Raw genomic sequence first — 57,671 nt, 5'->3', positions numbered from 1 at the left:
GCTTGCACTAATGCCATAGCTACGTGGTGCCTCTTTTTGTGTATAGAGGTCGTTTTGCCACGCTGGAGGCATATTGGCGAAATAGTAACCACGAAGTGAATATGTTTCATCAAAGATATTCTTGCACCAAATTGAGATATCTAAAGACTTATAACGATAACCAACTTTCGTATCAACTAATTGATAGGCCGTTGACTTTAAGTCGTGAGAGTTTGAAAAATAAAAATCATCAGATGCATAGAAATTGATATCCCAATACATACCGTTCTTGTACTTGTAATTTAAATTAATGTTTACTTGGTAATTTGGAGCATGAGGCATCTGTCTACCATCGAGATCTCTAGTTCCGATATTATAATCACCATACCTTGTTCCTAGAAGGCCTAGTCCAGAGCTAACACTTAGGCCATAGGTCTTAGTCAGGGCCGCTTCAATCTCTGCTCCGTAATTGAAACCACTTGCCGCATTATCTGTATAGAAAGTAAATGAGCTAGGGTCCATTGGATCATCTTGAAATGATGTTTTTACTTGTGCATTGTTTCGGTACATGAAAAAGAGAGAACTACTTAGTGAAATCCCTTTTTCTTTTAAATGATATTTTTGACCAAGTTCAAATGAGTAAAGATCCTCAGGTCTAAATTCTTTACGTGTATCCGGGACAGCCGACTGTGTATTGATTCCACCAGGCTTATACCCCTTAGATAGTTTAAAGTAGGCAAGATCTCCTAGTAGGCCTTTCTTAGATAGTGTAATATTTAGGCCATACATTAAATCTTCTGGTGAAAGTTTTGTTTCTGTTCCACTTTCTTGCACTTCAAATTCGACATTGCGATATTCGATACGGCCACCATAATTTATTTCAACTGTTTTACTTAGGTCTTTCGTTTGTTCGGCATAGATTGAGACTAGTTTAGTGTCGACTTCTCCATCGATACTTTTTCTAACCGCTGAATCTTCATATCCTATTTCTTTAAAATCTTCATTTGATGACTTTAGATAAACACCGATAGTACTGCTTTTTGATGAGAGTCGCTGATCAAGAGTAAAGTCTTCTCGCTTTCTTGGGAATTCAATATTGTAGTCGTAATCAGCATTCCAACCAGGGATTGTATTCCAGTAAGGGTTATTACCCCAGTCTTCATCATAGCTATAGTATGAGTTATTTTTAAAGTGGGTAAGAATTGTTGTGCTTGTTAAGTTTGCACTAAGATCCTTTTCGTATTTTAGGTACTGGCCAAGAGTTTCACTCTTATCCTTTCCTGGTTTGTCTGAACGAGTTGTGTGGCCATTATCTTGCACAAAGGCATCATAACCGTTTGCCTTGTCAAAGTAGTGAAGCCCAAAAGTAAGAGTTGAATCGATAAAGTCTTTAACTAGGCTTGCACGAATATTTAATTCATCTTGGCCATTTGTATCGTTGCGTTTGAGGTATTCATTGTCCATGAAGCCATCACTGTCTCTCTTAGATAGACTTAGTGTCAGCCCTGTCGAAGGATTAAGCATACCTGAGTAGCTAATGCTCTCTTCCCAAGTATTAAATGATTCATATGAAAGATATGTTTTAAACTTCGATTCCTGCGTCGGGTCTTGAGACTTTAGATGAATCATTCCCGCCATTGCACTTGGCCCAAAACGTGTGGCCTGAGGCCCTTTGTAAACTTCTAATTGCTTAATACCATTTAGATTTGTTGTTCCTGAAACACCAGTGTAGTCGATTTCATCAACCATCAGCCCTACTGAGTAGTTTGATATACCTTCGTAGGCCGATCTCTCGCCAATTCCTCTAATTTGGAAAAAGTTAGAACGTGAGCTTCCATTTGCCATATTAAGGTTAGGAACGGATTTAAATGATTCACTCAAATCAGTGGATTGTTCTTGTGAAAAGTCTTTGGCCGTCTTTAGAGATGTACTATTAGCGTCGCTATAATATTCTTTCTTTTCAAAGAGGCCGTAAATATAAATAGCATCGTCACTATTGGCCGAAGTTGTTTGTGCAAATGTTAGTTGGGAAATAAATACTAATATCAGTATTTTCATCTGAGTCTCCTTACGCCAGCATTACCTGGATCAAGTTAAAAGGTTTGACGGCCAAATCCGCTCTTCTCAGCCACATTATGGTGTAGCTCCCTTGGGTAAATTTTCGTATTAATTACATTAATATAATTAAAAGGGCAAATAAAAAGGCCAGCTTAGCTGACCTTCATATTTTAAAATTAGAATTTAACTTTGTAGTTTTTAACTTTTACAACGCCTTTTTTCATTTTCGCTGCAATGACAAGCTTAACATCTGTTGCACCCTCACATTCGTAACGAAGGTAAACATTAAATAGAGTTGCAGATGCCTTTTGCGGTTGAGCGATACATGCAGCAAGATAGTCATCTTCAACTGTTTCAACGATGGCCTTTACTTCATCACTTGCCATAAGTTCCTCAACAGTTTCTGCAAATACACGCTGAGACTCTTCAATTGCATCAAAGTCAGGCATGCTCATACCTGGAGGTAGTCCAATAGAGATACCAGCTTGTGCGTTAAGAGTTAGTAGACATACTAGAGCTAGAAGTACTTTTTTCATATATTCCTCACTTTTATTTATATTTCTAAATTGATTTACTAGATCCCATTTTGCTCAAGATTAAGCAAGTGAAGCTGTCATTGTTTGAAATAATTTCTTACTTAAATTCAGTAATGATATCAAATACTTCGACGTAGTCAGTTGATTGGATATCATCTGAAATTGATAGGTTAAAGTGAGTCTGTATTGAAAAGTTAATGGCCGAGCAATAACTCTTTGCTGTGTTATTCTTAATTTTAAGATAGGGAAGGCGTGATGTGAGGGGAAAAGGGACTTCTTCACATTCTATTGAGAATGAATCTCCACCACTTTCACTAGGTGCCACGACAATAAGTGAGTCGATAATTGAGTCACAATTTGGAAAGTAGAAAGGGGAAATACTTCGAGGGGCCAAGCTTATTAGGGCCTCATCATTTGCACCAAAGACACCTTCAAACTCCAGATTCCAGGCTTTAGGAACAGGTGAGAATAAGTCTTCTTCAGAAATTGTATAATTAAAATGTGCTTGATCTTTTAACTGGAGATAGCGTCCATCAGAGATTCCACCTGATCCATTTCCAAGTATCCATTCAAAATCATCAATATTAGTAAAAGACGGGATTCTCATCCTTATCTGTCTAAGTGTTGTCGATTTTCCTGTAAAAGTATGACGGTATGTCTGCCAATACCAACGATCTCCATCCACAGCATCATAGACAACTTGGTTTCTGATGCGTTGGAAGTGTCTAATTCCATTAGATGTGATGGCCTTAATATCAAGTTCATCGCTTGTATCTGTTTTGAAGCTTATTTCAATGGCCATACCTGCTTGTACACTAATATCTTCAATGTCGTAGTCATAGTTTGAGCTAAACCATGATGCACAAGAATAGCGGCCTTCATAAACTTGCCACGGATCGAGGACAAGTCCATTAAGGCCATTATCTGTATAACTCTCACATCCAAAAGAGCCACTCATATTACAAGTCGCGTAGATGCTAACAGCAATAAGCAGTGAGAATGTGAGAGTTATGCTTTTAATCATTAAGGTGCTTCGTTCCCATCAACACCAGTGAAAGCAACGTTGATCACTGCTGAAAAATCGCTTGATGTTGCCTCGTCACCTGCTTCAAGAGAAATAATTCCTCTTACTGTAAGTGCTGAATTATCAACTAGAGCTGAAAGAACTTTTGCGTTTGCTACACCTGGATTAGCCCCTGCTGAGTTGTAAACTTCAGACGCTACGTCAGTGATATCTTTCTTTGTGTCTACCATAATATCACCTGCTGCAAGAGTTGCACTTCCTGCACCAAGAGTTTGTTGTCCGTAAGAACCTAGACCAGCTGAAATGAAGATCATTTTTTCAAGTGCTACTGATACATCATTCGCAGATGAAGTTAGTGACTTAGAGATCTTTAGGTAGTCATTTTTGAAAAGTAGCATCTTTGATTTGATTTCAAATTTCACATACCTTACATTCGATTCACCATCTAAATTTCCAAGAGCTAGTGATGCATCTTGCGTATGTGTTCCAAAACTTGTTGATTCAAGAGTCGCATCACAGTCGTTAAAAGATACATCTTGTCCGCAGTCAACTAGTGCAATTGATACACTATTAACTTTTGGTGAGAATCCACCTGAAAGTGTGATTGATCCATTTGCTGTTGAGTCTGCTGCAAAAGTGCTGAAGCTAAGAGCTGTCGCAAGAGTTGCAAGTTTAATTAATTTCATGTCTTCTCCTTAAGTAAATTAATTAGTTTGAATCATTACTGATTTTAATCCTAATGGTATATTTTTATGATTTTGCCAATTTTCGTAGTCAATGCCATAGAGAGGAATGGCCGTAAGATTTAACACCTCAGGGAATTCCTGACCTGGGAATTGTTCTGCAAATTGCTTCTTTAGTCCTCTAATATGTGACTTTAAACTTATTTCCGAAAGAATTGTCTTTCCTCCTGGAAGTAAGTGGTTTCTAATATTTGCTTTGAAAAGATAGAGCTGGTCTTCATCCACAACCCCGCGTGATTCAAAGCCAGTCATTGGGTCTGTGTAGATCAGATTCATTGTAAAGAAAGTGTATGCATTACCTTTATTGGCAACTGCATAAGCAAGTTTCTTCTTCTTTTTATCAAATTTTAAAAATCTTAACTGTGGTGATACTTGTGTCTGTATCGTTGAATAGTAAATTTCTCCAACGATAAAAGACGTTGATCCATTTAGATAATCAATTTTGTAGCCGGCCTGAAAGCTTCCTATGTTTTGAGCTGCTGGAATATTAATTTGAAGGCCGTAGTGTCTTGTTTCTCCAGGGGCCAGGCTTTGCTCAATGGCAAAGCTTTCATTTCCTCTCTCATCAAGAAGAGACATAAAGGGTGCCAGTGAGAATTTTATATCCTGTCCAATTTTGTAAGGGAGGTAACTATAGCTTCCGTCTCTTGATTGGATAAGTTCTGTCTTAATGATTGTGAACTGACATGTCTCATCACTCACATTTTTAACAACAATTTCACGCTTCTTATCTCCACCTTCAAGGTAGTGCTTGATTGCTGGGTGAGACTTCTTGCCATTGTCGTCTTTTTGGAGGACGAGGCAAGCTGAAGTTGTAAGATTTGCACAAAGTAGAATGAGTGTTAAAAAGTATTTCATTATTATGACCTTTTATGACCTTTTATGACCTTCTAATTATTGTAAAAGAGGTTTCTAACTCTTTTGATTTGTAGTTTTTTACCGTTTTCATTTTCTAATTCAATGTCAATCGTGATCTCATTTTTTTGACTTATCAATGAGATCAGATCTTTAAGGTCAAGATTGATATCCCACAGGCCGGAATATACCTCTTGCGTTTCGATATCAACTTGATAACCATCAAGTTTTACCGAAATATTTGAGAGAATATTATATTCAGTTTCTGCCGAATCGAGAGTTAGAAGTGCGCTAAATTTAGGTGCACTAATAATGCTATTGTCAAACTCTGTAATGATTAAGTCTTGGATTGGAAGTGTATCCACATCAATTAGCTCAAAACCAAATGTCACGGTTTGCATATTGTCTCTAGGAAGATCAAGAGTAACTACCTTTTGAATATCTTTGTAAATAGAAGAGTTTGCTACTGCACTCAATTTATACTGTCCATTACGAAGACGTGAATAATTAATTGTATTTAAAGACTTACCACTAATAGGGATGATTTCATTATTTTCATCGATTAGCTGATAAGTAATATCTCCTATAAGTGTATCGAAATCTTTATCATAACGTCCATTCTTATTGATATCATTGTAAGAGAATGTATTAATAGTAGAGATTTCTTTAAGAGCAAAATCAACGTATACCGTTTGATTCTTAAGAACTTTTGTTCCTTTATAATACTCTGACGACTCAAGTGATTTGGCCGTAACTTGTCGCTCTATAAGGGAGATATGATCAATATCCGGCTTGAGCTCATTAATTAGATACTTTCCATCTTTATCTGTTGTTGCACTTCCTGTAACGCTATAAATACTTAGGCCTTCAACACCTTTTTCAAAGTCTTCACAAGTTCCATTTAAGTTGCGATCGATGCAGATGCGACCAGCAATACTTCCGGTACGTTTTCCACCAAAGGCGTCTTCAACTTTTCTTGGAGTTTTTGCTCCAAAGCGGTATTGAAAACGAATTCCGACTTGATAGTCAATATCATCGTATTGGTGGTTATCTTCTGCTCTTGTATAGATCTCAAAAGAGTAGTTACTATCTGTTCCTGTACGGATACCAGCTTCAATATAATCGAGATCAGTTTCTGTCTGAGTAACATAATCTCTTCTTTGGCCTTCATCGTGTCCAATTCTTACGTAGGCATTTCCATTGAAGTGATTATTGTCGATATTATAATCAATTCCAATATTTGTGCGCGTGCGATATGAGTCATCACCGTATGATTCATATTCAACGTGTGATCTAATCGTAAATTTCGGCGCTTTATAGCTTAAGTCAACTGAGACAAATGGCTCATTTGTATAGTCCTGAATATTGCCATCAGTATAATTCTTGCTGGCAATACCAGCTCTCATTGCCGCATATAATTGTTTGTTTTGATAAGCAAAGGTAATGAACTTTCTCTGCTCTTTCACAGTTGAGCTAGTATGATCTTGGTAGTTAACACTTGCAGAAAGGCCACCACCCATTGGAAAGCTTACTCTTACTTGATTTGAACTACGGTGTTGTCTATTTTGCTCATTTGTTGCAAAAGTATCTCGATCTAACTCGTCATTACGACTAAGCTCAATTAGCACTCCGTCAAAGTCATAAGAAAGGGAAGCGTTATTATAAATGACTTCTTGAAAGCGATCCTTTCGATAACCAGATGAAATAGCAATTGGAAGGTTGTTTCTCACCATATAACGAACGGCCGTACGGTAGTCTTGAATGACTCCACGTTGTGGATCATCTGAAATTGTAAGGGATGGTGCAAATGAAAGCTTATCATTTGGGTTAAAATTTCCACGATACCCAATTGATCCAGATGTTTCACCTGAATCCGAGTTTTGATTAATGACTACAAATGTACGCTGTCCTGGCCTTGGATCATATTGAACCATGGCCGCAGTGTTAAATTCATCATTTTCGTCAACACCCACAAGTGTTCCAACTTTTAAGTTTGGAAGAATATCTCTTGTATAAGCGACACCATCACGGGCCTCGTTACCAACATTTGTATCCACGTCAAGATCGACGTTATTCCCAGCACTAAAGCGCCAGCTGTCACCATCAAAGTGAAAAGTCCCACGTGCATCCTGTGCTTGTCCGTTAACCATATTGGCCTGCACATAGCTAGATAAAGAAACGTAATCTGATAGGGCACCATTTGAGTTTAGAACGACTGAGCTAAGGTTGGAGTCTCTTCCTTCGACACTCATATAATCATTTGTGATGGTAAGTGTTGTATCAAGGTAATTTCCTTGACGGTCTTGATTATTAGCAGAGCTCACAAATTTAACCTGAAACTTCTTTTGAAATTTTGTGATTCCACCAACTTTGGCATTAACTTCGAATGCTGCATATGTCGAAGTACTATTTTTAAAATTAACTCTAACTGGAAGAAGCTTCACCTCATTAGCTGCAATAGTAATAGGGGAGCTATTAACGCTTACACTTACTTCTGGTGTTAGGTTTCTGATTGAAAAATGATAAACCTCGCTTGCATTACCAGTATTTTTAACTTTCAAATTAAGCGTGTGGTTTTTCTTATTTGTTTCAATATTTTGATCAGCATCAAAGAAATCAAGGTCTCGCTTCTTTGCCACAACAAAGCTTATGCTATTTTCTATCTTTTCCTGAGTTTCAATATTTGTGAAAATAATTTTTAACTCATGAATTGTCCCCGCATCAACGAAGCTTGGAGTATATGTATAGAAAGTTAGGTAAGTCAGATCACCTGCAATCAGCTCGACAGTTTCAGGGCCCTCGGCGCGCCACTGTTGATTGCTTTCAATCGAAATTTTATAAGTTGTATTTGTTGGGGACTTAATCGGCAGAACCTGAATGGCAACCTCTCCAGGTTGGACACTCTTGTCTGGAAGCATACTAATATCGAGTTCACTACCAAATACTAGTAAGTTAACGAAAAACACAAATAGGGACAGGGCGATTTTTATCTTCTTCATAATGCTCACATCTTAACTTAAATAAGATGAAAATATTCATTGTTGAGCATTATTTATAACGATGTATACGCTTTGTACATGAGTAATATCAGTGTTTTAAGGAAACAATTGTTAGACTATCTAAACTTTGGTTAGAGGAAGTATTCCGCGACTCCATAAAGCCCATTTTGTTCAAATGGAAAAATGATTGAGTCATTTGTCGGGTTGTAATCGAATTGTACTCCGCGACATGAAAGTTGTGGCATGGTCCAGCTCAGGGCACCTAAATCAGTATCTGTATCAATATTGTGGCCATAGAGACGACTGCCATAACAGTAGTAAAGGTATTGAGTTCCACCGCGTCTCGTGTAGACAAAACCATCGTCAATATTTCTTGCTGTGTAGGCAATCTGCTCGACGTTTCCGTCTTTTATAGCAATAACTCTTCGTTGAGCACCACGATACATTTTGGCCGTAACATACTTAGCATCGACACTATCGTAGAAGATATTTCTGTAGTTATCCCAGTATTCATATTCACATGTGCTTCCTGAAGTAGGTGCTGTTCTAAGCTCTGTACAACCTTCGTTTACATCATTGTATCCTAGAACACCCCAGATATGCTCTTGTCTATAACTGTCAGCAGAGTCGTAGGCCTTAAGCATAAAGTCTTCGTATCTAAGATCAGTTGTATTATATTTCATTCTACTTAAGAATAACTTCCCATTTGCAAACCCAATAGGTAGTGCTCTGTTATTGGTACCGGCAACGTCAATATCACTTCCGATTTTACCATCTGATGTTGGATCATAGTAGCTTGTACCACTAGTGTTGCTGAAGACATCTTCCCACATACCTGTTGAGCGATTTAGCATGGCAAAGCGGCCGTAGTGCCATTCCACACGGTCCATGTAGATATTTCCAGTTGCGCGGTCAACAACTGTCCAGTAAGGGTTTCTTACTGGTTGTGTATTAGCAGCTGCCGATGTGGATGCTGTCGCAACGGTACCATTACCAGCTAAAATATTGATATTTCCTTCAATTGTGAATTCTTTGAGATAGTAAGATGAGGTGTCATTTACAACGACCTTACCGTTATCAAGTCTTGTGACACGGCTAATATTACTAAAGCGCGCATTAACGGCATTGACATTGTCACCGTAAGATTGGCTTTGACCAAAAATCGTAACAACTTTACCTTCTTCATCAAGAGTTCTAATTCTACCACGGTCGTTAAAATATATTTTTCCATTCTTATCGACAAAGACAGAGTAGATATCCATATTACAGGCCGTCGCTAAAGTCCCATCTGCACATTCACCAAGTGTTCCTGAACCTAGAATTCTCGTATAAGTTCCATCAAAATTATTTCGATTCATATAACTTCTTGCAACTGTTACATAAGAGTTACCATCCATTCCTGTGTAGTTATAATAATGATACCAACGATAGCTATTATCAAATGGTGTAATGGACTGACCAGTTGTTGGATCAAAATAAACTCTGGCATAAGTATAGTCAGAAGTTGACCCATACATATCACAACCTGGGAAACTCTTATGGTGGTAGGCATGGCCTGTGATCCCTTGAATTTGAGATGTTGCCTGATTGAATTTTATTCCAGTATAACCAACACGGCACTTAGAAAGATCTTGAGTTGACTGCCAACCGTCTCCCGTTCCACCTAGGTAGAAAGATTCAACCTGTCCTGTTGCTGCTCTATAGATTCTAACTTTAAAACTTCCGTCAGTATTAATACTTTCAGATCTTTCAGCATTAAACCAAAGGTCGCCATTAGGAAGTGGAGTGAAAAGAACTGCATTGGTTCTATAATCAGAACTTGATAAACTTCTCATCTGAAGATCAAGTGGGTTTGCAACTGTGTCAGCAGTACTTGAACCACCACCAATAATCGTTTCAATTGTTGGGTTTTCTAAATTTAAGTCAACTCTTCTAATTCTATTATAATCGAGAATTAAGAGACGCCCTTGGTAGTCAAGAGTGATTTTCATTGGGTAACGGAGAGTAGCACTCTCTGCTGGCCCACCATCTCCAGTTGATGTTCCTGTTTTAGCAATAAAGAGTTTCTGCTTACCATCAGCAGGATCAACTGTAATAATCCCTCTTTTATAGTCGGCAAAATAAATATTACCATCATCTGTAAAAACAAGAGTGTGAATATCTGAAGAGTCTCCAACACGTTTGTTAAAGAATAGGGCAGACCTTGCATCACCACCAAGACCAGCTTCAGTATTACCTGCAATAATCTTAATACGATCAGCATTTATTGGCGTCGAAGTTAGCTGAGTACTAATCCCAGATAGGTTCGTTACTTTTACCCTAACTTTGTAAGCTGTTGCTAGTGGTGAACCACCTGTCCATTTAAAGCAACCTTCGTTAGCTGCTAGAGAAATCCCTGGACAACCATGATTTGTATGAGGAGCAATCCCTTGAGCGCCTGCAATGGCCGTAAATGTTTGCTCGTCTTGAGTATAGTAAATATTGATGGCCGTTGCTGGAAGGCCAATTGAATCATCTACTTTCCAACGAATATATAGGTCAGTCCCTGTTGGAACAGCTGAGTCTGCTCTTGTTGGAGGAATTGAAGATGTATCATTATTTGCGGCCGCAACGTCCCAAATCGTAGGTGGAGAGGCCTTGTCATAAACAATTTGATCATAGTCTGTGTCTAGGACTTGCGTATTTGTTGAAATATTTCCAGCTTCATCTTTTACCCATGCATAGACATCATAAAGTGCCGGCTCCCAACCTAGTAAGTAAGAGTAGTCAGCCACTGTAATATTTTGTGCCGGAGTGATTCCAATAGATGTCGAGTTAACTGCAATCCAACATGCATCATCAATGGCCGGCTGAACTGTCGTATTCGATTGAAGACAAATATGTGTCAGATAAACATTCGCATTCTGTGAACTTGCCGTCAGTGAATATGGAATAAAGTTTGTTGGTGAAGGGTCTGCAAGCCCTGCTGAAATTGTGTTAACGACTGGAAGTCCTGTCTCTCGGTACCAATAACCTGAAACTGTCGACGTATTTGATGCTCCATTCGTTTGTGCGAAATTATAAGTATTATTAACGTCTGATGCTGTCGTGGCCGTTGTCCAAGACCATACACCAGAAGAACAAGTTGTTGTTGTCGTTTGTGCACCAGTAATATTAATCGTTAGGCCGTCTTCACATGTACCTGTAAACGTTGCAGTCGTACCATTATTCTTGATTGAACTTAGATCGATAGCAAGTGCAGGGAAGTTGGAGTCTCTTGTCCATGTATAAGTTAGGGCAGAAGTATTTCCCGCAGAGTCTGCTTGAGTAAATGTAAAGGCCCTTGTCGCGTCAGTTGTATAATTTCCTGAAGTCCAAGTCCAAGAAGATGCAGAACATGTAATGCTGTCTGATTCTGTACCTGAAATAGTAATAACATTTGTTCCTTCACATGTTCCTGAAATTGTGAAACTGTCTCTTAGTAGAGTTTCAGATTGGTTTTCTCCAATTTCAATTTGAATCGGAGCTGTCGCATTAAATGCCGGAGGAGTTGCATCACGCTGCCAAGAAAGTGAAAGGGCAGGAGAAGATGTATTTCCTGCTGCATCTGTTTGTACTAAGTTGTAAACAAATGTTCCGTCTGTTGTTTTTGGTGAAGGAGTCCAACTCCATGTTCCAGAAGAACAATTAAATGAAGTCGTTTCATCACCTGTTACATAAATTGTATAAGTTCCTTCACAAGTTCCTGACCATGCATTTGGAGTGTCAGCATTTGTGAAGTCAGGAGAAATCCCTGCTGTCTTTGTAAGAATAGGAGCTACTTCATCACGGATAAATGTTCTTGAAACTGATGTCGAGTTACCTGCAGCATCAACCTGATTGATTGTAACTACCTTCGATCCATCATTATCAGAGAAGTTAACAGTCTGTGAAAAAGTTCCCCCTGAACAAGCAATAGAGAATGCCGCTTGAATATCACCTGAGATATTAATATTTAACCCACTTTCACAGTTACCATTAATCGTTGTACTTGAAAGGTGATATGAGTTATTGGCAGGTGATGTATAGCTTAAGGCCGGAGCAATTGAGTCAATCTCAAACGCACTCGATTCTACTGTTGCTGAATTTCCTGCTAGATCTGTGAATGAAACTCTAAACTTAGCATTAGTCGTATTAATTGATGGCACAGTCCATGCTCTTGAGAAAGCCTGTGAACTAATTGGCCCATTTGTCGCCGCAGTCGTTCCTACTGAAGACCAGCTACTTCCATTATAGAAGTCCACTTGGAAGTTTTGAGCTGATGATGTACTTGCATCAGTTGCATTCCAGGCAAGATTGATATTATTTCCACCCTTTTGAATCGCTGGTGTTGTCAGTGATAGACTTGGGTTAATTGTATCGTAATAGACATTGATATCACTTGAAGTTGTCGAGATATTTCCATGTGGGTCTTTTGACCATGCCTTAAGTGTGTGTAGGCCCTGAGTGGCACTTGTAAGTGTATAAGTTGTTGCACTTGCTACCGTTGAACACGCTACCCATGCATCACCGGCCGCTGGCTGGCCACCTTCATTAATAATTACTGAAGTGATATCGCTACAGCTACTCACTGTCATAGTGTTAGCAGTTGAGCTTGTGTAAGTTGCCGATGTAAGCGCAATAGTAGGAGGAGCTGAAGGAGTTTTATCAGTTACTGTGATTGTTACAGTCTCAACAGAAGCTGCATCAACAGTTCCATCATTTGCGATAAAAGTGAACGTTTCTGTTCCATGGAAGTTAATATTACTTGTATAAGTACAAGTTAAATCAGTTCCATAGCTACCTGTCGTAATACAATTTGAAAGTGTCCCATTAGATGGTGCTGTGACAACCTTATAAGTTAGTGCATCACCGTCAACATCACTTGCATTACTAAGAGTAATTGCTAGGGCCGTATTATCATCAGTTGAATATGCCTGATCTGCTGCCATAACAGGAGCATCATTAATAGAGTTTACAATGATTGTAACTGTCGCAACAGTTGAGTCTGCCACACCGTCATTTACTCGGTAAGTAAATGTTGTTGTTCCATTAAAATTTGCGACAGGAGTATAAGTACAAGAACGAGATGTACCACCTGAACAACTTAAAGAACCTGTCGAAGGATCAGTAAGCTTAACATAGTATAGAGTGTCACCATCAATATCAGCACCAGAATTTAAGCTGAAATTTAGAGGTGTATCTTCATTTGTTGAAACAGTTTGAGTCGCTGCCAGAGTTGGAGCATCATTAACTGGATCAATTGTAATATTAACAGTTGAGCTTGCCGCTGAATCTAGCAGCCCATCGTTTGCAAGGTATGTGAATGAATCTGTCCCATTGAAATTTGCACCTGGCGTATAAGTACAAGTGATATCTGTCCCATATGATCCAGTTGTAATACAATCAGATAGAGTTCCATTAGTTGGTAGGCTTACGACCTTGTAACTAATTGTTTGTGCTGGTACATCCACATCTGTTGCACCATTAAGAGTGATGCTAAGTGGAGTGTCCTCATTCGTTACTTCGTTTTGATCGGCCACCATAACAGGGGCATCATTAATTGCATTTACTGTAATGCTTACTGTAACTGTATTTGAGTCCAGTGCCCCATCATTTGCTTTATAAGTGAATGAGTCACTTCCTTCAATATTCAGGTTTGGTGTATAAGTACACGCCGTAGAAGTTCCACCGGTACATGATAAAGTACCATTTGTAGGGTTTGAAACAACGATATAAGAAAGCGTATCATTTTCAATATCACTTGCTGCCGTTAGATTGAAATTATGTGCAGTATCTTCGTTAGTTGAAAATGACCAGTCTCCCGCTAGAGTAGGTGCATCGTTTACACTATTTACTGTTAGAGAAACCGTTGCATTTGTAACGGCAACACCAACACTATCAGTTGCAGTATAAGTAAATGAGTCACTTCCATAGTAGTTCGCATTTGGCGTATAAGTACATGAGATATCTGTCCCATAACTTCCCGTTGTAATACAATTAGAAAGTGTACCATTTGATGGCGCTGTGATGACCTTATAGCTTAAAGTTTGTGCCGGTAAGTCTACATCTGTCGCACCATTAAGAGTGAAGTTTACTGCAGTATCTTCATTAGTCGAATGAGCTTGATCTGCTGCCATAACAGGAACGTCATTAACTGCGTTAACAGTAATTGTTACTGTTGCAGTATTTGAGTCAAGGGCCCCGTCATTTACTTTGTAAGTAAAAGATGTCGAACCATTAAAGTTTAAGTCTGGTGTAAATGTACACGCTGTCGATGTTCCACCTGTACAGCTAAGATTTCCATTTGCAGGAGTTGAAACAATAATATAAGACAGAGTATCAGCTTCAATATCTGATCCGGCCGTTAAGTTAAAGTTTAAAGTTGTGTCTTCGTTTGTTGATACACTTTGCGTGGCCGCAAGAGTTGGAGCATCGTTAATTGGAGTGATTGTAATTGATACTGTTGAATCAGTTGCGGAATCAGTTAGCGTATCATTTGCTCTGTATGTGAACGAGTCACTTCCATTAAAGTTCGCCCCAGGTGTATAGTCACATGTAATATCTGTTGAATAAGTAGATGTATTAATACAATTAGATAGCGTACCATTTGTAGGAGCTGTAATTAACTTGTATTGGATAGTTTGTGCCGGAATATCAACGTCTGTAGCACCAGAAAGAGTGAAGCTTAACGTGTTATCTTCTGCAATTGTCTCTGCCTGATTTCCTGCCATTACAGGAGCATCATTTTCTGAAGTAATATTAACTGTAACTGTTGCTGTTGTTGAGTCTAATTGGCCATCATTTACTTTATATGTAAATGAAGTTGAACCATTATCGTTTAGATCAGGAGTATAAGTACAATCTCTTGAAGTTCCACCCGTACAAGTTAAAAATCCTTTAGTAGGGGTTGTCACAATTAAGTATGAAAGACTGTCACCCTCTGTGTCTGCTCCAGCATTTAGTGTGAAGTTCAGAACTGTATCTTCATTCGTACTAACTGTTTGAGTTAGAGCAAGAGTCGGAGCATCATTAACTGCGTTAATTGTAAGAGTCACTGTCGCAAAACTTACTGCATCAGTAACTGTGTCATTAGCAATATATGTAAATGAGTCTGATCCGTTATAGTTAGCACTTGGCGTATAAGTACAGTCTCTATCGTTAATATATGAGCCCGTTGTAATACAATTTGTAAGAGTCCCATTAGTAGGGCCAGAAACTAATTTGTATGAAATTGTTTGTGCCGGAAGGTCCACGTCAGTTGCAGTATTTAATGTAAAATTAAGAGCAGTATCTTCATCTGTTGATTCAGATTGATCAGCACCCATTACAGGAGCATCATTTACTGTGTTTACTGTGATTGTCACAGTTGCTGATGTTGAATTTAGTTCACCGTCATCAACTTGGTAAGTAAATGTATCACTTCCAAAGAAGTTTAGATTTGGCGTATAAGTACAAGCTGTTGAAGTCCCTTGAGTACATGAAAGGACACCATTAGATGTCGTTGAAAGTATAGTGTAGTTTAGAGTCGTCCCTTCGATATCACTACCAGCATTAAGATTAAAACTTAGTGGCGTATCTTCATTTGTTGACTCTGCTTGAGTAGCTGCAAGTGTAGGAGCATCGTTAACTGGAGTAATGGTTAGAGATACAGTTGCTACACTTGCAGAATCGAGAGATCCATCATTTGCTATATAACTAAAGCTGTCACTTCCATGGAAATTTGTATTTGGTGTATAGTCACATGTTAAATCATTTCCATATGTACCTGTTGTAATACAATTTGAAAGTGTACCATTATTTGTTGAACTTACGATCTTATAAGTAAGAGATGCTTGTGCATTATCCACATCCGTTGCCTGATTAAGAGTGATTGCAAGTGTATTATCTTCCGCAATCGTAAGATTTTGATCCGCTCCAATAACTGGCCTATCGTTTACATTTGAAATATTTAAAGTAACTGTCGCTTCTGTTGAGTCTAGCTCTCCATCATTTACTTTATATGTGAAAGTATCAACACCAACAAAATCAGCATTTGGCGTATATGTACAATCATTAGTTGATCCTACACAAGTCAATGTTCCGTTTGCTGGTAGTGAAGTTGTAATATAAGAAAGACTTGGAGAGTCCACATCATTACCTGTTGTCAGAAAGAAGTTGTGTACAGTGTCTTCTGTAACATTAACACTTTGAGATGCAACGAGAGTAGGTGCATCGTTAATTTGTTCTATATCAAGTGTATAGGTAAATTCGTGATGTACTAAGTCTGTGTTTACATTTGCATCGCCATCATTCTTTTTCCCAATTCTAACAATAATATCTGCACTTGCAGCGGTATCTGCTGGTGGAGTGTAAGTCCATGTACTTGCATTTGAAACAGTCACTCCATCAAGTATCCATTGGTATGCAACTGGATAAGATGAATCCCAGTGAACGGCACTTGTTTCAAAATCACTTGAAATCCCTTCTTTTAATGAAGTCGGTGTCTCAAGAGACTTTAGTTTTGGGGCAGCGTCTTTTAAGATCGCCGCTGTTTCACCATGAGTTAGCTCACTAAAGATTATACTGGCATCAGTATTATTTTCTAGCTCAGTATAAATAAGATCATAATCAATCGTTTGGTTATCAACACTTGCTTGGATTAATGCTTCAGTTTGATCCAGATAATTTGCAAGCTCTTGTGTCGGCGTGTAGTCAATATCTGTATTTGTGATCTTAGCAAGTAGAGTTGAAACAGGTGTAATATCTTGTGGCTTGAAATAACTAGTTACAACTTTTTCTAGCTCGTCGCTACATCCCGAAACCTTAACCTTGTAACGAGCTGGTGCTGTTAGGTCTAGTGCTAATTTCTTTGCATCAAATTTAAAATATGTTGAAGTATTAATCCCTTCAAATGTAATCGGGTTATCTTCAAGTACTGTCATCGTCACAAGATCAAAGAGTTCGACTTTAGGGTCTGCACATGTTGTTGCCGCATAGGCATTGCTAATAAAGAGACTCTTATTATTTGTCTGAGTAATTAGTCCTGATAGAGGAGGAATACGACCTTCAATGGCAGGTACTACAATGACAGTATTATTTGAACCAGAATTTTGTTGGCCACTTGAAGATTCATCTTCAGGATTTGTTTCATCAGCTTGTGGTGGTGTTGGAAGAGAGTAAGTAATGACTTTTTTATTTTCTTCCTTGGCCTCTACTTTCTTATCGTCTGCCTTTGCAGGTGTTCTTTCAAAAGAGTTATTTGAATAATATGGCCTAGAATAATCTGAGTCGTTTAAGAAGACTTGTGTTGAATTCTTCTTCTTTTTATTAACAGCAAGTTTTGAGACTTGAAAGTCTCCTTTCTTATTACTTGGTTCTACTACTTCATCATTATCATCTTGCGCTAGCGAAGATGGCCCTCTTTTGCTAATAGTTGATGTCGTAGAGTTTAGTCTTGCTTTAACCTTAGGCTTAACAAGTTCGTATTCGATTCCAATCTCTTTCGCCAATTCACTATAACTAGCAGTCTTCGTTGCATTACCATCTGCAAAGAAGATATAGCTAAAGCTGAATAGTGATGCCAGAGCTAGTCCGACGTAGAGTATTGGTTTTTTCAAAGTCCCTCACAAATCATTGATAGTTAGTTGTTTGTGAACAAATTTTATTCTTAAATATTTTCGACTTAATATAATATTTCTTTAGTATTAAAGCACTTAATGAACAAATCACTAAATTCAGTCACTTATATCGGCTTTTTGGAGGAATTATTTAATTTGGTGGCAATTTTTTGTGGAGGTTCAATTTTTTTACATGAGATATCAGTAGTTTATAAAGTTAATTATTTAAACTAAATACTTTTACATTTGAAAAATTAAAGGATTTCTTAAGGTTGAGATATGATATTTATTTAGTTGATTAAAAAGGCCCAACTTGAAGCTGGGCCTAGATATTTTTTAAATTTATTTGCTATGATTACTCAGCTGCAAAGTAGCCAATATAATCAATCGAGCATGTGTCTGGGTTAACTGCAACAGCTGCATTAAACCAACCAGAGTGCTCTGAACCGATTGCTGAGTAAATAAGCTTGTCTTCATTGAATTGTGCTAGCTTATTTCCTCTTTCATTTAGAAGCTCTGTTCCCTCAGTTAGATACATTAGGTATTTAACTTCTAGTGGACGATCTGCTCTAATTTTTCTTTCTAGTTGCTTATTTACAACATTGTCACAAGCGATTGCATTTGAGCTAATTGCTAAACATGAGATAAATGATAAAAGAGTCATTGCTAATTTCATAAGATGGCCTTTGTGTGGGTTAAAGTTGGCCGCATCCTATCTAAGCAACGTGATATAGACAAGCTTGAGCTGCCTTAAATGTAAAATTTGCTATGAATTTAACAAGATCTTAATAATTCTCACTCGAATATTTTAGAAGCTTTTGTTCGTCCACAATTTCGATACTTCTGCCACTCTTAGTGATTAAACCTGCAGACTCGAGTTCACTTAAGATTCTTGTGACACTCTCAAAAGTTGACACTGCAAAGTCTGCTATCTCCTTACGAGTCCAATTATGCTCTGGATGCTTAAGCTTTAAATAGACTAGGGCCTCAACGATTCTTGCCTTGGCCGACTTATCTGCCATTCCAGCAAGTCTTCTTTCAGCATTTCCAAGTTCCCTCGCTAGAATTTTCGTCATATTCTTAAGTAGGGCCGGGCTTTCAAGACAAATATTGTCACATTGCTTACGATCAATGAGCATTAACTTTGACTTTGTCAGACTAATTGAATTGGCGTGATAAGGTGTTTCTAAAAAGTATGAACGATGGCCGAAGATTTCACCTGGCCCATAGACTCTTAAAAAGCTCTCCTTACCATTTTCGCTATTGTAATAAAGGCCAATAATTCCTTCTTCTACAATATAGAGGTATTGAGGGGACTCTGACTCTCTATAAATGACTTCGCCTTTTTGATACTGACGAAAAATAGGCTGTTCAATATTATTTAAGATTTCCTTAATCATGTTTTTCCAAATTTGATGGGCATCAATGTTAATTTATAATCATTATATATAATTAATTTAAGTTTGTAAGTCCTCGAACTATGACAAAGGACTGATTTTCAATAAAAAGGTGAGTATATGACGAACTTTACATGGCCACTCGTTGGCGGGATATTAATTGGAGTATCGGCTGCTTTTCTGCTCTATTTTAATGGGCGAGTTGCGGGAATCTCAGGTATATTTTTTAATTTTCACAAAAAGAATGACGGCGGTTATTGGCGTGTCTTCTTCGTGCTAGGTCTCCTGGCCGGTGGACTTGTTGTTAAATTGGTGGACCCAAGCTTTTTCAATTATGCCCTCAACCTAACATATACTAAGGCCATTGTGGCCGGTCTATTTGTCGGTGCCGGAACACAACTTGGCTCAGGTTGTACTAGTGGACACGGTGTATGTGGACTTTCACGTTTCTCAAAACGTTCACTGGCCGCAACTCTCACTTTCATGGCCGTTGCTGTCGCTGTCGTATCTTTAATGGGGTTATTATAATGAAGAAATTAACAAGCTTAATTGCTGGAATGATATTTGGTATTGGTCTAACTCTATCAGGGATGGTTAATCCAAAGAAAGTCATCGGCTTCCTTGACGTCTTCTCTTTGCAGGGGGGATGGGATGCATCTCTAGCCTTTGTGATGGGTGGTGCCGTTGTTATTGGTGTTATTGCCACTAAGCTTATTACAAAGCGCGGTGCTCCAATCTGTGATGTACAATTTCACTTACCAACTAAGACGATTATCGATAAGAAGCTAGTCTCTGGTGCGGCCCTTTTCGGAATTGGTTGGGGGATCGCAGGAATTTGTCCTGGTCCGGCCATCGTAAACCTAATTAACCTTTCGGCCCCGATAGTGGTATTTGTTCTCGCAATGGTCGTGGGCTCTCAAATCTCTAAGAAATTAGCTTCCTAATAAAACTTTCTGAGATAATTTTTTTATGCGTCAACTAGTCTTATTGACTATGGCGCATAAAATCATTACTCTTGTCTAATGTATGAATATTTACATCAATTCTCTCTAAATTTTTGGCTGGCCTTTGGCTATGTCCTAATTGCTCTTGGAGCAGCGACATATTTAATCTCATTAGGTGTGACAAGTATTCATCTAAATCGCCTAAGTCAAAATGCACAATCCTCTCCAATTAAGACAGTTGTGATGTGTTTTTCTCAAGCAGCAGTTTGTTTAATCATTGTCTCTAATTTCTTCTTTCCTCTATATTCTGTTTATAAAGTACCTTTGACATTGGTGATGTTTATTTTCACCTACACTGCCAGGTATCATTATTGGCGAAACCTTTCAGAAGTATTCAATGAGAATAAGACTTTGAGAGTTATTTATAACGGCATTGTTGTAGGCGCTATTGGCTGTTGTCTCATTCATTTATTTTGGTTTTTAATGAAGGGGCCAGGGCCTTGTTGTCTCGGCGAAGAATATATTAAAAATCCTGCATCAAATTATATCTTAAAGGTGCAGATTCCATATTTAATGAATGATAGCTTTTCAGGTTTTGTGAAGTTTTTTACGATTTCGGTTTCTCTTGTCTATATTCGTTTTTTTCTGATCTCATTGAAGTCTCGTGACTACCTCATGATATTTGGACTTTTTATCAGTGTCTTAAATATCTTCTATACAACGAGTTATCATGCCTTTGGCTTCAAGTATTGGATTCCTCTCTACTTCGTTGTGGACTTATTGGAGTACACAAGGCTGCAGCAATTAGAGGTTTCTCATTTTGCCCAAAAGCTTAAGGAACAAAAACAGTCATATAATTCTATGATTCACGATTTGGCCAATCCACTACAGTTTACAAACTTACGCTTACAAAAGCTTAAACGTGAAAATTCCATTAAAGAGTCCAAGGAAGTTAAGGCCATTTATGAAGGGACAAGAAGCGCCATCGATATTTTAAATAATTATAAAAATCGAGGCACAAATGACTCTCTTATTTCAGATGTTGTTGAAGAAGTAATTTCAATTTTTCCCGACATTAAAATTTTCTATACTAGGCCTCATAAAGAAGTGAGGGTAAATAAAGGGATTATCAAGAACTCCTTGATTAATTTGATTAAAAACTCTCATGAAGCACTTAAGGAAGAACTTGAGTGGATAAAAATTAACATTAACAATGTTGAAGATCGACTTGTTATCAAAATTATCGACAATGGAAAGTTTGTTGACTTCAAGTCTCCTGAGTTGGCCTTCGAATTTGGCGCCTCAACTAAGGGCGATAGAAGGGGAGTAGGACTTTATTCAATAAAGAGAGATATTGAAAAATTAAATGGTAACTTAAAGTTAGATAATGAAGAATCCTTTACCTGTTTTACAATAGAGATTTAATAAGATGCTTGAAATGAGTCTTAATCACAGTGATATGAAATTGATTCCCGCTATTTATAGCTTTTTCACATTTATTGTGGGGCTCTATTATCTCTTTCTAAGCCTGAGTGCTTTTCGTATGAGGCGTACTTTAAAATCATCGTTAAGAATCGAAAGGATGCCTTTTTTTCAGGCCATCATTTGTTTCTTAGTAACTTCACTTCTCTTTGTCCCACTATACTCTGATTATAAAGTAGGGGTCACTCTACTCGTTTTTCTCTTACTATTTTTGGCGCGTTTCGATTTATGGAATATTTTAAGTAAAGTTTTAGGTGAGCATAGCCTTCTTAGAACGATGTATAAAATTGTTGTCTACTTGGCGATATTTGTTTTTGGCATTCACTATATTCTCTACTTAGTGGAGGGCAGTGGCTCGTGTTGTATAAGTGATGATGTCATCTCTAAAACGACTAATGATTTAACGAAGCTAATTTTACCATTTAATATGAGTAAGCTTTTAACTGCTTCTTACCGAGTGGTCGCCTTTTTTAGCCTATTAATCTATATTCGCTTTGCTTATCTTGCATACAAAAAGGCCGACAAGTTTTTATTTGTCGGCCTTGTTATTAATATTTTCTATTACTCGTACTTTTTCTTAAACTTTCTCGTGGTACATAATTATTGGATACCAATTTTCTATCTTGCAGATCTCGTTATTTATTTGAGACTCATGAAATTCGATCGAAAAAAAATTGGCCTAGTTACACTTTCCTAGTTCAAAATTAATTGTTCCGTATCCGTTAACACAAGCTGTGCAGTTCATATATGCTTTTACTTGATCCCCTGGTGCGATATGGACGTTAGCATTTCCTCCTGGGAAGCCAATTCCTGCACCCATTGGAGTGTTATTTAAGACAACATCAAATGTAGCACTAGAGACATCTCCCGATTTCAGTTGTATATAGATATTCTCAATACACCAGTATTGAGAAGAGTTATATCCTTCTACATCTGTTGCATTCGTCCCAACTTGATTTTGAATCCCGAAATGCCAAGTTAAGGTTGTATCTGCATTAAAGAACTCAAAAGAGATAACGGCCCTATTGTCATTTTCAAAAAGGTAAGCATTTCCATCAGCATCTGTTTTAAAACATGATGATAGGCCAAGTAGTAGTGAAATTATTAGTAGCGCTCTCATTAAAACTCCATTTCATATAAGACGCTAAAGTCTTTATTTTTAACAATGATATCTTGTGCGATAAATTCGCGGTGTAAGAAATTAAATAAGAGGGCCGTTGACTTCGAAAGATGTCTTCTTGCTCCAAATTCAAAGCCTTTTCCAGAGTAAATGGCAATATTAGGGTGATGAGAGTCAACAATATATGAGCGGTAGCTCGTTAGGAAGCTCCAATTATCACTGTAGTCATACTCTGCTCCAAATTTTAGATAAGGTGCAAATTGCGTTCTTTGATCCATGACAGGTGTTAGACTCGTTTCAAATCGCGCTGTAAGAAACATTTCATCATTCATGAAAAATCCCGTTGTCAGCCTAAAGCGATTATTTAATCGGTAATATGCTTGAACACCTAACTCAAAAGTTAAGATGTCATCATCCATATCTTCAGGCTCAAGATCACCGCGATCCATGAAATAAGCATGTACTCCAAAAATATAATCAAGGTATAGTTGTTGATTTAAAACATGGCGGTAGTGTCCAACAATATCGGCTCCAAGTCCGCCGTAGTTATCATCATCGCTTCCATTATTATTTTCCATACTAGCGTAATTCATCTGCTTTACACTTAGGCCAGTTTTTAATCCCCATGAATTCTTCATTCCCGCTAGTCTAGCAGGGCCAGAGTTTGGCCCATGATCAACAACTTCATGGCCTTGAACTTCTTTGTATTCAATTTTCTCATTAAGTTTTTTGACAACTTCTTTCGTCTCTTCGTCTTGTTTCTTTGCAACAAAACCTTTCTTCTTATCAAGCTCAATTCCATTGGCCGCAACAAATTGCCCAGTGTTCTTATCGACACTACCAATATCAAGTGATTCATCTTGAATCGCTGGAATGAAGATCGCTGAGTCTAGGTCGACGATTGCACCATTTTTTGGAACTTCATCGGCTTCGACATCATTTCCATAGAGCTTAGTGATTTCCGTCTTGCTTAAGTCTTCACTACTAGCAACTTGAATATCGCTTCTTTTTACACTCTCAAGGTTTTCGTTCTTTTCAAGTGCAATGAGCTGACTAGGATTTACTTTCTGCGGAGGGATTTCATCATAGAGGTGAGCATAGGTCGTCGAGGCCGTCCCTTTTTTAACGATTGTGACATCATCACGGTCGACATTATCTTTCACTGTTTTTTCCGGATCAATATTCTCGCTATTGATCTTTTTTACAGCAACTTCACCCTCAAGTGTTACAACTGATGTGGCCTGGTTTTCCTGACTTACCACCGTGACAAATTCTGTTCCACGAACACCTAAGGCCATGGTCTTTGTCTTTACATAGACTTTATTAAAGGCACTATGTCCTTTTGACTTTTTTGCAGGAACAATCTTTGATCGCATTTTTCCATTCAAAACTTGGATAATACTTCCAGCTTTCTTTTCAACTTTTGTAAGCTCGATTTTTGAGTTTGGCCCAACGACGATATAACTACCATCTTCAAGAATTTCGATCTTCACAAAAGAGCGCAACCTCGTGACAATCGAAGTGTTTTCCTTAAGGAGCTGACCTTTCTTTATCCAGCTGGCCTGCATGGCCCCTGGTGGAAGTTGAGAAACTTCACCACGAATATTAACGACCTTGGCAAAGGCCGCAATTGCGTTTGCTTGGAAAAGACTTAGTGGAATTAAAATGAGTGATAATTTAATTAGATTCATAAAAGTAAACATCCGTGTTTAATTAATTTATCTAATTATAAATAAAAAACAGATGAATGTTTACTTTTTTTTACTTTCTTTAAACAGATTCAGATGCAGTCTGTAGATAATTTTGTAAACCAATTTTATCAATTAGTGAAAGTTGAGTTTCTAACCAGTCAATATGATCATTTTCAGTATCTGAAAGTAGCTCTAAAAGAATATCTCTTGAGACATAGTCATTAACTGACTCGCATAGAGCAATTGCTTTTCTGAGTAATTTACTATTTTCAACTTCATATTGAAGCTCGTCTGATATTAGCTGCTTCACATCGCGACTTGGCTTATATGGTAGGCGAGTACCTAGCTCAGGTAAGCCTTCTAGAAAAATGATTCTTTCAATAAGCTTAGTTGCGTGGATTGTTTCATCATCTTTCTCATGATCAATGCGTTCATAAAGCTTTGTTAGTCCCATGTCTTGGAAAAGGCGTGAGTGAAGGAAATAGAGATCGATGGCCGATAGCTCTTGTGTTAATAATTCATTAAAAATATTGATAACTTCTTGATTTCCCTTCATTTTTTCTCCTTTCATAAAGCATACATGAAAGGTGACTTTTTTCAAATACAATAATAGTTGATCAATATACTAAAGTTATTCTTAAGAAAAACCGATAAATTTACTACGTGATTAGGACGTAGGAGGAATTATGAAAAAATTAATGGCCATGGCCGTATTAGGGCTTACCCTTGCTTCTTGTGGGTCATCCCCCCAGCGAGATATTGCCTCAGTAGATGGTGCTTGTTCACTACAAAAACACCCAGCTAAGAATCATTATCGGATCTTGATTAATGACAAACCTCATAGCCAGTATTGGTATACAAAAGGTGATGCGTTGAAGATCCAAGACTCATTTTCTAAAAAAGGAATGTGTACTGATTAATAGATATTTTTAAGGGAGAGAAATAAAAAGGCCCGCGGATGCGGGCCTTCTTTGTATATAAACTAGTTTTACTTTACTACTTGATCGCTTCACGGATCTTAGAAGATAGCCAGTCCATGATCCATACAATCGCAGCAATTACGATTACTAGAAGACCAACTTCATTCCACTTAGCTAGACCTTGGTACTGCATTAGCATTGTACCAATACCACCACCACCAACTAGACCAATTACTGTGGCCATACGAACGTTGATGTCCCAACGGTAGATTGAGAATGATAGGTATGGAAGAACGATTTGTGGAACAACACCAAACCAAATTACTTGGATAGGGTGAGCACCAGTTGCCATCATTGCTTCGATAGGTCCGTTTGAAACGTTTTCAATCTGCTCAGAGTATAGCTTCGAAAGTGAAGATACTGAGTGAAGACAAAGTGCCATCATACCAGCGAAAGGTCCAATACCTACCCATACAGAGAAGATAATCGCCCATACTAGTGGCTCAATTGAACGTGAAACGTTTAGGAAGAATCTAACGACAGAGTAAATTGTCATTGTTAGACGAGATCCATTCATTAGGTTTCTTGCTGCAAAGAATGCTAGAACAAATGCAATTGGAAGTGCTACTGCTGTTGCAATAAACGCCATGTAGATCGTTTCAATTGCTGCAAATAGAGCTTCTTCGAAAATTGCAAAGTTTGGTGTTAGAAGAGCTGTAAAGATTCTCTTTGCACCAGTCATTCCTGATTCAGAAAGGAATTCGTAAATTGAAATTTGTGAAACATAAATACTAGCAATAAATGTTAGTACTACAGTTGCAATAAGTACGAATGAGAATGGCTCTTTCATAAATAGAGTATTCTCATCTCTTTTCATAATTCCTGTTAGCCCACGTCCAAGAGACATTTTAGTTGTGTAAAGAGCTGCTGCTACTACAAAACCTGCTCCAAGAGCGATTAGTGGCTGGTTCCAAGAAAAGTCTGGGTAACGTAGACCAAGAATTAGTCTCTCCCATACGATCTTCCATGAAACAAGAATCATGTATGACCAAAGAAGGAAATCAATTAAGAATGAAAAGAAATTCATTTTTACTTTGTATGATGTGTACTCTTCTTTTGGTTTTGGTAAGTTATTAACTTGCGTATCTGCCGTTTGAGTCGTCGTTGTCATTATTTAATCCTATATCCAAAAAACTTAGTTAATCGTTACTTCTACAGCATCTTCACCGTAGATTGTCTGGAACCATTCTTCGTTAATATCAAGTGGTTGACCTTCATAAATCAGCTTCCCACCTTTAAGAGCAACTACGCGTGAAGCGTATTCTCTAACTAGTGATAAGAAGTGAAGGTTACAGATAACTGTAACACCAAGTTCTTCGTTAACTTTCTTAAGGTATTGCATAACTGAGTGAGAAGTTGCAGGGTCAAGAGACGCAACTGGCTCGTCAGCAAGAAGAACCTTAGGGTTTTGCATAAGAGCACGAGCAATAGCAACACGTTGTTGCTGACCACCTGAAAGGTTGTCCGCACGTACGTTTTCTTTACCTTCAAGACCAACGATCTTGATGTATTCCATTGCTTTTTTCTTATCTTCTTCAGAGTAGATACCAAGTACTGACTTGATAACTCCTGTTCTTGCAAGTGTTCCAGAAAGAACGTTAGTCATAACAGTTCTTCTTGGGATTAAGTTAAAGTGTTGGAAGATCATTCCGATGTGTGAGCGAGCATTTCTCATTGCTGCACCCTTAAGTTTCGTAATATCTTTTCCTTCGAAGACGATCTCACCACTTGTTACATCGTGAAGGCGGTTCATACATCTAAGCATTGTCGACTTACCTGAACCAGACAGACCGATAATAACAAGGAACTCACCCTTGTTAACGTTAAAGCTAACGTTGTTTAGAGCGTGGCATCCGTTAGGATAAACTTTGTTAACATTTTTAACTTCTAGAATCATTTCATTCTCTCTTTATTTAAAATAAAACCTATTTCTTGTTTAGTTGTTCTTCAAGATTGATATTTAGTGTTTTAATTACGTTTCTTAGTCCATCGTAATCTGCATCAGTTGTATCAACTAGGCCACCAACACTGTAAATATTTTCGAATACATCTTTACCTTCTGGAGTAGCGATATATTTCTTAACAGCTGCAATAAACTTCTCAGTTACTTCTGCAGGAAGGTCCTTTCTGAATACGAATGGATCATTAGGGATTTTTTCAGTGATTTGAACGATTTTTACTTTATCTTCAACATCTGGGAATTGAGTTTTTACACGTGAACGTGCATCACGGATTGTTCCGTCAGAAGATGGAGCAGAGTAGTATGTTGCACCAGCATCTACTTGTCTTTGGTAAACCATTGTTACAACGTTGTCGTGCTTAATAGCAAAAGTTGTATTACCTGGCTTAACATCATTTTCCATCATAATCTTAAGTGGAAACATATAACCTGAAGTTGATGAAGGATCTGTGTAAGCGAATTTCTTACCTTCTAGGTCTTTGATTGAGTTAATTCCGCTATCTACGTGAGCGATGATTTGCCCTTGGTAGTAATCGTGTCCATAACGAAGAACTTTAAGTTTTGCACTAGCTCCATATTTTTCGTTTGCCATTAGGTAACCAAAAGAGTTCATAACTGCAATGTCTGCTCTTTTTGAACCAAATGATTCAACTACTGAAATGTAGTTTGTTGGAATACCTGTTTTGAAGAATAGGCCAGTCTCTTTTTCTAAGAATTTGATAAAGTGAACTGAGTTCGATGCAATTGTGTCTGCGTCAACTGATGGTGTGAAGTATAGTTTTACAGGATTGTCTTTACTTCCTAATTTCATATCTCTCTTACAAGAGATTCCTGTTGTTATTGCTAGTACTAAGCTCATTACCGCAACAATTGTGTGTTTCATTGGTTGTTCTCCTCGTATATTGAACCCTAATATATATAGAAACCTAAAAAAATCTAACATTTTGAAATTACGCTCTTTTAGCATGAATAAGACAGTTTTTTAATGTCAACCTAATCACAATTATAATTATCTTTAAAAACTGAATAATTTCAGTAATTTAGTGAAGGTAGTTTTTATAATATTTAGTCTTTGTTTAATTTGATCAAGGTTATAATGGATACATGGCGTTAAATATCAAAAAACTCGAAAATCCTGTGCGTCCTACTGATCGATTAAGCTCAGATGAGACTCGCGTCAAAAGACTTCACAAGAGTTGTGATGGCTCAAAAAATTTTGATGAGAGCAATAATGATAGTAAGCGTATGTCATTGATAAAAAGCTTCCTAGAAGAGCTATACAAACGTAAGCACTCCGTGAAAAAGAAGCTTAAGGACAAGAAAGAAAAGGTGAATGAGGCCATCAGAAGGTTGGATATCCTCTAATTTTTTTTAAACCATACTACAGTCCTGATGTTGGACAGAAGTCGAGGTGATTTGGCCTTAGTAAAGTTGTTTTCTTTAGGGCCTGATGGGCCAGTTTTCCAAGCTTTGATTCTGTAAAAACCACTCTTTTAAGCTCTTTTGGGCCTTCTAATAAATTGATTTCTTCATTCATCAGAATTTGTAATCTCTGCATAAGAATTAATGCTAAATCTTTATGGTAAGGGCCAAGGCCTGGATAGAGTTTAATGAGGTTTTGATGAATATATTGCTGAGTTTCTCGATGAGACTCAAAGATATACTGACAGGCCATAAATACTAACTCAAGCTTGGCGATCAATGGTTTCTGATTTCCCGCCATTTTCTTGGCAAAGACAATGGCCAGTTGAATTTGATGGTAGCAGTCTTCTGAATTATTACTATTAAAGGCCACTTGAGCATGATTGAGATAATTCTTTATCGTAAAGATCTCTTTTATGGACTTTGATAATCTTGGTGTCTTCTTCGTCACAGAAGGCCTCGACTGAAAAAGGTCACTGTAGTGAATTTGCTTAATTTCAAAATTCTTTGAATCAATAAGTGAAAGAAAAATATCGTTTGAACCAATCGTTAGGGCCGAAACTGTTGTTGGCCAATGCTTCTTTTTGTAAATCTCAAGATGATACTTAAAGGCCTCTTTTGTGTCTCGTGATTGTCCATCACGAATCTCTACTTCTCGGCCATCGATTGCGATGATCTTATAATTACCAAGCGAGTCTTTTACGTGAAACTCCCAATGAAAGACTAATTGCTGGCCCTTTAAAAATTTCTCTATTTCAACAATATCATTAAAGCCAAGTAAGATAACTAGGGCAAGAAAACTAGCACTCATTCCATGGTAATTAATCTTTAGAGCATCTCTTTGAACTAACTGAACACTTAGGCCTGACTCATTGACGCCACCATATGTTGCAAATGGAGACATGAGATTTTGAATGACAATGGCCTCAAGATTCTCCGGTGATTTGAAATGAACAAATCTTAGCTTGTCATTAAAAGTCTCTTGAATTGGAGTATTAATTAATTCAATTGGAGAGTTACTTTCAAGGTGATGATCCTTAATTCCTTCAAAAATTGCACTTGGATTATTTAAGTACTCATGCATGAAGTTTAGGTAGAGAGCGTCCTTGGCCCTTATACCAAGACCTTTGGCATAGCTATTAATTAGCTTATTATATGAGCTTTTGTAGAATTCTTGTGAATCTTCCTTTTCCTTTAAAAACGTACTCTGGTAGGCAAATACCTGACTAAAGAGTTTATGAATTGCGCCTTTTAAGATATTTGGCCCAAAGTATGAACTTTCTTTCAAGTTGCTCCAGGCAAGATTTACGTCTTCCTTATCTAATGCGGCCAATTGATAAATTGATTCTTCTAAGTTGTCGAAGAGTTCTATGTATAACGGAGAATTTTCTTTAAATGGAGCGCTCATGTCTAATATTTTAAGTTCACTTGTTAATCCTAGCAATCAAACTTTTATTGCCGTATGTGTTGCCTTATCAGGCCTAAGAGTGGCCATAGAATTAACTCGATTTTCTCCAGCTAATTGGCCTATTTCAAAACAATTTTCTAAAAACTTTGGTGAAGATTTCACACAAAGGTTTCACAAAGTTGGTCTCTATATTTGTATTGGACAAATTATTCTGTGGGCGCCTGAGCTTCTATTTGCTTCTTAGAATCTTCTTTAACAAGGTTTCCGTCATATAACTCAATCTTTCCATGATAAGAATTAAATGGAGCACGAATATTCAGTTGTGATTCACTACCTTTCTTTCTAATGTAGATCTTTACTTCTTTATCGAGTCCGTGGTGTTTGACGTTATCTTTGATTTGGAAAATCTTATTTAAGAAGAGTCCGTTTTGACGGGCCGTAACCTTAAAGTCTTCCACGCGTTTTAGCTCATTCCAAAGTTGTCTTGGTTCCACTCGTCCAGACATTAGTTCTGAAAATGTTAAGTAGATTAGTGGATCAGACTCAAAATTATCACCCATTAAAACGACTGAAGATGGGATATCTGTCATATTAACAATATCAAGGAGGTGCCCAAGTTTATAGATCCCTTGAGTCTTGATATCTTTTGGAGTTAGATCATTTTCTAAGATCGAAAGAATACGACGATAGTCTTTTAAAAAGATTCCGGCCGTAAAAATCTCATTAGCGTAAAGCCAATCGCGAATTGCATCTTCATAAAAGTGCGGAGACGCAGATAGAATAAATGGATGGTAGCCCATTTCAATATATGACTTTAAAAGCTTTACTGAATTTTCTAGAGTTGGATAGTTTTTTAAAGGACTCGTCAGTGAGTCATAGATCTCACTCGGTTTAGAGTACTTTGTTTCAACTAATGTTTTATCAAAGTCACAAATGATGATCTTGCGATTATCTGTAATCTTTAATGGGATAAATGTTCCAAGATGTAATTCAAGCCCAGGATATTTTGAAATTTCGTAGGCCTCAATCTTTGCTAAGCAATCCTTGCAACCCTTTGGCAGAGGGATTTTGGCAAGCAGCCCACCATATGAATCTGTTTCTAAGTTCTTTGTGAACAATTCCTTGTTATTGTGATCAAGGGCCACAACCTTGATTTCGAACTCATAGGCCCTAAGTAACTTATATGCTTGAATAGGAAAACGCGCTTCAAATTTTTCAAAGTCCTTATTCTTCGAATACAAATTTTCACTCATTGTGAAGTCTGCCTTGATATTAAGGTAGTTATTCGTTTGAATAGCTAAAAAATTTACGGCCTTGGCCCTTTTCAACTTATAAATCCTTGTTAAAATAGACTTTAGTTTATTTTATTCCACAAGAGGTTATATGTATATTGAATTCATTGGAGAGCAACCAGTTTATATTTCGATGGGCATCAAAGTAGTTAGCTCAATTATTCTAGGTGGCTTTATTGGATATGACCGTGAGCAGAAGATGAAGTCTGCGGGGATAAAGACGAATATGTTGATCTGTCTTGGAGCAGCAACATATACTTCCTTAAGTGTTTTAACCATGAGTGAGCATATGGGAACGGTGGCCGACCCCAATCGGATGGCCGCGCAAATTGTAAGTGGGATCGGTTTCTTAGGTGCCGGTGCCATTATTCAAGGCCGTGGTAATGTCGTTGGAATGACGACTGCTGCAACAGTCTGGGTTGTTGCCGCAATTGGGATGACTGTAGGATTCGGCTACCCTGTTATTGCTGCTTTAATTACAATCTCTCTCTTTGCTGTTCTTCGTTTGATAAACCCGGTTTATCGTATGCTTGAATCAGATAAGGCAAAGCAAAATTTCTATATCGAGGTTCTTTCAAATGGACGTATTCGTGGCCATGTAAAAGAAATTCTTTACTCTAGAGTTGAGGATATTGAGATTGTAAGTGAAGAGGTTCTTGATGCGGTTTCGGATGAAAGACTTCTAACTCTAAATGTTCAACTTCACCCTCGTTGGGTTGCACCAATTAAGCGTGAAATTAAAACACTTATTCGTGTAAACAAGGTTGAGTTTCACCAAAGAGATCGCGATATTTTATAAGAAATTATCTTTTTGCAATACGATAGGTAAGAGTCGAAGTTTCAATATCGTAATTTCGACTTACCTTTTTTCCATCAAGAATATCTGGTACATCAAATTGTCTAACTAAACTTTCTGAACGCTTTGACTTGAATGTATTACCATTTTCTTCAACTCGTTGATCAAATTTTCTATTCTGTGTAACTGTAATACCACGCTCTTGAGCATTGATATGTATGGTTTCTTGCTCATGCTTTGGCACTTCGATTGAAAAATAATAAAAGTTCTGATCACTCTTAATACTAGGTTCTAGCTTTGTAATATTATAGAAGCTGTCCTGGCCTTTTTCTTGGATCGTTTCCTTGGCCTTTGTGTAGTAGTTTTTAAGAGTATTTAGCTCTTCATCTATCTTCGTTTTAAGACGTCCCATAAGCCCTTGATGCTCTTTTTGGAGGGCCGCATACTTTTGTTCAAAAGCATCCTTTCTACTCTTTACTGTATCCTCGTGGAATGCTTTTTGTGTTTTGAGCTCATTTTGTTGGAAAGCACCAGTTTGTGTCAGCTGTTGATAATGATCGCTCTTAAGCTTAGACATCTCTTTTCGTTGCTCTTTTTCAAGATCTTTCACCGTTGTGGAATTTTCTTTTGAGAGCTTTTGAACACGTTGATCAAATTGCTTATTAATACGTTGAATAAACCCATCATTTCGAACCGAGATTTCATTAGCAAGGTTTTTGGCCTTTGCCGTCTCATCAATGATGAACTCTTCATTGTCATTTTTTATCTTATTGGCCAGATCATTTACTGTATTGGTCGTGTCTTCAAGGTCGTCACGGCCTCTTTGATGGACATACTCTAATTGCTGTTGGTAATTATCTCTGATGGAATCGATATTTGCATCAGCTTGAAGTTTTGCATAGCTTTCTTGCTTAGCAAATTGTTGGCCTGTCTTCTCAAGACTTTCTTTGATGTCATTGAGTCTGGCCTCTTTGTGATTGAGTGATTCGATAATAGCAACTTGATTCTGATCGCGAACTGAGTCGAGTTTTTCTTCACCAATAATTCTTTGGTCATTGGCCATTTGATTATAGTTCTTACGAATTGACTCGATCTCTTGTTTCTTATCTTTAATGAGGCGATCACGCTCATTCTTAAGCTTTAAGTTTTGTTTCGTAAATTGGTTGCTATCTTCAATTCTCATAGAGCTGCATCTACTCCTTGTTCTAGAGCTTCAGCGTCTTGTGGGTTTGTTGTATCCATGAGCTTTGCTAGGGGAGCATCACAAATTGGATCTCCTCCGGTATGGCCTTTACACATCCAAGTGTTAAGGAGGTTGACGCGAATAGAACGGTTACCACCGTGATACTTCACATACGAGTTTGGATCTAATGTCGAGGTAATCACAACACTTGCTGGCCCTCTTGGGTTTAGGCGCGAAGAAACCATGTATTGATAGACACGGTACTCAGCGCTAGCGCTTGCAGTGATTGCAATCGTTGCAATGAAAAAGAATATCTTACTGAAGCTGCGGATTAGCATCGAGAATCTTTCCTTCGACCATTTCAACTAGGGCACGTGCCACAATATATTGGTCAATTTCATCAAAAGTTGAAAATAACACACGCTGTTTTTCAAGATTGTTATGAGATGAGATTTTTTTAAGTAGAGACTTTGCCTTTAGACGTTGTGCTTTTGTCATGCGAACTTCTTCAAAGTTGCTTCCCATAGCAATGTCTTCAAATAATGGGAAATATCCATTTGCACCAAAATCGATTAACCTTTTAATTGAATCATAACGTTTTAAAAATCCTAACTCGATCAACTCATTCCTCCTGAAATTCTCTAGAGATATTTTATAAATTTTAGGGCCCTTTTGGCAGACGGAATACATTTCCATTGATGCTACACGTATTTTCGGCCTAATTTATGAACGCGTATCAGCAAGTCGTTGTTATTGTAAGCTAAGTTGAGCGATTCGGTAGGATATGCTCGCATTGAAATTAAGAAAATATAAAGATACAATTAAGTAGACGCTAAGAAGGCGTTAATTTTTTTATGAACAAGGAATGTTTTTGATGAATATCTTAACAGCTGCAACCCTGACTATTTTATTTAATTTTTCTGCACTTGCCTTGGTGGACTATTCCCCAAAATCATCTGGTGCTAGCTCATATAATCCAGTGACGACGAGACCTAGTGCTCCTGCAAGAAGTGAAAGGGCCGTCTCTCGTGCGCAAGCTCCAAGCGCTAGCTCTGATCTTTGGGCATTCCTTCCTGATTATTATGACTTCTCTTTAGGCTACGTTGCTAATAAGTCTTTCTTTACTGACGAAAATATTAATTTTGTTAACTTCAATTTAAAGATGGGATTTGCCCATGGCATCTTCCTCGATCTTGCCGCCAGTGGTGCTCAATCGCTAGAAACAGCTGAATTTGAGCAGGCCAATACTGGAGTGAAGCTTGGCTTTAATTGGCTGGAAGTTGGAAATGACTACAATAAACTTATTATCGACTCATACCTTGGAATGCGATTTAAGGGAAAGAGTGAATTTGCAACTCAAAGAAATGATCGCATGTTAGGAATTACTACTGAGAAACGTTTTGGTGCGGCGGCACTTGGTGTCGATTACGAAAGAATATTCGCTGACACACTTGATACTGACGAAGAGATGGCCATTGGCGATATTTCTCATATCAAAGCAAATCTAGGGATTATGGTTTCTCACGAAATTCAATTTCTTCTAACGTATGGTGAAGTAAAGGTTGCTGCTAGTGATTTCTTTACTGCTAATTCTTTGCGTTCTGATTTAAAATACTCATACTTAATGCCACAAATGTTTCTTCGTATGTCACGTTCTGTTCGTTTAAATATGGGAGCAGGCTTTCAGGTAACTCGTCCTGATTCTTCTGTGTTAAATGAAACAGCAAAGCTTTGGGACCTGCCTGTTTTATACGGGAATACGCTATTTGCAGGCCTTAATTTATCAATTTAAAAATAGGATACGTCATTGTTAATTTCAGATAATATTTATTATTGTAAAAATTGTAAAAAAGTTGTTCCTTCAATTGAAGACTTACTCTTTGTTGAAGATGGATCTAATCTGAGCTTTTGTAGCGAAGCCTGCATTGAAAAATTCTATTCTCCACTAATTGACTACTTTACAGGAAAGATTGAGAAGAAGAGAAAGGATCTTAATATTGTGGATGAGCCAGCTCTAGAGGCCTTAGAAAATCCAACTTTTGTTGACCGCGTTCTCCATAAGCCTGATGAGATTTGGCGTTTAGAAAATGACTTAAAAGAAGAGATCTTTACTTTCATTTCCAAAGTCAATCATAACGGCGAAGATATTCATCTGATGGCCTTGTGCTTTGTTTTTAATCACACTCCTTCTTTTGTTTTGGCCCTTACGGCCACTTCAAATGACTACTTCGTACAAGATTTTCAAGTAGGTGAGGAAGTTGAATCTCTTGAAGATTACCATCGCGAAATTGAAGATAATTCTATTTTAGACCCTGAAGACTTTGAGCTTATTGAACTTAAGAAATCAAAGCTTCTTGCTGAAATGATGACTCATAGAAAGGAATTTGATATTCCTTTTGAAGATTTCTCTCTTTATATGGATTACTTGCGTCCTACGATAGAGACATATGATGAGCTTTATGAATTTAAGGATGAGGATGGTGATGAGGCCTTTGCTTATTTCAAGGCATTTGAAAAAAGTGGTGTTAGCTTCTTCTATATCGCTCTTTGTACTAGAATTGAAAAAGGTGAGCAGAGTTTAATTGTTCCAATTATCTCTTTTCCAACAATTGATGGTGACTTGTCTAATTCATATAAGACAGGCAAGCTCATTGATGGAAATAAGCTTGCCCATTAATTAAATTATTTTTTAATTTTTAGAATGATTTGTAGAAATACTGACCTAGTGATTTAAAGGCATCACAGTAAGTGCGGTCATTGTAAAGATCAACATTGATTGAACACATAAAGTAAGCATCGTATGAGATTAGCTCACGGTTAAAAGGAGCAGGGAATTGATAAGTCTTCTCCTTCATAACCATAACACCATTAATCCTAAAACCTTGATAACGTCCATAATCACGATTCTTAGTTAAGTTAAACAGTGAGATCGTTCCCGAACTATCAATATACTTACACTCAGCAGAGCCTAGAAAAATTGAATTTCCAGATGACTGAGAAGTAGGGATAACACAAATTCTAGAATTCTGATCTGGGTTTTTTATTTGAACATAAATTTGTGTTTCATTTGTACGAGACTGACAAACAGTATTTGGTCCTAAGTGCGAATTTGAAGTATTTGCAAAACCTGTTTGGCCGTCTAGTGACCAACTACAGTGTGCAATTGCACTAGGAATATTTGCATTTGAACCATTAGAAGATGAGCTGTCTGAGTCATCGATGTCGATAACTGAGCCACCTGAGCCTGAACCTACATTAGAATTTGAGCCGGAGCTATTTGTATCATAGATTGAGCGCGTCTCTCTTGGAGCGACACATGAGGTAAGGGCCATAATTGCTGTGATAAAAATTAGTCTTTTCATTTAATTCTCCGAATTTATCACTTAACTTATCGGTAATTCTGAAAAAATATTAATTTTTTCATGTAGTTTAATGGTCAGTTAACCGATAAATATCATAATGAAGAAGTTGATCTTCCTAACCACCATTCTTGTACTCGTAATATCAAGTGCTTATCTTGTTGTTACGATGCCATATCGATTTTATTATACCTTCCAAGATGAAGGGATTCAATCGGACTACTTTATTGCCACTAAACAATATGAGTCGCTTTACAAGGGGCTTTCTCCATATGAAAAGTCTCGTGGTGTGACACCATTTTGGAAGAGTATTCATTTTCAGAATTTTCAATTTGATATTCCATTTGATGATGTAAGCTTTAAGGTCTTTCCAAGGCCTAGTATTTCTAAGATTCAGGCCCAACCTTATTTTGATATTGTCGATTATAAGAATAGGCGAGTTCTAAGTGTAAATGACTTTGAGATTGAAAAATTTAATGTCGCAATACCAATGGACGCAATTTTCAATCTTCCTGTTGTGACTCAATTTATCAAGGCCTCATCAAATCAAGAAGTTTGGCTAGATGTTTTAAATCTCAATATAAAGATTAAGAAATTAAATCTATATAGCTATAAAGATATTAAGTATCTACTTTCAAATTACTCACTACCTAAATTAGGCTACTTTCTTTATATCTATAAGATGCGTGAGCAGCTATTTGCTAAGGATGCAACTCGAATTGTGCAAAATGGCCCTTTCCATATTATGCAGTTCTTTGATGAGGCCAATAATATTGGAGTTCTAAAAAATTACTTCTATGAGAAGGGACGTATTTATCGTGCAACAATTCGTTACAATAAGAATAATCCTGATCATAATGTTGTTCTTGATAAGCTCGTGAAGAATTTAAAACTTAATCTTTCTCGTGATGAGGAGAGTTCTCTTGCTATGTATAATGAGTTCAGAAAGCTTAAGTACGAAAAGAGATTTGAGTATAAGGGGATGGCCTTGCTCTATAGTGCCTGGTCTCATGAACTTGAAAATGAAGCATTTTATCGTGAAATGATTTACTACCTTGAAAAAGGGAATTATAAAACAGCGCAACTATTTAGCCTTTATGATTTTGCTAAGAGAAAATTCGGTAAAACATTTTCAAGTCGTGATGAAGTTTTAAAAGACGATCTTAAGGCAAAGATTGAAATAGAGACGAAGAAAGAGAGAAAGAAGCAGGAGAGAGATCTTGCTGACTATCAAATATCTGGGGAAGTTGACTTTAAAGACGACGATGCCAAGCTTGATTACATTCTAAAAAATATCGAAGTAAAAGAAGAAAAAGACGACTTAAGCGAGTACTAAGAGATTAGATCTTCAAAACTATCTGGGTGGTGAAAGTTTGGAGAATTGTCTGGGTGCTTATTTGAGTAGTAGTATGTTTTATCACCTTCGGCCGTTAAGACACAGGTAGGGGATACGCGCAGATTTGAAAGGTCTTCAAAATTATGGCCAAGCTTCTTTAATTCAAAACGACAATTAAGAGTGAAGAGTTCATCTTCAGAATTAATGACAATATTATCAATGTTAATATCTGAGTATTCAGTTAACTCTGATCGATATGAATTAAAGATGAAACAATTCCAACTAGAGTCACTTCCAAAGTTAAATTCAAAATACTCACCATCGGTTTTATTGAGAATAAAGAATTCAAAACAAGTCTGAGTCCAAAGTCCAATAACTCGATTCATCTTGCCATTGTCACGTTGTATATAAATAGGAGAGAGATCCCCTTTTAAACAAAAGTGAAAATTAACATGGCCGTCAATGACCTTGATCTCGGCCGAGGCCTTTAGATCAAGATCATTTTCAGCAAATGGTATTAAGTTAAAGTATTTTGAAATCATAATCGATCTTCTTAATTACCCTTACCCATGATATTTGTTAAGAAATCAACTGGTAGTGGGAAGAATGTCGTCGACTTTCCTTCTCCACTTGAGATCTCTTTCATTGTATCAAGGTAGCGAAGAGTGATGGCATTAGGAGATTCGTTAAGGACCTTTGCCGCTTCTGCAAGCTTAAGGGCCGCATCGAATTCACCTTGTGCAGAAATAACCTTTGCACGCTTATCCCTTTCTGCTTCCGCTTGTTTTGCCATTGCTCTTTGCATTTCAATAGGAAGGTCAATGGCCTTAACTTCTACCGTTGAAACCTTGATACCCCATGGCTCTGTATGCTCATCAAGAATTGCTTGTAGTCTTGCATTAATCTGTTCACGCATTGATAGAATTTCATCAAGCTCGAATTGACCAATTACAGAACGAAGAGTTGTTTGAGCAATTTGACCTGTCGCTAGCAGATAGTTTTCAACTGCGACAACTGACTTTTCAGGATCTTCTACTCTAAAGTAAACAACACCATTAACTTTTAATGTTACGTTATCTTTAGAGATAATATCTTGTGATGGAATATCCATTGTCACTGTTCTCAGATCAACCTTGTGCATTTTTTCTAGGCCTGGAATAAGTAGAATAAGTCCTGGCCCGCGAACAGCTGTGAAGCGTCCTAGGAAGAAGATAACACCACGTTCGTACTCTTTAAGAACCTTAACAGTGTTGAACAATAAAATTAATAGTAGAATTATAAATGGTAAGTAAGGCGCAAAATTTATCATATATCCTCCGTTGAATTGACAAAAACTTTACATTTAACTGACTCTAAAAAAAACTGAGAGTTTAATATTAATTTAAGAAAACTAAGGGGAGATTTTTAATAAACTCTCTCTCTTCCTTGTCAAAAATCAATCGTCCCTCAACGTCCCCTTAGTTTTTTCTTCTTATTTTCAATTATTTAAAGCCAAAAAAACTTTTTAATTTCTCTTCTTGCCCAGTCGATATCGCTCTTTGTTGGAAGATCGTTTTGACACATCGAAAAGATTAAACTCATTAATTGACGAAAAGATTTTCTTTGACTCATTTTATACCTCTATAGTTTTACTTGTAGTTTTAAGTTGTCTTTTTTGATGACCTCTACCTTATCACCAACTTTAAGCTTTGACATATCGCCAGTGGCCGTAAGTTGCCACAATTCTCCATTGTAGCGAGAAAAGACTTTGTCACCATCAATATCTGTTACTGTAATCTCAACACCAGTGTACGGATCTTCAGGTTCAGAGAAAATTCTTTTTCTAGACTTATAAAAAACATAAGCAATCAGACCAATAAAGGCAAGAATCGCACCAATACTAGAAAAGAGAACAGTTGAAGAAATTTGTAGGTATGACTCCTCAGTTTGAAAAAGAAACATGGAGCCAAAAATTAAGCTGGCCACTCCTGCAAGGGTTAAAAGCCCAAAGCTTGTAATATAAATTTCTAGAATAAAGAGAATGAAGGCCGCAATAATAAGCAGGAAGGCCCCTGTGTTAAGGGAGAGTACATTAAAAGATATCCCTGCAATTAAGATGGCGACTGCTCCAATACTTCCAGCGATAAATCCACCTGGCGCTTGAAACTCGACATAGATTAGGGCCGCGCCTATGAGGAAAAGAATATAGGCCATATCAGGAGACGCAAAGAAGCTTAAAAGTTTCTGACCCAGAGTTTTTTCAAATGTTGTGAGCACATAGTTATCAGCGACCTTAACTTTAAAAGACTTATGATGAGAAAGGTATGTCTTATTATTAATTGTATTAATTAAACCGCCCTTACCCTGAATCGTATCAACAATTCCGTTGTGGACATTTTCTTTTAAGGCCTCAGTCTCTGTATAACTCTTTGCCTCTGTTATCATTTTTGTGAAGACCTTCTCATTCTTTCCAGTTGCAGAAGCTTGAGACTTTACGAGGGCAACAAGATCATTAACAATCTTATTTTTCATATCGCCTTCTTTTATATCTGAAGTTCCTGATATTGGCGTGGCCGCACCGATACGCGTTCCATCGGCCATATAGAGAATAGGGATACTACTTGCAATAATGGCCCCGGCACTCGTGGCGGATGCAGAACTAGGTCCAATCCAACCAATGACCAGATTTTTGCTATTGGCAATTAAGTGCATAATCTCTTTTGTAACACTAACCAGACCTCCTGGTGTGTTTATCTTAATTAAGATGGCACTCTGACTTTGGCCTTCAATGCTTTTAAATGCCTTTTGAAGGTAATTTAAAGTGGCCGGTGTGATGGCCTCTTCAATATTAACTGCAACGATAGAATTGATATTAATCTCTTTAGCTTCTTTTGAGCTATCAGCTGCAACTGCGCTGAATGATGCTAAAAATAGGGTAAAGAGTGCTACAAAACTTGTAATGATACGCTTCTTCATATATGTTGACCTGCTTATTAAAGGAGATTTCATGTCATCAAATAATATTACTTATAAAGTAATTATCGCTCATTTTTTCAATCCTATAAATGATAAAAAATGTGAATTTTTAGAAGATTATGCAATTGTTGCAAAGCGCACAACAAAAGGTGATTACAAAATCATCGATCGTATGCCTAAAGCACAACTTTCAGCTTATTTATCACGTAAGAAGAATGTTGAGATTATTGATAAGAGTGGCCAATACGTAATTCCTGGCCTCTATGATACACACTTTCACTGGGTACAAGACGCCGTTTGTGAAATGCCAAAGGCAAATCTGCTACATTGGTTAGAAAATTACACTTGGCCGTATGAAGCTAATTTCAAAAAACTTGCTTTTGCACGTAAGAAGGCAAAAGAGTTTACAAATAAAATTGCAAATAACGGAACAATTGGTGGAGCTTGTTATGGCTCAATTCACTCTCATTCTGTTTCTGAAGCACTTAAGAATTTTAAAGGTGACTATGTTCTAGGTAATGTGCAAATGACAATGAACTCGCCTGAGTACCTTACAATGGGCGTAGAGGAAACAATTGCTCAAACTGAAGTATTAGCGAAAGAGTATAAAGATAAGTACGCTGTAACGCCTCGTTTTGCCATTACTACTGATCCTGTGACAATGGCTGCTGGGGCAAAGACTGCAAAGAAACATCGCTCTTTCATTCAAACCCACTTAAGTGAAACTCAAAATGAAATCGATTTCGTTCTTAGTATCTATAAAGATATTAAAGGATTTGAAAAAGTTAAAACTTATACAGAGATTTATGACAAGGTTGGACTTTTAACTCCAAAAACTATTATGGGACATGGGATTTATCTTTCACCAAAAGAATTAAAACTCTTAAGTGAAAAACAGACGATGATTGCTCACTGTCCAACAAGTAATGCTCCAATTAAAGAGCTGGGACTAGGTTCGGGACTTTTTGATTATAAGAGAGCTAATCGTTTCAAAGTTCACTGGGCCCTAGCAAGTGACATTGGTGGTGGGCCTTTCCTTTCTATGCTCGATGTAATTAATTCATTTGTTATGCAGAATCATAAAAGAGGACATCGCGATACTTCTTATACTCAAGGACTTTACCGAGCTTCACTTGCGGGTGCTACTTCGATGAAACTCGAGCAGGAGAGTGGTAATTTTGAGCTTGGTAAAAAGCTTCATTTTGTCAGTCTTGGAAGCAAAAAGATGAGCGCAAGTCTTACGACGGAAGAAAAACTTAAGAAATTAATTAAGAGGCCTAACAAAGACAGGGCCTTATACACAGATTTAATTGAAGCGACGTATTATAACGGTAATGTGATTTCAGCTAGATAGTTAAGCTAAATCGATCATATTGAACAATATCTGCTATCGACAATAAAATTACGGAAATATTGTAAAAAGTTTTCTTACAAATCTGTTAATATGTTTACAAAAATATTTTATTGCTTTAGAATATATTAAGATACGAATCGTAAGTGCTTGAATATAATACTTAGGAGAAATACATGAGAAGTTTTAGTCACATCGCGAAGCTAATTAAAGAAAAGAGAACAGCACATCCAAAAGGATACTCTCAATCAGAATTATCACACCTTCTTGGTTATAAGAATGGTCAATTCATCTCTAACGTTGAACGTGCTCTTTGTAACATCCCACTAAAGATGCTACGTAGAGTTTGTGAAATCTTAGACATCAATGAAGCTGAATTAAAAGACGCTATCATTAAAGATCACGAAGAAACTTTAGATAATTATCTAAAGGATGGATCAGGTGTTGTTGGTGCAACAACTGGTGCAGAAGCTACGGCTACAACTTCAAACTTCGTTTACTAATCTGATTACCTTTTCGAAGGTTGTTAGTTAGAAAATATTGATAAAAAAAGAGGGAGCGAAAGCTCCCTTTTTTTTATGTTCAGGATGAATGGTAATAAATTTAATTAAACCCCTTTATAGGCCTTATAATCATCTAGAGAACCAACAGACTCTTCAGTGTCATCTGCATAGCTTGATTCAATCTGTGTTTGAAGGTAATGAGGATCTTCGATTTCTTCTTCACTAACTTCTGGATCTACTTCTCCAACTGGTAATTCATGATTAGTTGAATAAGTTAAGTCCATCTTTAAAGATTCAAATTTTTCTTCAAAAACTTTTAAGTCTTCTTCTTTTAAACGACTCTTAAAAGCTAAAAATGTTTTTTGAGTTTCAATATAATTTCTCTCTAGCTTTTCTCTTTGCTTCTCACCAACACGATCAAAGTTATCAAAGTACTTGCGTCTGGCCATAATATGCTGCTCAAGTAAATTGAAGTATTTTACAATGATAAAGTCCTCTCCACTTAGATGTTGTGGGTTTGGACGGCGATTCTTATTTGGTCCACGGCGTCTGCGATTGCGATTTGAAGACTTTCCTTGTGCCTTTTTATTTGGTTTAGTTTGATTTGACTGTGGCCCTTTAGCGCCAGGTTTGTTGCTACCTTGTCCGGCCTGTTGTCCTTGTCCCTTAGGGGCACCACTTGCGTTTGCTGGGCGTTTACGACGTCTGCGGTTGTTTGAGCGGCTTCTGTTACCACGGCCTTGTGGTTTGTCTGAAGACGACGATGTCGATGAATTAGAGGCGTTCTTGTTGCCTTGCTCCATTTGTAATCCCTTATTGATAATTCATAATTACGTTTAAATTTAATTATAGCCCCTAATATTGCTAAGTAAAGCTACAACTTGTCTAACACCTATGTTAAAATTGGCCAATTTCAATAGAACAACTCTCTAATTTTTTCAAAAGGGGAAATTACATGACTAAAAGAGTTAAGGTTGCAGTTACAGGTGCAGCAGGACAAATTGGTTACGCGATTCTTTTTAGAATTGCTTCAGGTCAAATGTTTGGACCAGATACAGAAGTTGAACTACAACTTCTTGAACTACCTCAGGCGCTTGGTGCACTTGAAGGTGTAAAAATGGAATTAGATGACTGTGCTTTTCCATTATTAAAAAATATTGTTTGCACAGACAAGATGGAAGTAGCATTTAAAGATGCAAACTGGATTCTTGCAATTGGTGCCGTTCCAAGAAAAGATGGAATGGAAAGAGCTGACCTTCTTAAGGTTAATGGTGGAATCTTTGGTCCACTTGGTAAAGCAATGGCAGCACACTCAGCACCAGATTCAAAATTATTCGTAGTTGGTAACCCATGTAATACGAATTGTTATATCGCAATGGAAGCTTCAGGGCTTGATAAGTCACGTTTCTTTGCAATGACAACTCTTGATGAGAAGAGAGCTAAGACTCAACTTGCTCAGAAAGCTGGAGTTGATGTAACTGAAGTTACTAATATGACAATCTGGGGTAACCACTCAGCAACTCAATACCCAGATTTCTACAATGCAAAGATTGGTGGAAAGTCTGCTGCAGAAGTTATCTCTGATGAAGAATACCTACAAGGTGATTTTATCTCAACTGTTCAAAAAAGAGGTGCAGCAATTATTAAAGCACGTGGTGCTTCTTCTGCTGCTTCAGCTGCAAACGCATGTGTTGCAGGTGTATACGCTCTTACTCATGACACACCAGCTGGTGAGACATTCTCTATGTGTCTTGCTTCAAAAGGTGAGTATGGAGTTGACGAAGGTCTTATCTTCTCATTCCCATGTCGTGTTGAAAACGGTGAGCTAAAAGTTGTTGAAGGCCAAGAGCACAATGCTTTTGGACAAGAGAAGTTTAATACAACTCTTGAAGAACTTCGCACAGAAAGAAATACTGTTAAAGATCTAGGTCTAGTATAGGTGCCATGCTCCTTTGGTTTCGCACATGCTAAATCAAAGGAGCTCACCTTATCTACTTATATAGAATATTTAGCACATGCGAAACCAAAGGAGCATGGCACCTTATATTCTAATTCCCAATTTAAATTTCGATAAAACTTGAATGATCAGAAGCGGAGACAGAGACGCATAAGTCACAATTTTCCAATTTTCGAGATTGATAAGTTTTAAGCTGAGGATATTCCTAAGGGCAGGGATATAGATCGTTGCAAGTAACAGTACTGTACAAAGGCATACTGCTCCCCAGACATGAATATTCTTTGTGATCTCATTTACAAAGAGATTTGAATTCTCAAGTCGCATATTGAAAACATGAAAAACTTGGCCAAAGGCCAGGCTTAAGAAAGAGACAGTCAATGCTGTTTGATCATCACCAGTTGTCTTAAGTGTGTAGAGGAAGCCAGAAAGTACGCAGCTTGTAAGAATGATACCGTAGAGTGAAATTAGGCCCCACTTCCTCTTTGTAATTATTTGTTCATTACGTGGACGGGGAGATGACTTTAAGTAGCTAGCGTCTCCTTCACCCATCCCAAGGGCCAAGGCCGGGAATACATCTGTGACGAGATTTAAAAATAGAATTTGTAATGGTAAAAGAGGCAGAGGCATATTCATCAGTGAGGCGATTGAAACAATTAGAATCTCACTAATATTACAAGAAAGAAGATAGACCACAAAACGCTGAATATTACTATAGATGATACGTCCTTGCTTGATGGCCAAGATAATGGTGTTAAAGCGATCATCTTGTAGCACCATATCTGCCGCTTCTTTTGCAATTTGAGTTCCTCTTTGGCCCATTGCTACGCCAATATCTGCATGCTTCAATGCTGGTGCATCGTTGACTCCGTCTCCGGTCATGGCAACGACAGCATTCTTTGATTGAAAGTACTTAATCAAATCAAGTTTTTGAATTGGACTAACACGACTAAAGACCTGGGTCTTATCGATTTTTTTAATCAGTTCTTCACTCCAGTCTTGCTGTGGCCCGAAGTTCTTTCCATTTATTGAATAGCTATTATCAGGCCCAATAAGGCCTATGTCTTTGGCGATCTTTAAGGCCGTTCCTTCTTGGTCACCTGTAACCATAATTGTTTTAATGCCGGCCTCATTTGATTTTGAGATTGCTTCTTTTACATCTGAACGAGGAGGATCAAGAAGGGCAACGAGTCCTAAAAAAGTAAGATCGTTGTAGGGCGCTTCTTTTGTACTTTTTACTTTTTTCTCGGCCAAGGCGAGGATACGTAGGCCATCACTTGCTAGTGTATGATTTTCTTTAATCCATTCACTTTTTAATTCTTTATTGAAGATCTTATCTTCAGACTCATTTCGTATAAGTGTAGAGCTACTTATAACCGCCTCAGGTGCACCCTTTACGGCCACGAGTATTGCCTCTTCGTCCTCTTCTTTTAGCATATGGTAGGTGGCCATCATTAGGGTAGAGCTATCAAAGGGAACCTCTTTTACCTCTGGCCTCTGATCTAGAAGCTTTGCTCTAACAAGGCCAAATTCTTCCCCAATATTAAGTAGAGCAATCTCCATTGGGTCACCAATATTATGACTCTTCTTTTCTTGAGTAATTTCTTGAGTAAGTTCTGAGTTATTACAGAGGATACCTATTTCGAGGAGTCTTCTTAGTTCTTTCTCGTCTTTATTTTTTTCGACATTATTCATGTGAAAAACTGTGTGCATAGTTTTAAAGAGCTGAACGCTCATTTTATTTTCTGTGAGAGTTCCTGTTTTGTCGGTGAAGATTATTGAAGTTGCCCCAAGGGTTTCAACAGCAGCTAATTTGTTGATGAGAGCATTGTTGTCGGCCATGCGCCACATTCCCTTGGCCAAGGCGAGGGTGGCCACAATAGGAAGGCCTTCTGGAATGGTAGCAATAGCAAGTGCAATGGCCGTCTCTAACATGAGTACGGGGGCCTTTCCTGCCATTATTCCTGAGACTGCAATAAGGGTAGCAATTGCTAATGAAAACCAGACTATCTGACCACCAAGCTTATTAAGTCGTTTCTCTAGAGGGGTGGTTTCATCTTTATTAACGGCATCACCTTGAACCTCTTTGGCAATTTTACCAACCTCTGTGTCCATGGCCGTTGCAATAACAATTCCTTTTCCTGAGCCTCTTGTGATTGATGTTCCTTTAAAAAGAATATTGCTTCGCTCAGCTAGTATGGTGTCTTCTTCTAATGCTTCACTTACTTTATCGACTGGGGCCGATTCACCAGTCAAAATTGATTCATTAACATTTATATTATTGGCCTGGGCAACTCTAAGGTCGGCCCCTAAAATATCTCCGGCCTCAAAGATGACGATATCACCAGGTACCAGCTCTTTTGTGTTAAGGTGAAATATTTGTCCTTGTCGAATAACTCCACATTTTGTGACGCCGATTTTTTTGAGTGCTTCCATGGATCTTACGGCCTTAAGTTCTGTGAAAAATCCTAGTGCAGTGTTAACAACGAGGACTGCAATAACTGTGAAGCCTTCGACAATATGGCCAATGGAAAAAGATGTGGCGGCCGCAATAAGCAGCAAGAAGACAATGATGCTCTTTAGTTGTCTTATAAGAATCGTAATTTTAGATGTGCTTGGCCTAACCGAAAGTTCATTAGGGCCATAGAGTTTTTGTCTACTTGTGATTTCTTCTTGTGTAAGTCCGCTTTCAAGGTTTGTTTCAAGTATATCTGAGACATCATTTACACTACATTTTGAATAGAATAGGCCGTTATACTTTTTCATATATTCGCCCTTCTTAGCTTTATTTTATAAGATCTAGAATCTCTCTTTGCTCTTCAATACTTAAAGGCCTAACAGTGTCGGCCTTCTTTCTTTTTATTCCACTTTTTGCGATGACTTTATCGAGGTGGTGGATACGATCAACTACATTCTTTGTCATCTTAAAGAGCCAATCAGGAAGCTCTTCTTTGATTGTCTGACTATCGATTTCCATTAGTGTGACCTTCGTTTTTGCCATAACATAGGCTGCGCGGTGAGTACCAGCGAAGAAGGCCATCTCACCAATCATCTCTCCAGGGCCTACTGTCGCAACTGGACTAACTTTATTACCGTCAACAACAAAGACGAGAAGTTCTCCCTCTTCAACCAGATAGATCGTATCAGACTGATCTCCCTGTTTAATGATGATAGCATTTTCGTTATGAACAATTCTCATATGGCCTCTTATTTTAGTTGGGTAATCTGCTTAAGCTTAATTACTAGCTCACTGACAAGTTTAGGGTAATAGATAGATTGTGGAACTTTATTAGAAATAAATAAAGGGTTTCTTGTATAATTTTGCTTAAGAACTTCGTTAAAATTTACGATATCCACATTTTGATGAGTTGAGATTTTTTCAAGCTGTTTAACAAAGAGTGGGTGCGAAGACTTGACCTCACATGCAAAGGCCACTTTTTGTAAAGCCTGATCGTAGGCCTTTGTTATCTCACCCTGTTTTTCAAAAAACTCTTGCTTTAATTGATGAAATTTCGTGTTGGCCAAAATATTTTTTTCAAGAGACTGAACAAGTACATGGGCCTCTTTCGTTTTAGATTCAGAAAGAAGTGTATCGAGTTTTTTTAGGGCCTCTTCAAATTCTAGGCCATTTGTATCTTCACAAATTCTAAGGTCATTTATCTCCATATTGATTGGTGGAATGACGGTAAGGATATTAACTCCTTTGGCCTTTAGAGTTCGAAAGAATTTTTCGAGACGAATATCATAGAGAAGAAGTTCTTTTTCTAAAATACTTCTAAAGCGTTCAGGAGATAATTTATCAAATTCAAGTGGTTCAATTTCTGAAGTTAGCTGTTTAAGGTCTTCATTTAAGAAAATTAAACGTGACAGATTTGGATGAAGCTTAATCAAACTTTGGATATAGAGATTTTTAAAGAGTTTAAAATTCTGATTATTAAGTTTAATGGCCTCTTTCTTCTTTGGATAAATATCTTCTTGTAACTCTGAATAGCCAGTTGCAAGAATAAGAATCTTAGGAACTTTCTTTAGCGCCGCCACTCTTTGAATGGTGCGATAAAGGGAGTCGCCCTTAGAAGAAATATTGTAAATAGAAAGTGGCCTGGCCAACTTTTTTGAGAGTTGAGTTGTGATGTCATTGATAAATGGACTGATTGATACACCCATTTCATCTCCGACAATTAGTACGTCGGCATTTGAGGCAACTTCATCAGGCCCATAGGTTTCTGGTGCCATGACATATGGTGCTGGAGTTTCTCGCAGAGGGGCCTTGTGATAATGGTAACTTAGAAGCCCCAAAATTGTGATAATGAACGCACAGGCCAAATAAAATATAGTGTTAAATATTTTTTTCATAAAAACTAATCAAGATTTCCCTATGACTTTATTATATACGTAATTTCTGGTACATAGAAGACCTTATGAAAGATGCAAAAAACACCAGATGGGTACCTGAGCTTTTAGCTCCGGCAGGTAGCCTAGAAAAATTGAAAGTGGCCATTAGTTACGGTGCCAATGCCGTATATCTTGGTGGTCAAAAATATGGACTTCGCCAAGCGGCCGATAACTTCACTATTGATGAAATACGTGAAGGGGTTGAGTTTGCTCATGAGCGAGGTGCTCTTGTCTATGTCGTCTTAAATTCATTCTTTCACGATAAGGATTTTGATGGCCTATTAGACTTTATTAAAGAACTTGATGATGTGGGAATTGATGCAGTTATTGTTTCAGATCCTGGTGTGATCAATTATATAGCTGAGAATACAAGTCTAGAGATACACCTTTCAACTCAGGCAAGTTGTCTTAATGTTGAAAGTGCAAAACTTTGGAAGAAGCTAGGTGTTACTCGTATCGTCCTTGGGCGCGAGGTTGCCATTGCTGATGCTAAGAAAATCAAAGAAGAGGCCGGCGTCGAGATCGAGATGTTTGTTCATGGTTCAATGTGTATGGCCTACTCTGGGAATTGCGTGATTTCCAACTATACACAAGGGCGTGACTCAAATCGCGGTGGATGTGCTCACAGCTGTCGTTTTGAATATAAAATTGATGATGGAAAGAAGGAGCTTAATAGCTACTTTATGAGCTCTAAGGACCTTGAGGGAATCAGACTTCTTCAGGACTTTATTGATGCAGGAATTGACTCCTTAAAAGTTGAAGGACGTATGAAGTCTCCAATGTATGCGGGAACAATTTCAATGGTCTACTCACAGGCCCTTGCCTATTATAAAGAGCATGGAAACTTTCTAAGCGATGATCTGCTTAAGTGGGAAGATGAGCTTACAAAAGTTACTCACCGTGCTTACACACAGGCATCTCTTGTTGAAGAGGCCGATGAAACTTCGATTTATAATGATCGTGAGCATGAAGATAAGACATATCGTGCGATTGGAAAGGTTGCGCAAGTTGTGGACAATGAGTTTATCGTTGTTGATGTAAGAAGTGCATTTGAACTAGGAGAGTCTCTTGAGATCATGCCTTTTTCAAACGCTCACGTGGATGTAAAGATTGATCATATCTCTAATCTTGCTGGAGAGAATTTTGAGCGTACACGTCCTGGAGCACTTTTTAAAATTCCTTACGTTGCAGGAGTTGAGGTGAATAACCTTGTTCGTGCAAAGGTTGTAAGTTAATGAAGACGACAACTTACTTAAATAACCTTAATGATCTTCCTAATATTATTGCTAATAAGTCTTTAGTAAGTGAAGTCATCTTAGCAACTCGCTTATTTTCTCAAATTGGAAAACTCTCTATTGAAGAGATGGCCAAGGCCATTGAGTTATTGAAGTCAGAAGCAATTTCCTATTCTTTAGAGTGGGATATTCTTATGACGGAAACTCGTTTTGCAATGTATAAGCAACAATTTCAAAAATATACAGACCTTGGTTTTAAGAGTATTCGCTTAAGAGATCCTGGTGCTATTAATTTTTGTTTAAACGAATATCCTGATCTAAAGATCGATCTTCTTTTAGATACTGGTGGACACCATAATCTTAACTCAATTAAGGTTTGGAAGAACCTTATTGGTGATCGTCTAAGAAAGATTGTTCTTTCAATTGAACTCTCAAGTAGTGTGATTAAAGAATTTTGCCAAGAGATTCACTCGTGGGGCGTTGAAACAGAATTACTCGTCTTTGGACGAATTTTACTTTTCTATACACCACGAAACCTTGTGTCTCCTTTGTATTCTGATGAAAGCTTAGAAGATAACTACCTTGAAGTTAGTGGTTCAAGTGAAGAGTCTCCTCATAAGGGATTTCCGATTGTTGAAAATCAACACGGAACATTTATGTTTAATACAAAAGACCAATTTCTTTTAGAGTATATCGATGAATTAAAAGATTGTGGTGTTAATGATCTTAGAGTTGATGCTCGCCATCTAGAAAATAATAATCTCTTAAATGATGTTGTTTCACTTATTAATTCTTTCGATAAGTCGAAGGCCAAGGAAGTGAAAGATCAATTTGGTAACTCAACGACACGCGGATTCTTTCACGTAAATAAATCTGATGTCCTATTTAAGAAGCTTAAGAATAAGCGTACCCAACGCCAAGATGAAGGCTTCTTAGGTGAAGTTGTTGATGTTGTGAAGAAGTCTCATATGGCCATTCTAATTAAGGGAATGCGCGGTGAGGAGTTTGCTCTTAAAGTAGGAGATGAACTTCGCTTAAATACACCAGACGGAAAAGTTAAAACAACGAAAGTTCATAAGATTACACATACGAATGGTAGGGAGGCAGACTCTGCTAAGACAGGTGAGTTAGTGCTGATTCCACATGTTAGTGGTGTTAGTGTTAAGACCATGGCCTATAAGAATTAGTTGTAGCTGACCTTAACGAATTGTACCCAGATTCCACCATTATTGATTCGCTGTGATCTCATTGCCTTAAACTTCTTGTCGATAATAAAGGTCTCTGGCATCACAGCATATGCACTCTTTGCTCCAAGCTTTTGTGCCTTTGCATAGAAGTCATTTACAAATTCATGAATATTTTTTTGCGTCTTTATTCTCTTTCCGTATGGAAGATTACAGGCAATAACTAAGTTATTTTCTGAAAGTTCTTCCATTTTAAAAAAATCACCATGAGTCACTTCAAGATCAAATCCCTCAAGGTTTTCTTTGATGGCCTTAATATTATCGCGATTTATATCATTGGCCAGGGCCTTGCGCTGAATTTCATCGTTTAAAATATTTACCTTTTGCGCAGCCTGTTTCCTAAAAAGAGGAAAGTTCTCAAAATTATAATGACGCTTAGAATTCACCTGGTCTTGGAAGAGATACTCGCTTAAGATCGTTCCCGAGCCGGCCATTGGATCAAGTAGGGTATAACCTTTTTCTTCATTGCTATTAATGAATCGAATAAGAGCTGCTCCAAGAGACTCTCGCATTGGGGCCTTGGCCGTAAAGATCTTATGTCCTCTCTTATCAAGCCTCTCTCCTGAACAGTCGATTGAAACCTGACACATATCTTCCTCGAAACGAATAAAGATAATTGGTGGATGACTCCACGTAAGCTCGTTATATTTCGCCTTAAAGGGTTGTGCCTTTTGATAATCTGCAATGGCGTCTTTTGCGGCCTTGATGATTTTTCGATCATCAAATAAGCGCGAGTTATGAGAGCTTACCTTAAATTCAAAGTCAGTCGTTGGGATATAATCATTCCAATTTATCTTTGATAGCTTTTTGTAAAGTTTAGGAAGATCTCTTGCTTTAAATTCTTCTACTCTTAGAAGTGCCCTTGTCGGGATCTTCAAATACTTTATCAGTGTTAGAAGAGAGAAAAGGTCTTGAGACTTAAGAAGTAGTCCCGCTTCATTATTGCACTCTATTGTATTAAAGAATTCGTAACGAATTAGCTCTTTTAGCTCTTCTTTGGCGAACTCCTCGAGACCAGGAGTTACAGAGAGAAATAATTCGTATGTTTTTGAAGTTTTTTGCATATTATTTGTATACACGATCTTGAGTTTATAACCAATTGGTCATATATAAATGATATGGCCAAACAAAGTAAATACGGAACTCTATATTTAATTGCAACTCCAATTGATGAGCAAAACCCTCTCGATACGACAGCTTTAAATTTATTAAAGTCTGCCATCGAAGAGCGAGAGCAAAGTCTCTTTCTTATTGAAGACTTGAAGCCTTGTCGTAGACGTTGGATACGTTTTGGACTTGATCGCGAAATCATTGAAGACTTTATTCTCTTTAATGAACACACTCAAGTTGAGATTGAAAATGAAATCATTGCAAAAATTCAAAGTGGTAAGAATGCTTATCTTATGAGTGATGGTGGGCTTCCGGCATTTTGTGATCCTGGCCAAAAACTCGTAAAAAGATGTCATGAGCTAGGGATTCGCGTGACTTGCACTCCCCATAGCAATTCAATTTCACTTGCCGTTGCCCTGTCTGGTATCGACTGCGCTAATTTTACATTTGCTGGCTTTCCTCCGCGCAGGCCTGAAGAGCGTAAGGAGTTTTTAAAGAATTTGGCCAAGGTAAATATGCCAAAGGTTCTGATGGATACCCCATACCGCTTAACGAGACTTCTTGAAGAGTCTGTGGAAGTTTTTGGTGATCGTCTCGCTTTTGTCGGCATGGAACTTAATGGAGAGGACGAGGAACTTAAATACGGTAAGTTATCGAAATTGCTCAAAGAAGTTTCTGGATTAAAGAAAGAGTTCATTCTTATTATTACGTAATTGTTTAAAGGCCTAGCAAATCAGATAGATTTTTCCAAAGCATAAATGGAATGTTGTTGCTTCGAATAAAATCTGCTAAATTGCCTAAATCATTAGGTATGTACATGAAAAGAGACAATTTAGAGGCCCAGGCAACGAGCGATCGTAAGCTTGAGCATATCAAATTAACGGATGCTGCACAGACGGCACAAATCTTAGCTGATAAGCGCTTTTACTATGAGCCACTTTTTAGTGGAAATAGAGAAGTGCCCGATCTCAGTCTTAACTTTGCTGGACATCAATTAGAATTACCAATTTGGGTTTCATCAATGACAGGTGGAACCGGTGTCGCTGCAAAGATAAATGAAAATCTTGCACGAGCATGTGGCGATTTTGGCATTGGGATGGGACTAGGTTCTTGTCGTAAACTTCTTTCCAAAGAAGGTCGTAGTCAGTACTTCAGCGACTTCGATATCTCAAAATATACAGCTAATGCGCCTTTTTATGCCAATCTTGGTGTGGCCCAGTTAGAGGAGCTCATCGAAGATGGTGAGCTTGATCGTTCCAAAGAAGTCGTTGACCTACTTGGTGCCAACGGCCTAATTATTCACATCAATCCAGCGCAAGAATGGTTTCAACCTGAAGGTGATATTATCAAGCGCTCTCCACTAGAGATTATAAAAATCTGTTTAGAAGAGTTTGATTTTCCAATTATCGTCAAGGAAGTTGGACAGGGAATGGGGCCGAAATCTTTGGCCGCTCTTATGCAGATGGATCTGGCCGCAATAGAATTTGCGGCCTTTGGTGGAACTAATTTTTCTAAACTTGAATATATTAGAAATTCCAATGACTTATCTATTCATGAACCTCTGTGTCATGTTGGCCATACTGCCCTAGAAATGGTAAATATGAGCAATCAGATTATCGATCAATTAGGAGAGCAGGTAAGGTGTAAGAACTTTATCATCTCAGGTGGTATTAAATCATATCTTGATGGTTTCTACCTGTGTAGGCTTTCGAAAGGAAATGCCATTTTTGGTATGGCCAGCGAGTTCCTAAAGACGGCAATGGTTGATTATGAAAGTGTTAGTCGACAGGTTACACAAATAAAAGCAGGTCTAGCATTTGCTAATTCATACCTTAGTGTAAGGAGTGAAAATTGAAATTGATTCAAGGTTTTTCAAAACTAACAAAAGAACAGAAAGTAGAATTTATCTCAAAGAATCTTGAGGCCGGTTCAAAAGAACAGATCCTCTCTTTCTGGCATCAGGATCAAAAATTACAAAATACATTTGATGAATTCTCTGAGAATACCATCTCAAACTTCTTCCTACCTTATGGTGTGGTTCCTAATTTTGTTTTAAATCAAAAAGTATATAACGTTCCAATGGTTATTGAAGAAAGCTCTGTTGTTGCGGCCCTGTCAAAGGCAGCAAAGTTTTGGAGCTCTCGTGGTGGTTTTAAGGCCGAAATCATTGGCAGTGAAAAAATTGGTCAAGTTCACTTTGTCTATGAAGGTGACAAGGCCCAACTTAAAGAATTCTTTGAAAATGGAAAAATTGATATTTTAAATTCTCTGACTCCATTAACTATCAATATGGATAAGAGAGGCGGTGGGATTCGTTCGATCGAGTTAATTGATCTAACAGATAAAGAAGAAAACTACTACCAAATCAAGATGGCATTTGAAACTTGTGATGCGATGGGGGCCAACTTCATTAATTCTGTTTTAGAAGCTGTTGGGAAATATTTAGAAGAAAAACTAGGGGAGCACGTACAAGTGATTATGTGTATCCTTTCTAATTATACGCCTAATTGTAAGGCACGTGCATGGGTTGAGTGTTCAATTGAAGACTTGAATGAAAAGAGTCTTGGAATGGATGCAAAAACATTTGCACAAAAATTTGCTCGTGCAGTTCGCATTGCTCACATTGATCCTCATCGTGCAACAACTCACAATAAAGGTATCTTCAATGGTATTGATGGTGTTGTTATTGCAACAGGTAATGACTTTAGAGCAGTTGAGGCCTGTGGCCATACATATGCTGCAAGAGACGGACAGTATCGCTCTTTAACTAATTGTAAAGTTGAAGGAGATAAGTTCTTATTTGAAATTGAAATTCCACTAGCACTGGGAACTGTTGGTGGTTTAACAAAGCTGCATCCATTAGCGAAGATGTCTCTTGATATTTTAGAGCGTCCAAGTGCAAACGAGCTAATGATGATTACAGCAAGTGTGGGACTTGCTCAAAACTTTGCGGCCTTAAAGAGTTTAGTGACAAGTGGTATTCAAAAAGGACATATGAAAATGCACCTAATGAATATCTTGGGACAACTTGAAGCTAATAATGAAGAGAAAGAAAAAATTGCTGAATACTTTGCGGACAAGGTTGTTTCGTTCAGTGCAGTAAGAGAACAACTAGAGAGTTTAAGAAACTAAATTATGAACACAACACACACAAGCAACACAATTTTAAAATATTTGGAAGGAGAACAATTTCTTGAACTTCCAAAGAATGGCCAACTTTACTTTGGTCATGGGAAATTACTTCTATCTGGAGAGTATTTTGTTCTAGACGGTGCTCAGGCACTTGGTCTACCAACGACTGTTGGACAATCTCTTCGCGTTCAATATTCAGCATCATTTGATCCAAAGCTATATTGGAAGTCATATGACCCTGCTGGAAAGCTATGGTTTGAAGTGATCTTTGAATTCTGGCACTTCAATATCTTAAATGACAATCCAACCAAAGAGATGATGGTTCTGCAACAGATGCTTAGACAAGCTAGAAAGCAGAATAAGCACTTCTTAAGAGATGGAGTTGATGTACATGTTGTGACTCAACTTGGATTCCCTCTTGAGTGGGGCCTAGGTTCATCTTCAACTTTAATTCATAATATTGCTGACTGGGCGATGGTTTCACCATTTGAGTTAGCATTTAATACGCTTGGTGGTTCTGGATACGATATCGCTTGTGCGCAAAGTGATGATCCACTTATCTATCAAAAAAGTGGTGACGGGCCAAAGTGGTCGCCGGTTGAATTCAACCCATCATTTAAAAATAACTTATACTTTATTTACTTAGGTCATAAGAAAAACTCTCGTGATGCTATTGAGTACTATAATCAGTTGCGTCCACATTCACCGGAAGTAATCAATACTATCAGTGAATTATCAAATCAGATTGCTTCTGCAAAAACGCAGGAGGAATTTAACTTCTTAATCCGTGCCCATGAAGAAATTATTGGTAAACAACTTAAACTTAAGCCTATTAAGCAAGAGGCCTTTAGTGACTTTGATGGAGAAATTAAATCTCTTGGTGCATGGGGTGGTGACTTCATTCTTGCTTCAACAATGAATAATAGAAGGTACGTTTCTAATTACTTTGAGGAAAAAGGCCTAAAGGTCATCATTCCTTACCGTGATTTAATTGTCGATAATGAACCAAAAGTTGAAGCTAATAATGTCCACTAATTTCAAGTTAACGAATTATAAAATAGAAAAATTAAGTGAAGGCCGCTCTTTCAATATAAAGAGCCCTTCTAATATTGCATTGATTAAGTACTGGGGAAAGTATGGAGAGCAGCTGCCTTCAAACCCTTCTCTAAGTGTCACACTTGATAATGCTCATACTTTGACAACTTATAAAGTTTCAAAATCTGATAAATTTGAATTAGATTTTAAATTTGAGTCAAAGAGTAATGAGAAGTTCCAGGCCCGTGTTGAAAAGTTTTTTAATCGAGCAGTTGAGTTCTTCCCATTTATCAATGAGTGTCGAATTGAAATGGATTCAATGAATTCATTTCCTCATTCGTCTGGAATTGCTTCTTCAGCAGCATCAATGTCAAATTTTGCCAGTGCACTTTGTGAGATTGAAAAAATAGTGACGCAAGAAGACCACGACGAAGAATATTACCTAAAGAAAGCTTCTTTTATGGCCCGCTTAGGCTCTGGAAGTGCTTCACGATCACTTTTTCCAAAAATGTCGATTTGGGGTAAGTCGGTTCAAGGAAGCTCTCAAGAGTATGCTGTTGGGCTTGATAGCTATGATAAGTCATTTGAAGGAATTTGTGA

General features: G+C 37.7%; 51 protein-coding genes and 1 riboswitch (2 of these 52 running past the window's edge). Of the genes, 21 read left to right on the top strand and 30 right to left on the bottom strand.

Annotated features, from left to right (window positions below; translation table 11 throughout):
- The 9 genes from ABMA78_RS14010 to ABMA78_RS13970 all read right to left on the bottom strand — a co-directional run.
- A protein-coding gene (locus tag ABMA78_RS14010) for a TonB-dependent receptor (RefSeq protein WP_392860923.1) crosses the window boundary here: on the bottom strand, nt 1–2,037 show its 5' portion. 12 nt of this gene lie to the left of the window's left edge; 2,037 of the gene's 2,049 nt are visible here — the first part of the coding sequence; it begins with the start codon at nt 2,035–2,037; its stop codon lies beyond the left edge, outside the window.
- Nucleotides 2,028–2,140: riboswitch (TPP riboswitch) on the bottom strand. It overlaps the preceding gene by 10 nt.
- A gap of 73 nt (nt 2,141–2,213) precedes the next feature.
- Nucleotides 2,214–2,573, bottom strand: coding sequence for a hypothetical protein (locus ABMA78_RS14005; protein ID WP_392860922.1), 360 nt, complete (start codon nt 2,571–2,573; stop codon nt 2,214–2,216).
- A gap of 97 nt (nt 2,574–2,670) precedes the next feature.
- Entirely contained in the window at nt 2,671–3,597 is a 927-nt protein-coding gene (locus ABMA78_RS14000; protein WP_392860921.1) for a hypothetical protein, read from the bottom strand.
- The gene (locus tag ABMA78_RS13995; protein WP_392860919.1) at nt 3,597–4,283 is read right to left on the bottom strand and encodes a hypothetical protein; all 687 of its coding nucleotides are present in this window, start codon (nt 4,281–4,283) and stop codon (nt 3,597–3,599) included. The genes ABMA78_RS14000 and ABMA78_RS13995 overlap by 1 nt, the downstream gene beginning before the upstream one ends.
- Nucleotides 4,284–4,301: 18 nt before the next feature.
- A complete protein-coding gene (locus ABMA78_RS13990) occupies nt 4,302–5,198 on the bottom strand; it encodes a hypothetical protein (RefSeq protein WP_392860918.1) in 897 nt (298 codons plus the stop codon).
- A 32-nt stretch (nt 5,199–5,230) separates the two neighbouring features.
- Entirely contained in the window at nt 5,231–8,194 is a 2,964-nt protein-coding gene (locus ABMA78_RS13985; protein ID WP_392860916.1) for a hypothetical protein, read from the bottom strand.
- A 131-nt stretch (nt 8,195–8,325) separates the two neighbouring features.
- Nucleotides 8,326–17,790, bottom strand: coding sequence for a tandem-95 repeat protein (locus ABMA78_RS13980; protein ID WP_392860915.1), 9,465 nt, complete (start codon nt 17,788–17,790; stop codon nt 8,326–8,328).
- Between the two features lie 355 nt (nt 17,791–18,145).
- Nucleotides 18,146–18,466 carry a hypothetical protein gene (locus tag ABMA78_RS13975; protein ID WP_392860914.1) on the bottom strand — a complete coding sequence of 107 codons (321 nt, stop codon included), beginning with the start codon at nt 18,464–18,466 and terminating at the stop codon, nt 18,146–18,148.
- 109 nt (nt 18,467–18,575) lie between these two features.
- A complete protein-coding gene (locus ABMA78_RS13970) occupies nt 18,576–19,190 on the bottom strand; it encodes a Crp/Fnr family transcriptional regulator (RefSeq protein WP_392860913.1) in 615 nt (204 codons plus the stop codon).
- A gap of 117 nt (nt 19,191–19,307) precedes the next feature.
- Here ABMA78_RS13970 and ABMA78_RS13965 point away from each other — a divergent pair, with 117 nt between their 5' ends.
- From ABMA78_RS13965 to ABMA78_RS13950, 4 genes are all read left to right on the top strand, one after another.
- Complete coding sequence (locus tag ABMA78_RS13965; RefSeq protein WP_392860912.1) at nt 19,308–19,715, top strand: YeeE/YedE family protein; 408 nt, start codon at nt 19,308–19,310, stop codon at nt 19,713–19,715.
- The gene (locus ABMA78_RS13960; protein WP_392860911.1) at nt 19,715–20,131 is read left to right on the top strand and encodes a DUF6691 family protein; all 417 of its coding nucleotides are present in this window, start codon (nt 19,715–19,717) and stop codon (nt 20,129–20,131) included. Before ABMA78_RS13965 ends, ABMA78_RS13960 begins: the two co-directional genes overlap by 1 nt.
- A 78-nt stretch (nt 20,132–20,209) precedes the next feature.
- Nucleotides 20,210–21,556 carry a sensor histidine kinase gene (locus tag ABMA78_RS13955; RefSeq protein WP_392860909.1) on the top strand — a complete coding sequence of 449 codons (1,347 nt, stop codon included), beginning with the start codon at nt 20,210–20,212 and terminating at the stop codon, nt 21,554–21,556.
- A 13-nt stretch (nt 21,557–21,569) separates the two neighbouring features.
- Nucleotides 21,570–22,310: a hypothetical protein gene (locus tag ABMA78_RS13950; protein WP_392860908.1), complete on the top strand. Its 741-nt coding sequence runs from the start codon at nt 21,570–21,572 to the stop codon at nt 22,308–22,310.
- Here ABMA78_RS13950 and ABMA78_RS13945 read toward each other — a convergent pair.
- The 3 genes from ABMA78_RS13945 to bfr form a co-directional block, all read right to left on the bottom strand.
- Nucleotides 22,293–22,733, bottom strand: coding sequence for a hypothetical protein (locus ABMA78_RS13945; RefSeq protein WP_392860907.1), 441 nt, complete (start codon nt 22,731–22,733; stop codon nt 22,293–22,295). The two genes, ABMA78_RS13950 and ABMA78_RS13945, sit on opposite strands and share 18 nt — an antisense overlap.
- On the bottom strand, nt 22,733–24,424 hold the full coding sequence (locus ABMA78_RS13940) for a FecR domain-containing protein (protein ID WP_392860906.1): 1,692 nt from the start codon (nt 24,422–24,424) through the stop codon (nt 22,733–22,735). Before ABMA78_RS13940 ends, ABMA78_RS13945 begins: the two co-directional genes overlap by 1 nt.
- A gap of 79 nt (nt 24,425–24,503) precedes the next feature.
- Nucleotides 24,504–24,980, bottom strand: coding sequence for a bacterioferritin (bfr, locus tag ABMA78_RS13935; protein ID WP_392860904.1), 477 nt, complete (start codon nt 24,978–24,980; stop codon nt 24,504–24,506).
- A 130-nt stretch (nt 24,981–25,110) separates the two neighbouring features.
- Here bfr and ABMA78_RS13930 point away from each other — a divergent pair, with 130 nt between their 5' ends.
- Complete coding sequence (locus ABMA78_RS13930) at nt 25,111–25,344, top strand: hypothetical protein (RefSeq protein WP_392860903.1); 234 nt, start codon at nt 25,111–25,113, stop codon at nt 25,342–25,344.
- A gap of 76 nt (nt 25,345–25,420) precedes the next feature.
- Here the strand turns inward: ABMA78_RS13930 and phnE are convergent, their stop codons facing one another.
- Genes phnE through ABMA78_RS13915 form a run of 3 tightly spaced genes read right to left on the bottom strand, consistent with a single transcriptional unit; the run spans nt 25,421 to nt 28,247 of the window.
- Entirely contained in the window at nt 25,421–26,515 is a 1,095-nt protein-coding gene (gene phnE, locus ABMA78_RS13925; RefSeq protein WP_392860901.1) for a phosphonate ABC transporter, permease protein PhnE, read from the bottom strand.
- Between the two features lie 24 nt (nt 26,516–26,539).
- On the bottom strand, nt 26,540–27,301 hold the full coding sequence (gene phnC / locus ABMA78_RS13920) for a phosphonate ABC transporter ATP-binding protein (RefSeq protein ID WP_392860900.1): 762 nt from the start codon (nt 27,299–27,301) through the stop codon (nt 26,540–26,542).
- A 28-nt stretch (nt 27,302–27,329) separates the two neighbouring features.
- The gene (locus tag ABMA78_RS13915; protein WP_392860899.1) at nt 27,330–28,247 is read right to left on the bottom strand and encodes a phosphate/phosphite/phosphonate ABC transporter substrate-binding protein; all 918 of its coding nucleotides are present in this window, start codon (nt 28,245–28,247) and stop codon (nt 27,330–27,332) included.
- Between the two features lie 221 nt (nt 28,248–28,468).
- Here ABMA78_RS13915 and ABMA78_RS13910 point away from each other — a divergent pair, with 221 nt between their 5' ends.
- A complete protein-coding gene (locus ABMA78_RS13910) occupies nt 28,469–28,729 on the top strand; it encodes a hypothetical protein (RefSeq protein ID WP_392860897.1) in 261 nt (86 codons plus the stop codon).
- A 16-nt stretch (nt 28,730–28,745) separates the two neighbouring features.
- Here the strand turns inward: ABMA78_RS13910 and ABMA78_RS13905 are convergent, their stop codons facing one another.
- A complete protein-coding gene (locus tag ABMA78_RS13905) occupies nt 28,746–30,194 on the bottom strand; it encodes a hypothetical protein (protein WP_392860896.1) in 1,449 nt (482 codons plus the stop codon).
- Between ABMA78_RS13905 and ABMA78_RS13900 the strand changes: the two genes are divergently transcribed.
- Nucleotides 30,193–30,438, top strand: a complete 246-nt coding sequence (locus ABMA78_RS13900) for a hypothetical protein (protein WP_103217354.1) — start codon at nt 30,193–30,195, stop codon at nt 30,436–30,438. The two genes, ABMA78_RS13905 and ABMA78_RS13900, sit on opposite strands and share 2 nt — an antisense overlap.
- On the opposite strand, the gene ABMA78_RS13895 is transcribed toward ABMA78_RS13900, so the two are convergent.
- Nucleotides 30,401–31,522: a phosphatase domain-containing protein gene (locus ABMA78_RS13895; RefSeq protein ID WP_392860895.1), complete on the bottom strand. Its 1,122-nt coding sequence runs from the start codon at nt 31,520–31,522 to the stop codon at nt 30,401–30,403. The genes ABMA78_RS13900 and ABMA78_RS13895 overlap by 38 nt on opposite strands.
- Nucleotides 31,523–31,577: 55 nt before the next feature.
- On the opposite strand from ABMA78_RS13895, the gene ABMA78_RS13890 reads away from it, so the two are divergent.
- Complete coding sequence (locus tag ABMA78_RS13890) at nt 31,578–32,285, top strand: MgtC/SapB family protein (RefSeq protein ID WP_392860894.1); 708 nt, start codon at nt 31,578–31,580, stop codon at nt 32,283–32,285.
- Nucleotides 32,286–32,289: 4 nt separating this feature from the next.
- Here ABMA78_RS13890 and ABMA78_RS13885 read toward each other — a convergent pair whose 3' ends face one another.
- From ABMA78_RS13885 to ABMA78_RS13875, 3 genes are read right to left on the bottom strand one after another with little or no spacing between them, the layout of a single operon-like run.
- Nucleotides 32,290–33,465, bottom strand: a complete 1,176-nt coding sequence (locus tag ABMA78_RS13885; RefSeq protein WP_392860893.1) for an Hsp20 family protein — start codon at nt 33,463–33,465, stop codon at nt 32,290–32,292.
- A complete protein-coding gene (locus tag ABMA78_RS13880; RefSeq protein WP_392860892.1) occupies nt 33,462–33,803 on the bottom strand; it encodes a hypothetical protein in 342 nt (113 codons plus the stop codon). Before ABMA78_RS13880 ends, ABMA78_RS13885 begins: the two co-directional genes overlap by 4 nt.
- Nucleotides 33,781–34,086 (bottom strand): hypothetical protein, encoded by a 306-nt coding sequence (locus ABMA78_RS13875; protein ID WP_392860890.1) that lies wholly within the window; start codon nt 34,084–34,086, stop codon nt 33,781–33,783. The genes ABMA78_RS13880 and ABMA78_RS13875 overlap by 23 nt, the downstream gene beginning before the upstream one ends.
- A 253-nt stretch (nt 34,087–34,339) precedes the next feature.
- On the opposite strand from ABMA78_RS13875, the gene ABMA78_RS13870 reads away from it, so the two are divergent.
- Nucleotides 34,340–35,257, top strand: a complete 918-nt coding sequence (locus ABMA78_RS13870) for a hypothetical protein (RefSeq protein ID WP_392860889.1) — start codon at nt 34,340–34,342, stop codon at nt 35,255–35,257.
- A gap of 15 nt (nt 35,258–35,272) precedes the next feature.
- On the top strand, nt 35,273–36,142 hold the full coding sequence (locus ABMA78_RS13865; protein ID WP_392860888.1) for a hypothetical protein: 870 nt from the start codon (nt 35,273–35,275) through the stop codon (nt 36,140–36,142).
- 19 nt (nt 36,143–36,161) lie between these two features.
- Here ABMA78_RS13865 and ABMA78_RS13860 read toward each other — a convergent pair whose 3' ends face one another.
- Entirely contained in the window at nt 36,162–36,827 is a 666-nt protein-coding gene (locus tag ABMA78_RS13860) for a hypothetical protein (RefSeq protein ID WP_392860887.1), read from the bottom strand.
- 97 nt (nt 36,828–36,924) lie between these two features.
- Here ABMA78_RS13860 and ABMA78_RS13855 point away from each other — a divergent pair, with 97 nt between their 5' ends.
- Nucleotides 36,925–38,160, top strand: coding sequence for a hypothetical protein (locus ABMA78_RS13855; RefSeq protein ID WP_392860886.1), 1,236 nt, complete (start codon nt 36,925–36,927; stop codon nt 38,158–38,160).
- Here the strand turns inward: ABMA78_RS13855 and ABMA78_RS13850 are convergent.
- The 4 genes from ABMA78_RS13850 to ABMA78_RS13835 all read right to left on the bottom strand — a co-directional run bounded on the left by ABMA78_RS13850 (nt 38,157) and on the right by ABMA78_RS13835 (nt 41,115).
- The gene (locus ABMA78_RS13850) at nt 38,157–38,702 is read right to left on the bottom strand and encodes a hypothetical protein (RefSeq protein WP_392860884.1); all 546 of its coding nucleotides are present in this window, start codon (nt 38,700–38,702) and stop codon (nt 38,157–38,159) included. The two genes, ABMA78_RS13855 and ABMA78_RS13850, sit on opposite strands and share 4 nt — an antisense overlap.
- Nucleotides 38,703–38,713: 11 nt before the next feature.
- On the bottom strand, nt 38,714–39,469 hold the full coding sequence (locus tag ABMA78_RS13845) for a slipin family protein (RefSeq protein WP_392860883.1): 756 nt from the start codon (nt 39,467–39,469) through the stop codon (nt 38,714–38,716).
- A 176-nt stretch (nt 39,470–39,645) separates the two neighbouring features.
- Nucleotides 39,646–39,771 carry a hypothetical protein gene (locus ABMA78_RS13840; protein WP_021266641.1) on the bottom strand — a complete coding sequence of 42 codons (126 nt, stop codon included), beginning with the start codon at nt 39,769–39,771 and terminating at the stop codon, nt 39,646–39,648.
- Between the two features lie 9 nt (nt 39,772–39,780).
- Entirely contained in the window at nt 39,781–41,115 is a 1,335-nt protein-coding gene (locus tag ABMA78_RS13835) for a nodulation protein NfeD (RefSeq protein ID WP_392860881.1), read from the bottom strand.
- A 31-nt stretch (nt 41,116–41,146) separates the two neighbouring features.
- Between ABMA78_RS13835 and ABMA78_RS13830 the strand changes: the two genes are divergently transcribed.
- Both ABMA78_RS13830 and ABMA78_RS13825 read left to right on the top strand, forming a co-directional pair.
- Entirely contained in the window at nt 41,147–42,469 is a 1,323-nt protein-coding gene (locus ABMA78_RS13830; RefSeq protein ID WP_392860880.1) for an amidohydrolase family protein, read from the top strand.
- Nucleotides 42,470–42,642: 173 nt separating this feature from the next.
- Complete coding sequence (locus tag ABMA78_RS13825; protein ID WP_021266982.1) at nt 42,643–42,969, top strand: helix-turn-helix domain-containing protein; 327 nt, start codon at nt 42,643–42,645, stop codon at nt 42,967–42,969.
- A 104-nt stretch (nt 42,970–43,073) separates the two neighbouring features.
- Here the strand turns inward: ABMA78_RS13825 and ABMA78_RS13820 are convergent, their stop codons facing one another.
- Entirely contained in the window at nt 43,074–43,772 is a 699-nt protein-coding gene (locus tag ABMA78_RS13820) for a hypothetical protein (RefSeq protein WP_392860878.1), read from the bottom strand.
- A 152-nt stretch (nt 43,773–43,924) separates the two neighbouring features.
- On the opposite strand from ABMA78_RS13820, the gene ABMA78_RS13815 reads away from it, so the two are divergent.
- Nucleotides 43,925–44,908, top strand: coding sequence for a malate dehydrogenase (locus ABMA78_RS13815; protein ID WP_392860876.1), 984 nt, complete (start codon nt 43,925–43,927; stop codon nt 44,906–44,908).
- Between the two features lie 102 nt (nt 44,909–45,010).
- Here the strand turns inward: ABMA78_RS13815 and ABMA78_RS13810 are convergent, their stop codons facing one another.
- Genes ABMA78_RS13810 through ABMA78_RS13800 form a run of 3 tightly spaced genes read right to left on the bottom strand, consistent with a single transcriptional unit; the run spans nt 45,011 to nt 49,276 of the window.
- A complete protein-coding gene (locus ABMA78_RS13810) occupies nt 45,011–47,689 on the bottom strand; it encodes a cation-translocating P-type ATPase (protein WP_392860874.1) in 2,679 nt (892 codons plus the stop codon).
- A 19-nt stretch (nt 47,690–47,708) separates the two neighbouring features.
- A complete protein-coding gene (locus tag ABMA78_RS13805; protein WP_392860872.1) occupies nt 47,709–48,122 on the bottom strand; it encodes a cyclic nucleotide-binding domain-containing protein in 414 nt (137 codons plus the stop codon).
- Nucleotides 48,123–48,130: 8 nt separating this feature from the next.
- Entirely contained in the window at nt 48,131–49,276 is a 1,146-nt protein-coding gene (locus ABMA78_RS13800; RefSeq protein ID WP_392860870.1) for a hypothetical protein, read from the bottom strand.
- A gap of 65 nt (nt 49,277–49,341) precedes the next feature.
- On the opposite strand from ABMA78_RS13800, the gene ABMA78_RS13795 reads away from it, so the two are divergent.
- Together ABMA78_RS13795 and ABMA78_RS13790 are read left to right on the top strand one after the other, a co-directional pair.
- On the top strand, nt 49,342–50,550 hold the full coding sequence (locus tag ABMA78_RS13795) for a U32 family peptidase (RefSeq protein WP_392860868.1): 1,209 nt from the start codon (nt 49,342–49,344) through the stop codon (nt 50,548–50,550).
- Entirely contained in the window at nt 50,550–51,737 is a 1,188-nt protein-coding gene (locus ABMA78_RS13790; protein ID WP_392860866.1) for a peptidase U32 family protein, read from the top strand. The genes ABMA78_RS13795 and ABMA78_RS13790 overlap by 1 nt, the downstream gene beginning before the upstream one ends.
- Here the strand turns inward: ABMA78_RS13790 and ABMA78_RS13785 are convergent.
- A complete protein-coding gene (locus ABMA78_RS13785) occupies nt 51,734–52,858 on the bottom strand; it encodes a THUMP domain-containing protein (RefSeq protein ID WP_392860864.1) in 1,125 nt (374 codons plus the stop codon). The two genes, ABMA78_RS13790 and ABMA78_RS13785, sit on opposite strands and share 4 nt — an antisense overlap.
- A gap of 54 nt (nt 52,859–52,912) precedes the next feature.
- Here ABMA78_RS13785 and ABMA78_RS13780 point away from each other — a divergent pair, with 54 nt between their 5' ends.
- The 5 genes from ABMA78_RS13780 to mvaD form a co-directional block, all read left to right on the top strand.
- The gene (locus tag ABMA78_RS13780) at nt 52,913–53,617 is read left to right on the top strand and encodes an SAM-dependent methyltransferase (RefSeq protein ID WP_392860862.1); all 705 of its coding nucleotides are present in this window, start codon (nt 52,913–52,915) and stop codon (nt 53,615–53,617) included.
- A 104-nt stretch (nt 53,618–53,721) separates the two neighbouring features.
- Nucleotides 53,722–54,759, top strand: a complete 1,038-nt coding sequence (locus ABMA78_RS13775; RefSeq protein ID WP_392860860.1) for an isopentenyl-diphosphate delta-isomerase — start codon at nt 53,722–53,724, stop codon at nt 54,757–54,759.
- A complete protein-coding gene (locus tag ABMA78_RS13770; protein ID WP_392860858.1) occupies nt 54,756–56,036 on the top strand; it encodes a hydroxymethylglutaryl-CoA reductase, degradative in 1,281 nt (426 codons plus the stop codon). Before ABMA78_RS13775 ends, ABMA78_RS13770 begins: the two co-directional genes overlap by 4 nt.
- Before the next feature lie 3 nt (nt 56,037–56,039).
- On the top strand, nt 56,040–57,071 hold the full coding sequence (locus ABMA78_RS13765) for a GYDIA family GHMP kinase (protein WP_392860856.1): 1,032 nt from the start codon (nt 56,040–56,042) through the stop codon (nt 57,069–57,071).
- Nucleotides 57,061–57,671 carry the 5' portion of a diphosphomevalonate decarboxylase gene (gene mvaD / locus ABMA78_RS13760; RefSeq protein ID WP_392860854.1) on the top strand. The gene runs 475 nt beyond the window's last position, so 611 of the gene's 1,086 nt are visible here — the first part of the coding sequence; its start codon is at nt 57,061–57,063; its stop codon lies beyond the right edge, outside the window. The genes ABMA78_RS13765 and mvaD overlap by 11 nt, the downstream gene beginning before the upstream one ends.

It is taken from the genome of Halobacteriovorax sp. RZ-2 (assembly GCF_043196685.1).
Lineage (GTDB): Bacteria > Bdellovibrionota > Bacteriovoracia > Bacteriovoracales > Bacteriovoracaceae > Halobacteriovorax_A.
This window is presented reverse-complemented; position numbering and strand designations above follow the sequence as displayed.

Bases quoted from the DNA above. Each gene is read 5' to 3' on its own strand.
- ABMA78_RS13955 (WP_392860909.1), top strand. From the start codon at position 20,210: ATGTATGAATATTTACATCAATTCTCTCTAAATTTTTGGCTGGCCTTT.
- ABMA78_RS13840 (WP_021266641.1), bottom strand. From the start codon at position 39,771: ATGAGTCAAAGAAAATCTTTTCGTCAATTAATGAGTTTAATCTTTTCG.
- ABMA78_RS13835 (WP_392860881.1), bottom strand. From the start codon at position 41,115: ATGAAGAAGCGTATCATTACAAGTTTTGTAGCACTCTTTACCCTATTT.
- ABMA78_RS13880 (WP_392860892.1), bottom strand. From the start codon at position 33,803: ATGCTAATCCGCAGCTTCAGTAAGATATTCTTTTTCATTGCAACGATT.
- ABMA78_RS13990 (WP_392860918.1), bottom strand. From the start codon at position 5,198: ATGAAATACTTTTTAACACTCATTCTACTTTGTGCAAATCTTACAACT.
- ABMA78_RS13930 (WP_392860903.1), top strand. From the start codon at position 25,111: ATGAAAAAATTAATGGCCATGGCCGTATTAGGGCTTACCCTTGCTTCT.
- ABMA78_RS13775 (WP_392860860.1), top strand. From the start codon at position 53,722: ATGAAAAGAGACAATTTAGAGGCCCAGGCAACGAGCGATCGTAAGCTT.
- ABMA78_RS13995 (WP_392860919.1), bottom strand. From the start codon at position 4,283: ATGAAATTAATTAAACTTGCAACTCTTGCGACAGCTCTTAGCTTCAGC.
- ABMA78_RS13960 (WP_392860911.1), top strand. From the start codon at position 19,715: ATGAAGAAATTAACAAGCTTAATTGCTGGAATGATATTTGGTATTGGT.
- ABMA78_RS13945 (WP_392860907.1), bottom strand. From the start codon at position 22,733: ATGAGAGCGCTACTAATAATTTCACTACTACTTGGCCTATCATCATGT.
- ABMA78_RS13810 (WP_392860874.1), bottom strand. From the start codon at position 47,689: ATGAAAAAGTATAACGGCCTATTCTATTCAAAATGTAGTGTAAATGAT.
- ABMA78_RS13975 (WP_392860914.1), bottom strand. From the start codon at position 18,466: ATGAAATTAGCAATGACTCTTTTATCATTTATCTCATGTTTAGCAATT.
- ABMA78_RS13790 (WP_392860866.1), top strand. From the start codon at position 50,550: ATGAAGACGACAACTTACTTAAATAACCTTAATGATCTTCCTAATATT.
- ABMA78_RS13965 (WP_392860912.1), top strand. From the start codon at position 19,308: ATGACGAACTTTACATGGCCACTCGTTGGCGGGATATTAATTGGAGTA.
- ABMA78_RS13850 (WP_392860884.1), bottom strand. From the start codon at position 38,702: ATGATTTCAAAATACTTTAACTTAATACCATTTGCTGAAAATGATCTT.
- ABMA78_RS14005 (WP_392860922.1), bottom strand. From the start codon at position 2,573: ATGAAAAAAGTACTTCTAGCTCTAGTATGTCTACTAACTCTTAACGCA.
- ABMA78_RS13785 (WP_392860864.1), bottom strand. From the start codon at position 52,858: ATGCAAAAAACTTCAAAAACATACGAATTATTTCTCTCTGTAACTCCT.
- ABMA78_RS13825 (WP_021266982.1), top strand. From the start codon at position 42,643: ATGAGAAGTTTTAGTCACATCGCGAAGCTAATTAAAGAAAAGAGAACA.
- ABMA78_RS13765 (WP_392860856.1), top strand. From the start codon at position 56,040: ATGAACACAACACACACAAGCAACACAATTTTAAAATATTTGGAAGGA.
- ABMA78_RS13940 (WP_392860906.1), bottom strand. From the start codon at position 24,424: ATGAATCTAATTAAATTATCACTCATTTTAATTCCACTAAGTCTTTTC.
- ABMA78_RS13985 (WP_392860916.1), bottom strand. From the start codon at position 8,194: ATGAAGAAGATAAAAATCGCCCTGTCCCTATTTGTGTTTTTCGTTAAC.
- ABMA78_RS13815 (WP_392860876.1), top strand. From the start codon at position 43,925: ATGACTAAAAGAGTTAAGGTTGCAGTTACAGGTGCAGCAGGACAAATT.
- ABMA78_RS13905 (WP_392860896.1), bottom strand. From the start codon at position 30,194: ATGAGCGCTCCATTTAAAGAAAATTCTCCGTTATACATAGAACTCTTC.
- ABMA78_RS13870 (WP_392860889.1), top strand. From the start codon at position 34,340: ATGAATATCTTAACAGCTGCAACCCTGACTATTTTATTTAATTTTTCT.
- ABMA78_RS13780 (WP_392860862.1), top strand. From the start codon at position 52,913: ATGGCCAAACAAAGTAAATACGGAACTCTATATTTAATTGCAACTCCA.
- ABMA78_RS13970 (WP_392860913.1), bottom strand. From the start codon at position 19,190: ATGATTAAGGAAATCTTAAATAATATTGAACAGCCTATTTTTCGTCAG.
- ABMA78_RS13830 (WP_392860880.1), top strand. From the start codon at position 41,147: ATGTCATCAAATAATATTACTTATAAAGTAATTATCGCTCATTTTTTC.
- ABMA78_RS13900 (WP_103217354.1), top strand. From the start codon at position 30,193: ATGTCTAATATTTTAAGTTCACTTGTTAATCCTAGCAATCAAACTTTT.
- ABMA78_RS13800 (WP_392860870.1), bottom strand. From the start codon at position 49,276: ATGAAAAAAATATTTAACACTATATTTTATTTGGCCTGTGCGTTCATT.
- ABMA78_RS13910 (WP_392860897.1), top strand. From the start codon at position 28,469: ATGGCGTTAAATATCAAAAAACTCGAAAATCCTGTGCGTCCTACTGAT.
- bfr (WP_392860904.1), bottom strand. From the start codon at position 24,980: ATGAAGGGAAATCAAGAAGTTATCAATATTTTTAATGAATTATTAACA.
- ABMA78_RS13805 (WP_392860872.1), bottom strand. From the start codon at position 48,122: ATGAGAATTGTTCATAACGAAAATGCTATCATCATTAAACAGGGAGAT.
- ABMA78_RS13795 (WP_392860868.1), top strand. From the start codon at position 49,342: ATGAAAGATGCAAAAAACACCAGATGGGTACCTGAGCTTTTAGCTCCG.
- phnE (WP_392860901.1), bottom strand. From the start codon at position 26,515: ATGACAACGACGACTCAAACGGCAGATACGCAAGTTAATAACTTACCA.
- ABMA78_RS13915 (WP_392860899.1), bottom strand. From the start codon at position 28,247: ATGAAACACACAATTGTTGCGGTAATGAGCTTAGTACTAGCAATAACA.
- ABMA78_RS13855 (WP_392860886.1), top strand. From the start codon at position 36,925: ATGAAGAAGTTGATCTTCCTAACCACCATTCTTGTACTCGTAATATCA.
- ABMA78_RS13860 (WP_392860887.1), bottom strand. From the start codon at position 36,827: ATGAAAAGACTAATTTTTATCACAGCAATTATGGCCCTTACCTCATGT.
- ABMA78_RS14000 (WP_392860921.1), bottom strand. From the start codon at position 3,597: ATGATTAAAAGCATAACTCTCACATTCTCACTGCTTATTGCTGTTAGC.
- ABMA78_RS13845 (WP_392860883.1), bottom strand. From the start codon at position 39,469: ATGATAAATTTTGCGCCTTACTTACCATTTATAATTCTACTATTAATT.
- ABMA78_RS13890 (WP_392860894.1), top strand. From the start codon at position 31,578: ATGTATATTGAATTCATTGGAGAGCAACCAGTTTATATTTCGATGGGC.
- ABMA78_RS13950 (WP_392860908.1), top strand. From the start codon at position 21,570: ATGAGTCTTAATCACAGTGATATGAAATTGATTCCCGCTATTTATAGC.
- phnC (WP_392860900.1), bottom strand. From the start codon at position 27,301: ATGATTCTAGAAGTTAAAAATGTTAACAAAGTTTATCCTAACGGATGC.
- ABMA78_RS13885 (WP_392860893.1), bottom strand. From the start codon at position 33,465: ATGAGAATTGAAGATAGCAACCAATTTACGAAACAAAACTTAAAGCTT.
- ABMA78_RS13820 (WP_392860878.1), bottom strand. From the start codon at position 43,772: ATGGAGCAAGGCAACAAGAACGCCTCTAATTCATCGACATCGTCGTCT.